Below are 52,666 nucleotides of genomic sequence, written 5' to 3' on the forward strand. Positions count from 1 at the left end.
TTTACCAAACTGGGCCTGCCGAAGTTATAGGCAGGCGACGATCAACATAACCGAACCGCCGTATACGGACCCGTATGTACGGTGGTGTGGGAGGAGGCTGGTCGTGAGATCAGCCCCTATCCCGATTGCCGCTATCAGGGGATAAGCAGGCTGGAGCCGCTGGTACTGCGGCTTTCCAGCACCTGGTGCGCCCGCTGGGCGTCGGCCAGCGCAAATTTCTGCTCGTCCCTCACCTCCACCCGAATGGCACCGCTGCCGATCAGCGAGAACAGCTCGTTGCTGGCGTACTGCAGCTCGGCGCGGTTGGTGACGTAGCCGTTGAGGGAAGGGCGGGTGACGTACAGCGAGCCCTTCTGATTCAGCAGCGCCAGATCGACGCCGGTTACCGGGCCGGAGGCGTTGCCGAAGCTGACCATCAGGCCGCGCCGTTTCAGGCTGTTGAGTGAGGCCTGCCAGGTGCTTTGCCCCACCGAATCGTACACCACGCCGACCTTCTCGCCGTGCGTCAGCTCGGCCACCCGCTGGGCGATATCCTCTTTGTGGTAGTTGATGGTGGCCCAGGCGCCGGCCTGTTTCGCCAGCGCGGCCTTCTCGTCGGAGCCGACGCTGCCGATCAGGCGCGCGCCCAGCGCTTTGGCCCATTGGCAGGCGATAAGCCCGACGCCGCCTGCGGCGGCATGGAACAGGAATACTTCACCCGGCTGCACGTCGTGGGTCTGGCGCAACAGGTAGTGCACCGTCAGCCCTTTGAGGAAAGAAGCGGCGCCCTGCTCAAAACTGAGGTTGTGCGGCAGCAGCGCCACTTTTTCTTCCGCCACGTTGTGGATCTCGCTGTAGGCGCCGAGCGACGACTGCGCATACACCACCCGGTCGCCCGGTTTGATCGCGCTGACTCCGGCGCCGACCTTGAGCACCACGCCGGCCGCCTCGGTGCCGAGGCCGCTCGGCAGGCTGGGCGGCGCGTACAGCCCGCTGCGCACATAGGTGTCGATGTAGTTGATGCCGATCGCCTTGTTCTCGATCTGCACTTCGCCGGCGGCGGGATCGAGCGGTGTAAAATCAACGTATTGCAAGACTTCCGGCCCGCCGGTAGCGGAGAATTGAATGCGCTTGGCCATGTCGTTACCTCGTTTGAGTGTCTGATTTCACCCTATTCTTTTTAGTATCGTAGATCCAGTTCACCCGTGCGGGGTTCAATACCTTTTTTGCATCGGTTATGACGCAAAAATCACGTATACTCTCGCGTCAAGATCCTTCATTCGCAACCGGATAAAGACTACGTTTCATGGCAGGAAAAAAACCAACCAACAAAACAAACGCGGACGAAACCAGAGAGCGTTCCAGAGATCGTCAGATGGAAGGGCTGAAGATGCCGCCGCACTCGCTGGAGGCCGAGCAGTCGGTGTTGGGCGGTTTGATGCTGGATAACGAGCGCTGGGACAACGTGGCGGAGCGCGTGGTCGCCAACGACTTCTTCAGCCGCCCGCACCGCCTGATCTTTACCGAGATGCAGCGTTTGCTGGAGATGAGCAAGCCTATCGACCTCATCACCCTGTCCGAATCGCTCGAGCAGAAAGGTGAGCTGGACTCTGTCGGCGGCTTCGCCTACCTGGCCGAGCTGTCGAAAAACACCCCGAGCGCCGCCAACATCGGCGCCTATGCGGATATCGTGCGCGAGCGCGCGGTGGTGCGCGAAATGATCTCGGTGGCTAACGAGATCGCCGACGCCGGCTACGATCCGCAGGGGCGTAGCAGCGAAGATCTGCTCGATCTGGCGGAATCTCGCGTATTCCAAATCGCCGAGAACCGCGCCAGCAAAGACGAAGGCCCGAAGGGCATCGAGCGCATCCTGGAAGACACCGTATCGCGTATCGAGCAGCTGTATCAGCAGCCGCACGACGGCGTGACCGGGGTCGATACCGGCTATCAGGACCTCAACAAGAAAACTGCGGGCATGCAAAAGTCCGATCTGATCATCGTCGCCGCCCGTCCATCGATGGGGAAAACCACCTTCGCCATGAACCTGTGCGAAAACGCCGCGATGACCCAGGAAAAACCGGTGCTGATCTTCAGTCTGGAGATGCCCGGCGAACAGATCATGATGCGTATGCTGGCGTCGCTGTCGCGCGTGGATCAGACGCGCATCCGTACCGGCCAGCTCGACGACGAGGACTGGGCGCGTATTTCCAGCACCATGGGCATCCTGCTGGAGAAGCGCAACATGTACATCGACGACTCCTCCGGCCTGACACCGACCGAAGTGCGCTCGCGCGCGCGGCGCATTTTCCGCGAGCACGACGGGCTTAGCCTGATCATGATCGACTACCTGCAGCTGATGCGCGTGCCGGCCCTGTCCGACAACCGTACGCTGGAGATCGCCGAGATTTCGCGCTCGCTGAAGGCGCTGGCGAAAGAGCTGCAGGTGCCGGTGGTGGCGCTGTCGCAGCTGAACCGAAGCCTGGAGCAGCGCGCCGACAAACGCCCGGTCAACTCCGACCTGCGTGAATCCGGCTCTATCGAGCAGGACGCCGACCTGATTATGTTCATCTATCGTGATGAGGTGTATCACGAGAACAGCGATCTGAAAGGGATCGCGGAAATTATTATCGGTAAGCAGCGTAACGGCCCGATCGGTACCGTGCGCCTTACCTTTAACGGCCAGTGGTCGCGTTTCGACAACTACGCGGGGCCACAATACGATGACGAATAATCAGCTAAGGAACTGAAATGAAAGCGGCAACCGCTGTAATCGACCGCCGCGCTCTGCGACATAATCTGCAACAGGTGCGCCGCCAGGCGCCGCAAAGCCGCCTGATTGCCGTTGTGAAAGCAAACGCTTATGGACATGGCCTGCTGGAAACAGCACACACTCTGCAAGACGCCGACTGCTACGGTGTGGCGCGCATCGGCGAGGCGCTGATGCTGCGCTCCGGCGGCATCGTCAAACCGATCCTGCTGCTGGAAGGCTTCTTCAGTGCCGAAGATCTGCCGGTGCTGGTGGCGAACAACATCGAAACCGCGGTGCACAGCGTCGAGCAGCTCGAAGCGCTGGAGCAGGCCGAGCTGGCGCGCCCGGTGCCGGTGTGGATGAAGCTCGATACCGGCATGCATCGGTTGGGGGTGCGCCCCGAACAGGCGGAGGCGTTTTATCAGCGTCTGTGCGCTTGCCGCAATGTGGCGCAGCCGGTCAATATCATGAGTCACTTCAGCCGCGCCGATGAGCCGGAATCCGACGCCACCCTGAAACAGATCGCCTGCTTCGAGCAGTTCGCGCGCGGCAAACCGGGTCAGCGCTCGGTCGCTGCCTCCGGCGGCACGCTGCTGTGGCCGGACGCCCACAACGAGTGGGTGCGCCCCGGCATCATCCTGTACGGCGTGTCGCCGCTGGAAAACGGCAGCGGCGCCGAGCATGGTCTGCAGCCGGCGATGACGCTGAAGTCCAGCCTGATCGCGGTGCGCGAGCACCAGGCCGGCGAAGCGGTCGGCTACGGCGGCACCTGGGTAAGCCCGCGCGATACCCGGCTCGGGGTGGTGGCGATGGGGTACGGCGACGGCTACCCGCGCAGCGCGCCGACCGGTACGCCAATCTTGATCAACGGCCGTGAAGTGCCGATCGTCGGCCGGGTGTCGATGGACATGATTTCGGTCGATCTCGGGCCGGACGCCGCCGATAAGGTGGGGGATGAAGCGGTGCTGTGGGGCCCGGCGCTGCCGGTCGAGCGCATCGCCGCCTGTACCGGCATCAGCGCTTACGAGCTGATCACCAAGCTCACGCAGCGCGTGGCGATGGAATATATCGGCGACTGATGCACCGCAGGGGCCGACGCGCGTCGGCCCCGTTTCTCAGCGGGTTACTTCTTTACCGCCAACCACTTGTCGATAATCTTCTGATACTCGCCGGTCGCCTTGGCCAGGTGTAGCCACTGATCCACATACAGTTTCCAGCTCAGATCGTCGCGCGGCAGCATGTAAGCCTTCTCGCCGTACTGCATCGGCTTGGTTGGATTCACTGCGCACAGCTTCGGATAGCGCTTCTGCTGGTACAGCGCCTCGGAGGCGTCGGTGATCATCACGTCCGCCTTGCGGTCTACCAACTGCTGGAAAATGCTCATGTTGTCGTGCGTCAGCGTCAGCTTGGCCTTCGGCAGATAGGCGTGCACGAAGGCCTCATTGGTGCCGCCCGCCGGTTCCAGCAGGCGCACCGACGGTTTGTTGATCTGCTCGAGAGTGCGGTATTTCTTCACGTCGGTGCAGCGCACCAGCGGGATTTTGCCGTCGGTATCCAGCTTGTCGGCGAAGAACACCTGTTTTTGCCGCTCCAGCGTGACGGAGATGCCGCCCATCGCGATATCGCACTTGCCGGAGGTGAAGTCGGGCGTCAGGGTTTTCCAGCTGGTCTTCACCCATTTCACTTTCGCGCCCAGACTCTTGGCCAGCGATTCCGCCATGTCGATGTCGATACCTTCATAGCCGCCGTCTTCCCTGAGGAAGGTATAGGGCTTGTAGTCGCCGGTGGTGCAGACCTCCAGGGTCTTTTGCTGCAGCACCTTGTCCAGGTGGGATTGCGCGCCGGCGCTGCCGGCGGCGAGCAGCAGCGCGAGAGGGAGTAGCTTTTTCATCTGGCGTCCTTTTATACATTCGTGGTTTTATGCGTTACTTCGCCGTTAATTGTCGTTTGCCTGCATGAGTTAGCCGTTTTTTATGCCGCTTACCGGCGAAAACGCCGGGCGTTGCTGCTGTACGCGATTTAAGCGCCAGGGTGTGACGTCGGCAACGGTAAAAAAACTGGTAGGCTGTAACGTCAACATTTATTAACACAGTTTACAGGTGGCTATGTACAACATTGACGATTTTGATATGAAAATCCTGACGCTGTTACAGGCCAACGGCCGTCTGACCAATCAGGAGCTGAGCGAGCTGGTGGGGCTCTCCGCCTCCCAGTGTTCGCGGCGGCGCATCAGCCTGGAGCAGGCGCAGCTGATCCGCGGCTACCACGCACGGCTGGCGCCGGAGGCGGTCGGCCTGGGGCTGGTGGGGCTGATCGAAGTCAGCCTGATCACGCACGCGCAGGAGCAGATCGACAGCTTTCATCAGATGCTGGAGGAGGTGGATGCCATCCTTGACGCTTACAAGACCACCGGCGACGCCGATTACCTGCTGAAAGTGGCGGTGGCGGACCTGCCGGCGCTGAGCGAATTCATCAGCCAGACGCTGTCGCCGCACAAAAGCGTGGCACATATCAAAACGGCGGTGGTGCTCAATCGCATCAAGGAAAACGGTTTATTGCCGGTGGCGCGAGAAAGCTAAAACCGAATGCGGTTTTCCGTCTATATTAGGAACGTAACGCTGTGCCCAACACCACAATAAACCAGGAGAAAAACCCCGTGTTCCAGAACGTTGACGCCTATGCCGGCGATCCCATTCTGTCGCTGATGGAAAAATTCAAACAAGACCCGCGCGCGCACAAGGTGAACCTGAGTATCGGCCTGTACTACGATGCGCAGGGCATCATCCCGCAGATGCGAGCGGTCGCCGCGGCGCAAACGCAGTTGAACAGCGTCGAGCACGGCGCCTCGGTGTACCTGCCAATGGAAGGGCTGCAACCCTACCGTTCCGCCATCCAGCAGCTGCTGTTCGGCGCGCAGCACCCGATGCTGCAGCAGGGGCGTATCGCCACCATTCAGACCGTCGGCGGTTCCGGCGCGTTGAAAGTGGGCGCTGACTTCCTGAAAAGCTACTTCCCGGATTCGCAGGTGTGGGTCAGCGATCCGACCTGGGAAAACCACGTCGCTATCTTCAGCGGCGCCGGTTTCAAGGTGAATACCTACCCGTATTTCGACAGCGAAAGCCTGGGCGTGAAGTTCGACGCCATGCTCGCCGCGCTGAAACAGCTGCCGAAGCACAGCATCGCGCTGCTGCACCCGTGCTGCCACAACCCGACCGGTTCCGACCTGACCCCTGCCCAGTGGGATGAGGTGGTCAAGGTGATCGCCGAACGTGAAATCATTCCGTTCCTCGACATCGCCTACCAGGGTTTCGGCGGCGGCATGGAGCAGGATGCCTACGCCATTCGCGCCATCGCGGCGGCCGGCCTGCCGTGCCTGGTGAGCAACTCGTTCTCGAAGATCTTCTCGCTGTACGGCGAGCGCGTCGGCGGCCTGTCGGTGGTGTGCGAAAGCGAAGAGGCGGCCGGGCGCGTGCTGGGCCAGCTGAAGGCCACCGTGCGCCGCAACTACTCGAGCCCGCCGAATTTCGGCGCGCAGCTGGTGGCCAAGGTGCTGAACGACGCCCAGCTGAAAACCCAATGGCTGGACGAAGTGGAGAGCATGCGTACCCGCATTCTCGAGATGCGTCACGCGCTGGTGGACACCCTGAAAAGCGCGCTGCCGCAGCGCAACTTCGATTACCTGCTGGCGCAGCGCGGCATGTTCAGCTACACCGGCTTCAGCGCGGCGCAGGTCGATCGCCTGCGTGAAGAGTTCGGCGTCTACCTGATCCACAGCGGCCGCATGTGCGTGGCCGGCCTGAACCACAACAACGTGCGTCAGGTGGCCGAGGCGTTTGCCGCGGTGCAGTAACGCCTGTTAGTCTTAACGGACGTGCATCGGGGAGCGATAGCGATATCGCTCCTTTTTTATTGCCGGCGCGCCGCCGCAGTTGCCGCAAACCGGAGAGAGAATATACTGATTGAGGGGCGCTCACTCATGTGGCATCAGCAAACGCTAATCCTCAGCGCAAAAGCGCGTGGCTTTCATCTGGTTACCGACGAGATCGTCAACCAGTTAACCCACTTACACCGCCTGCAAACCGGCCTGCTGCATCTGTTGCTGCAGCATACCTCGGCCTCGCTGACGCTCAACGAGAACTGCGATCCCACGGTGCGAGCCGATATGGAGCAGCATTTCCTGCGCCAGGTGCCGGAAAACGCACCCTATCAGCATGACTACGAAGGGCCGGACGACATGCCGGCGCACATCAAATCCTCGCTGCTGGGCGCGTCCTTGACGCTGCCCGTCAGGCACGGGCGGCTGATGTTGGGCACATGGCAGGGTATCTGGCTGGGGGAGCACCGCATCCACGGCGGAGCACGCCGTATTGTGGCCACATTACAGGGGGAATAACCCAATGAATAACAGCGCATTGCTGGAGTACTGCATGGCGAAGCCGGGCGCGGAGCAAAGCGACCAGAACCAGTGGCAGGCCAGCCAGATCAAGGTAGGCGACGTGATGTTCGCCATGGTGTGCGAGGTAGCGGGGCGGCCGGCGCTGGCGGTCAAGTCCAGCCCGGAGCTGGCGGAAAGCCTGCGTGAACACCATCCTGAGATCGTCGCCTGCGCCGGCCTGAACAAGGCGCACTGGAACACGGTGTTTCTCGACGGCAACCTGCCGAACTCGCAGTTTTACACGCTGATCGACAGCTCCTATCAGCTGGTGGTGGCAGGCCTGCCCGAACACGTGCGCCAGGAACTGCGCGCCTGATTGCCGGGCGGCGCCGCCGCCCACGTTCTCCCCATTTCCGTTTGAAACTGTGATCGTTACTTTAAATTGGGAACGTTCCCTTTTTATTGTCGCACCAAAGTGGCTACGCTTGGCATTCAAGAAACGCGGATATCCACCACGAAGCGGTACTTCACGTCGCTTTTCAGCATGCGTTCATAGGCTTCATTAATCTGCTGCATCGGGATCAGTTCGATATCCGAGGTGATGCCGTGTTGGCCGCAGAAGTCCAGCATCTCTTGCGTTTCCGCGATGCCGCCGATCAGCGAACCGGCGATGCGGCGGCGCTTCATGATCAGGTTGAACACCTGTGGCGACGGGTGATCGTGCTCCGGCGCGCCGACCAGCGTCAGGGTGCCGTCGCGGCGCAGCAAGTTGAGGAACGGATTCAGATCGTGCTGAGCCGCTACCGTGTTGAGGATGAAGTCGAAGCTGTTGACGTGCTGCGCCATCTCCTCCGGGTTGCGTGAAATCACCACTTCATGGACGCCGAGGCGTTTGGCGTCTTCGATTTTCGACGGCGAGGTGGTGAACAGCACCACGTGCGCGCCCATTGCCCGCGCCAGTTTGACGCCCATGTGCCCCAGCCCGCCGAGGCCGACGATGCCGACCTTTTTGCCCGGCCCCGCGCCCCACTGGCGCAGCGGTGAATAGGTGGTGATGCCGGCGCACAGCAGCGGCGCGACCCCGGCCGGATCGAGATTTTCCGGTACCCGCAGCACGAAGTCCTGATCCACCACCAGATCGGTGGAGTAGCCGCCATAGGTTACGGCGCCGGTCTGGCGATCCTGGCCGTTATAGGTGCCGGTAAAGCCGTGCTCGCAATACTGTTCCAGCCCCTCATCGCAGCTCGGGCAGCTGCGACAGGAATCCACCATGCAGCCGACGCCGACCAGATCGCCGACCCGGTAACGCGAGACATGGCCGCCGACGGCGCTGACGCGGCCGACGATTTCATGGCCCGGTACTACCGGGTAAATCGTATTGCTCCATTCATTGCGCGCCTGATGCAGATCCGAATGGCAGACGCCGCAGAATAGCACCTGAATTTGCACATCGTGGTCGCGCAGGGCGCGCGGTGGGTAATCGAAAGGCACCAGCGCAGACTTTGCGTCATGCGCGGCATAGGCATGGGTAATGTTCATGGTCGCTCCAGTGATCAACGTATGGGTGACAACGCTTGGCCGGCAGCGCAGTGCCGGTGAGACACGGCCTGAGTCAGAGAGGGGGGCCGCTGAGGGAACATTGATGATAAAAGCGCTGAGCGTGGAGGGAAATGCCTGAAAATGTCGAAATCTTGCCTGTTTCTGTTTGATTGCAGCGAAACGGGTCAGCGTGTGGGCCGCCTGAGCGACGGCCCGCACGCCAGCGGCATTACTTGTTCAACAACGGTTTCAGGAAGCGTGCAGTGTGTGACTTTTCACACTCGGCCACGGTTTCCGGCGTGCCGGCGACCAGGATTTCGCCGCCGCCGCTGCCGCCTTCCGGCCCCAAATCGACGATCCAGTCGGCGGTCTTGATCACGTCCAGGTTATGCTCGATGACCACGATGGTGTTGCCCTGATCGCGCAGCTGATGCAGCACCGCCAACAGCTGCTGGATATCGGCGAAGTGCAGACCGGTGGTCGGCTCGTCGAGGATATACAGCGTCTGGCCGGTGCCGCGTTTCGACAGCTCGCGCGCCAGCTTGACGCGCTGTGCCTCACCGCCGGAGAGCGTGGTGGCCGACTGGCCGAGACGGATGTACGACAGGCCGACATCCATCAGGGTCTGCAGCTTGCGCGCCAGCGCCGGTACCGCGTCGAAGAAGTCACGCGCTTCTTCGATGGTCATCTCCAGCACTTCGTGGATGCTCTTGCCCTTGTACTTCACTTCCAGCGTTTCGCGGTTATAGCGCTTGCCCTTGCACTGATCGCACGGCACGTAGATGTCCGGCAGGAAGTGCATCTCGACCTTGATCACCCCGTCGCCCTGGCAGGCTTCGCAGCGCCCGCCCTTGACGTTGAAGCTGAAGCGGCCCGGCGTATAACCGCGGCTGCGCGATTCCGGCACGCCGGCGAACAGCTCGCGCACCGGGGTAAAAATGCCGGTGTAGGTGGCCGGGTTGGAGCGCGGTGTGCGGCCGATCGGGCTCTGATCGATGTCGATCACCTTGTCGAAATGTTCCAGGCCGGTCACTTCGCGGAACGGCGCCGGTTCGGCGATGGTGGCCCCGTTGAGCTGGCGCTGAGCGATCGGGAACAGCGTATCGTTGATCAGCGTCGATTTGCCGGAGCCGGAAACGCCGGTGATGCAGGTAAACAGCCCGACCGGCAGCGTCAGCGTCACGTCCTTCAGGTTGTTGCCGCGCGCGCCGCTCAGCTTCAGCACCTTGGTCGGATCGGCCTGCACGCGCTGCGCCGGAATGGCGATCTCGCGCTTGCCGCTGAGGAACTGGCCGGTCAGCGAGTCCGGCTGTGCCATGATGTCGTCGACGGTGCCTTCCGCCACCACCTGGCCGCCGTGCACGCCGGCGCCGGGGCCGATGTCGATCACGTGGTCGGCGGCGCGGATGGCGTCTTCGTCATGCTCCACCACGATCACCGTGTTGCCGAGGTTGCGCAGGTGGATCAGCGTTTCCAGCAGGCGCTCGTTGTCGCGCTGGTGCAGGCCGATCGACGGCTCATCCAGCACGTACATCACGCCCACCAGGCCGGCGCCGATCTGGCTGGCCAAACGGATACGCTGCGCTTCGCCGCCGGAGAGCGTCTCCGCCGAGCGGGACAGTGACAGATAGTTCAGGCCGACGTTCACCAGGAATTTCAGGCGATCGCCGATCTCTTTCAGCACTTTTTCGGCGATCTTGGCGCGTTGGCCGCTGAGCTTCATGTTCTGGAAGAAGGTCATCGCATGGCCGATGCTCAGATCGGATATCTCCGGCAGCGTGGTGTCTTCGACGAACACGTTGCGCGCTTCTTCGCGCAGGCGCGTGCCGTGGCACGAGGCGCAAGGGCGGTTGCTGATGAACTTCGCCAGCTCTTCGCGCACCGCGCTGGATTCGGTCTCTTTGTAGCGGCGCTCCATGTTGTGCAGCACGCCTTCGAACGGATGGCGGCGCACGGTGGTGTCACCGCGATCGTTGATGTATTTGAATTCGATCGACTCTTTGCCGGAACCGCTCAGCACCGCCTTCTGCACGTTGGCGCTCAGGGTGTTGAACGGCGCCTCGACGTCGAACTCATAGTGCTCCGCCAGCGAGCGCAGCATCTGGAAGTAATAGAAGTTGCGGCGATCCCAGCCGCGGATTGCGCCGCCGGCCAGCGACAGCTCGGGGTTTTGCACCACGCGATCCGGATCGAAGAACTGCTGCACGCCCAGGCCGTCGCAGGTCGGGCAGGCGCCGGCCGGGTTGTTGAAGGAAAACAGGCGCGGTTCCAGCTCGCGCATGCTGTAGCCGCAGATCGGGCAGGCGAAGTTGGCGGAGAACAGCAGCTCGTCCGCTTTTTCGTCGTCCATGTCCGCCACCACCGCGGTGCCGCCGGAGAGCTCCAGCGCGGTTTCGAACGATTCGGCCAGGCGCTGCGCCATGTCGTCGCGCACCTTGAAACGGTCGACCACCACTTCGATGGTGTGTTTCTTTTGCAGCTCCAGCTTCGGCGGATCGGACAGATCGCACACTTCGCCGTCGATGCGCGCGCGGATATAGCCCTGGGCGGCCAGGTTTTCCAGCGTTTTGGTATGCTCGCCCTTGCGGTCTTTCACCACCGGCGCCAGCAGCATCAGGCGTTTGCCCTCCGGCTGGCTCAGCACGTTATCAACCATCTGGCTGACGGTTTGCGCCGCCAGCGGCACATGGTGATCCGGGCAGCGCGGTTCGCCGACGCGGGCGAACAGCAGGCGCAGGTAGTCGTGGATCTCGGTGATGGTGCCGACCGTGGATCGCGGGTTGTGCGAGGTGGATTTCTGCTCGATGGAGATCGCCGGCGACAGGCCTTCGATATGATCGACGTCCGGTTTTTCCATCAGCGACAGGAACTGGCGCGCATAGGCGGAGAGCGATTCGACGTAGCGGCGCTGCCCTTCGGCGTACAGCGTATCGAAAGCCAGCGATGACTTGCCGGAACCGGACAGGCCGGTGACGACGATCAGTTTGTCACGCGGGATGATCAGGTTGATGTTTTTCAGATTATGGGTTCGAGCACCACGAACTTCGATATTGTCCATTTACACTTCCCGTCTTGATGATACACCGCGCCTGTCGCGATTTTTGCGGGGGATTTTGTGATGGATCTCGCAAAAAACCGGCACAGCCTGGTCGAAACGCATAATTATGACACAAAAAAACCTGAATGAATATCCAGTATGCGAATGCAACAAGGTCGATCGAAAAGACAATTCTGGAATGCAATTCGCACTTATCAACACGGGTGTGGTTTCGTACTCAGCGTGGTAAACTGACGCGTTTATACTGTGTAGAAATCAATCATCGGGAGAAGTGCTCATGGCCAGCAGAGGCGTAAACAAAGTAATTCTGGTCGGGAATCTGGGTCAGGATCCAGAAGTCCGTTACATGCCGAACGGCGGCGCAGTGGCCAACATTACCCTGGCGACCTCCGAAAGCTGGCGTGACAAGGCGACCGGCGAACAGAAAGAGAAGACCGAGTGGCACCGCGTCGTGCTGTTCGGCAAACTGGCCGAAGTGGCGGGCGAATACCTGCGTAAAGGCTCTCAGGTCTACATCGAAGGCTCCCTGCAGACCCGTAAATGGCAGGATCAGAGCGGCCAGGATCGCTACACCACCGAGATCGTGGTTAACGTCGGCGGCACCATGCAGATGCTGGGCGGCCGTCAGGGCGGCGGCGCACCGGCCGGTCAATCTGCCGGCGGCCAGGGCGGTTGGGGCCAGCCTCAGCAGCCACAGGGCGGCAACCAGTTCAGCGGCGGCCAGCAGCAGTCTCGCCCGGCGCAGAACAGCGCACCGGCGACCAGCAACGAACCGCCAATGGATTTCGACGACGATATTCCGTTCTGATATCCGGCTGTTTGCAGCCAACAAAAAAGCCCCGAAAGGGGCTTTTTTGTTTTTGCTGCATCAAAGCTCTGGCGATGAGGCCAACAATTGTCGGGCTGCGTTCAACACGTTGACCCGCTTTTCGTTTTTTTGCATCACCAGATAGACGTCGATGTTCAATCTTTCATTCATTTGTGCATCCAGGTGGCGATAGCACAAGCCCGCCCGGGTGGAGACGCACATCGATTGCGGCATTAGCGCCATGCCTTTTCCCCGGGCGATGCTGGCCAGCATGATCAGCGAATCGTCGGGTTCCGCTTTGCGCTTCAGTACAAAAGGCAGTGATTGAAGGACATTTTCGCACTTGTCATAAAAACCCGGGTTTGCGCTGCGGGAGAACCAGTAGAGCGGCAGATCGACAACGTCGCGCAGCGATACGGTATCTTGAATACTGGCGGGATGCGACGAAGGCAGCGCCAACATGAGCGGTTCTCGATACAACCAACGAAATTCAAAGGCTTCTTCGCCGTTAGGCGCTTTCTCGCCGACCAGTGCGATATCCAGATTCCCCCGAGCCAAGATCTGCAGTAACTGTTTTGACGTCAGTTGGTGAGCGGAGATCTCATCGGCATCGATAAGCTTTTCCAAATGGGCATTGATGGTGGGAATCAGACTGAAATCCAGCGTACGCGTGACGCCGATTTTCACCGTGTCGCTCTCGACATTGAGTCGTTGAATCAAATGAGAAAGCTGGTTAATGAGTTGCTTAGCCTGTTCTTCCAGTTTGATCCCCGCCTCAGTTAAATGTACCTGATGGGTATCGCGGGTAAACAGCGGGCAGCCAATCACGTCCTCAAGGCACTGGATTTGCCGGGTCAACGGCGGTTGCGTCATCCGCATTCTTTCGGCTGCCCGGCGAAAATTCAGTTCGTGCGCGACGGCGAGAAAGCACTGCAACTGCTTAATTGTGGGTAGTTTTTCATTGAAAATCGTCAATTACGGGCTCCGACGTCATTCGGCCTGTCGCTGGCTGGCGAAAGGTGGGCGATAGCAAATAAAATCCAGAATCAACACGTCGGGTACAGCGGTATTCTATTTTTTGTATCAGGTTACCTGAATGGCTGTTATGTTTCCATAACATTATTGATACAAAAGTTATATTACAAAACTAACAATTCTCTAATGTTATGGACTTGTTATTGTGACGCCTCTCAACACACACACCTACAGAGGTTTATTTATGTCGGCAAAATACGTACTCATTACCCGTTTCCCACTGAAAGACAATACCGATAAGTCACAATTCAAATCGCTGGCGAATAGCAATGCTGGGAAATATTTTGTTTCGGATGAGCAAAATATTAACGAATTGCTCGAATTACGCGCATTCGCCTCCGTCGAGGAAATTGCTGCTCAGGAAAGTGAGTTGGAGTCTGCATTCCATTCGTTCTCTGCCGTCCTGGCCGGTGATGTTCGTCGTGAGTTGGTTAAATTCGTTGAGGCACCCATTGATTCCGCTGACGATATTCCAACCACCGAATATGTTCAACTGCGTCATGTGGAGGTGCCGGCAGAAAATTACAGCCAATATCGTCACTGGCGTGAAGAAACTATTTTCAACGTCGTTCATGACAATAAAGATAAAATCACCAGCTTCGGCGCCTATCACTCACTGATCAGCGGCCAACCCGGCGTCATGTTTATCTCGGCTTTCAATGGAAATAAAGAGGCCTACAAAGAAGCCTTCACCAATGCCCGTTATCAGACCATTATTCAGCAAGCCGGTGACAGCTATATTACTGGCGGCAACGATGGCCTTTATACCCGTATTTATCGTTCAGTTTCTTGTTGTTGATAACTTGAGGTTGTAATGAAAAGTCAAGCAATGTCGAAGAAAATCGTGGTCGTCGGTGATAAATTTAGCGAGTTCTCTAACGGTAAAGACGTTGTAACCATTAGCCAGTTAGAGCTTATCACCCAAATCCCTGCTCATATTATAGATACTAACAGCCAATTTATCGTTGGCCAGGGCGTGCGCGATGATTATGCCGGGAAAGTGCTGGAAAACCAGCATCGTAACAGAAGTCATGGAAATAAATTAGATCTGACCGAGTTGGAGAAGCTGACGGCGACAGCAAGAAACGCCTATTCGCATAAAAAAATAAATCACAACACGCTGATCGGCGCCGCAGAGAAAGTGAAGGATAATTTTTTTGCGCTGCCTTTACTGATTGATGAACGCTGTGAACTTATGGCCGACCACCAGACGGGACAACATATTCAGGGGATGATTTTGGTTGAGGCATGTCGCCAAACCTTTATTGCCGTCACCGAAGAATTCTACCTGCCTGACAGTGCAGGAAAATCCTACTATGTCATCAATGATATGAACATCAAGTTTGAAAACTTCCTGTTCCCATTGCCGGCGATTGTCCACTATGAGCTGGTGGAGCAGAACGTGAATGAACGCCGTGCGCGCTTCAAAGCGGATATTCGCATCACCCAGCACACCACGCTGTGCGCGAGCATGTCGGTATCGTTTACCGTTTACCCGGCGTCGGTCATCGGTGAAAAAGAAGCGGTGTTGGCGACAGAGATGACGCATACCCTTTTGCAGAACGCCGCTCTCGGCGTCCCGAGCGAGCGAGGGGGCGTGCATGCCTGAGACTAACGGCCAGCGCTACTCTCTGGCCGTGACCACGCAGGGGCCGCTTTATCCCCCTGCGGAGGTTGTGGATGCCGAGGGAAACTTTGTGGTCATCGGGCAGATCCCGCGCGAAAACGGCATTGAGTGGGGGGGCGCAATCGTAGATAAAAACAGCCCGTTACCCGCCTTTGGCCAGGCTTTACCCTATACCGTCATCGATGAACTGCAGACATTGACGGCCGAGCAATTGGCGGACATCACCCTGTACACGTTGCCGTTGCCATTACCGCTGAATAACTATCCGATGACGTTTGCACCGGAACAACGACCGGAGGCCGCTAACGATCGCAGGCCAAGCGTGCCGTTGCATGAAGGTTATATCGCCGACATGCGAACCGCTGACGGCCCGCGCCGACTGCCGGCGATTACTTTGGCCGATTGGATGACGGCGCAAGGCGAACTCGTCGTTAGCCTCAGTGAAGATCGGCGCACAGCCCGTTTCGATTTCCGCTTCCGTCATCTGGTGCCGAACAGCGTTTATACCGTGATGAGTCTGCGAGAGCGTGACCTGTCACCGCTTGCGCCAACCCGGCCGGGCCCATTGGGGATCCCCAACGTGTTCGTGACGGATGCGCAGGGCCACGCCGAATTTTGGGCCGAATTGCCTAACCCTTTCCCGGCCGCGAGCGAAAATAGCAATCGGGTGATTAATGTCGTGGTTTTATTTATGAGCTGTCGCCAGAGCTTTGGCGGCGCGATAGGCCTTTATGGACTGGGTGGCGATATTCATGCGCATTTGAAATTGCCTGCATTATCTTTTAGCGAATTTACCACTGTGAAATAAGGTTTTCTATGCCAGTTGTTCAAGTTACTACCTGGAAAATGAACGATGAGAATAAAGTGAGAAACCTCATCGAAGAAATTACGCACTCAGTTCATTTACATTGTGGTGCGCCGTTGGACAAGATTTCTGTCGTCATCAGTGAAATTTCGCCATCGCGTTGGGCAGATGCCGGTGTATTGGGTAACGATACCGCTTTTCCGGTGAAAAGCCGCCGCAAGACTTATGAGGAGGACGCGTGACGTCTGCTGCGGCATTTTTCGATGTGGATGAAACCCTGATTAAAATGAAGAGCATGTTCCATTTTTATCATTATTGGAGCAATGTTCGCGGCACTCAGAAAGCTTATGAGGCGTTTATTAAACGCTTTCAACAGGCGGTTGCAGAAGGCGTGCCGCGAGAAGTGCTCAATCGCATGTATTACCGAGAGTTTTCCGGTACAGATATCGATGATGTTTATCAGGTCGCAGAGGACTGGTTCCATACATACCTGCATGAGAAAGAGGCTTATATCGCTTCTGCTGTCGATCGTTTTCAGCGACATAAAATCAGTGGCCATCTCACCGTTTTTATTTCAGGCTCCATGTTGCCGTTATTAAAACCGTTGGGGCAGAGGCTTGGCGCTGATGCCATTCTTTGTACCCAGTTGCTGTTGGATGCGAAAGGAAAGTTGACCGGGGAAATCGGCGAACCGCAAACCATTGGGCAGGGTAAGCAGCGGGCATTATTGTCATTTAGCCAAAGTCATCATATCGATTTGGCCAAAAGTTTCGCCTATGGCGATGACCTGTCCGATATTCCGATGCTGGCCGCAACGGGCAATCCGGTTTGCGTAGGCGAGCATTCAAACCTGGCGGAATATGCGCGCCGGAATAATTGGAACATGCTTGCAGAAAATGCCCCTAATTAGTTGAGAATATGATGAAAAATTTATCAAGTGATAATCAGCCATTAAGCATTAAAACCTGGTTGGCATTGGTGATCTTGGCCTTGTCCACGTTCACCATTGTTACCACCGAATTAGCGCCGATTGGCCTGTTGACGCCGATGGCCGAAGGCCTGCATCAGTCAGAGTCGATGATCGGCCTGACGGTCACGCTCTATGCGTGGGTTGGCGCGATCAGCGCGCTGTTGTCCTCACTGTTTCTGGGTAACTTGCCTAAGAAGCTGCTGTTGCTGACGTTGACGCTGATCATCTTGGTTTCCAACAGTCTGTGCGCCATGGTTGAACATTACCACTGGCTACTGGCTGCCAGAGTGATCGGCGCTTTGGCGCACGGCGCATTCTGGGCGATGATCGGTGCAACGGCGGTATCGCTGGTGCCGGCAAGATTCATCGGGCTGGCCACGTCCATCGTCTTCGGTGGCGTCTCTGCGGCCAGCGTATTCGGCGTGCCGCTGTCGAATTATATCGGGCTGAACGTCGGCTGGCGGCCGGCTTTTTGGTTGATGTCTTTGCTGAGCGTGATCGCATTGGTGGGGATTGCTTTGGTGGTGCCGAAGGTGAAAGCCAGTAGCGCCCTGGGCTTCGAGGCATTGGCTCGCGTATTGCGTTCAGGCGCACTGTGGCGCATCTATGGCGCGACCTTGCTGGCCATCACGGCACATTTCGCTGCATTCACCTTTATTGAACCCTGGTTGCACAGCGTCGGGGCAGTGACTTCCAGCATGATCCCGGTGATGCTTTTCGTCTTCGGTATCGCCGGCCTGGCGGGCAACTTTGTCACCGGTATGTTTATCGACAAATGGTTGAAACCGATGGTGGTGTTGTCTGTCGTGCTGATCGCCGCAACGCTGCTGACCCTGGGTCAGATGGGCAACAGCCTGACGAGCGCTGAAATCCTGGCGTTGGTGATCGTCTGGGGTCTGGCCGTTTCCGGCATCTTCGTCGGTTTCCAAACCTGGGTGCTGCGTCTGGCCGGTGAAAATGCGTTCCCTGCTTCAGCGATTTACGTCTCCTTCTTTAATGGCGCCATCGGCTGCGGCGCGTTGGCGGGGGCATGGCTGGTGTCGCTGTACAGCATGCCGGCGCTATTGATGATCGCGGGTATCGCCATTGCGCTCTCATTGCTGCTGATTGCGATGATTCCGGTTAAAGCCGAACAGGCGGCGGCGCTGGCGGGAGAAGCGTCATGAGAAGCGGGGAAGCGTTAACGCAGCACGGGCGTGCGATTATGGAGCTGCTCGAAACGGGCTTGGCCGATAAGGTGACCTGCCGTCTGCGGGAGTTGGACGACGACCTGCCGCGTTTGATCACCGACTATGCGTTTGGCGCGGTGGTTGGGCGTGAAGGTTTGGATCTCAAGAACCGGGAGATGATCACCGTCGCATCGCTTATCACCTTGGGCAATGCGTCCGGCCAGCTGGAACTCCATATGCGTGCGGCGCTGAATGTGGGGGTGACGCAACGGGAACTGCTGGAAATTGTGATTCAAATGGCGATCTATGCCGGGGTTCCCGCCTGCATGAACGCGCTTACCGTTTATCGCGCCGCCGTCGCTCAGCACGCTGCGCAGCCAGAAGAATAAGGACGATTGTGATGAGAGACGTGGTGGTGGTAGCGGCAAAGCGCACGGCGACGGGCAGTTTTCAAGGCGCGCTGTCCGACAAACCGGCGACGGTGTTGGGGTGTGCCGTGGTGAAGGCGCTGTTGGCTGAAAGCGGGGTGGCGGCACACGAGGTTGAGCAGGTGATCATGGGGCAGGTGTTGACCGCCGGGTGCGGCCAGAACCCTGCCCGACAAACGGCGCTGTTGGCTGGATTACCGGTGACGGTCCAGGCGCTGACGATCAATAAGGTCTGTGGCTCGGGGCTCAAGGCGGTGCATCTGGCGATGCAGGCTATCCAAAGCGGAGAAGCGGAGATGGTGATCGCCGGGGGGCAGGAAAACATGTCGTTGGCGCCGCACCTTATCGGCAATTCGCGTAAAGGCCAGCGTTTGGGGCACGGCGAACTGAAGGATTCGTTGGTGCATGACGGTTTATGGGATGCTTTCCATGATTTCCATATGGGCGTGACGGCGGAGAACGTGGCCAGGCAATTTAACATTTCGCGGGCGCAGCAGGACGAATACGCCGCACTGTCGCATCAGCGCGCACTGGCGGCGCAGCAGAATGGCCTCTTCCGCGATGAGATTGTCGCGATCGAGTCGGTCAGCCGCAAAGGGGAGATAACGCATTTCGAGCAGGATGAAGGGCCGCGCGAAACGCACTGCGAGAAGCTGTCGTTGCTGAAGCCGGTATTTCAAAAAGCGGGGACGGTGACGGCGGGTAATGCGTCATCGCTCAATGATGGTGCGGCGGCGGTGTTGCTTTGTAGCCGGGAGAAAGCGGAGAGTTTGGGGCTGGAGCCTCTGGCGGTGCTGGGGCATTTCAGCAACTCCGGTATTGAACCGGAAATCATGGGGGCGGCGCCGATAGAGGCAATTCGTCAGTGCATGAATAAACAGAATTGGCATGCGGAAGAGGTGGAAGCGCTCGAATCTAATGAAGCGTTCGCGGCGCAGGCATTGGCCGTTATGTCGGCTTCGGGTATCGATCCGCAGCGGGTGAACCCACAGGGTGGTGCGATCGCCTTGGGGCACGCGATCGGCGCCTCCGGTTGTCGTATTCTGGTTACGCTAATTCATCATATGAAGCGTAACGGATTGAGTAAAGGCATTGCCGCTTTATGCGTGGGGGGCGGCGAGGGGGTTGCCCTCAGCGTAATGAGAAAATAAATTGAGCATAAAAGAGGGCTGATATTTCAGCCCTCTCTATATGGATATTATCAGGCGTTTACGCCTTTCATTCCCTCAGGGCTATAGCGCTCTCCCATAATCGTTATTTTTTCCTTTAATGCATTAAGCAACGTTAAATCCTCTTCAGCCAATCTGATGTTTTCTGCCTGGGCATTTTCGATAGCGTAATGACTGTTTTTGGTACCAGGGATGGGGACGATTCTCTCATATTGCGCTAATAACCAGGCTAACGAAATTTGTCCTGGAGTACATTGATGCTTTTCCGCCAGCGGTGCGATAGCCTGCAGGATTTTAGCATTATGTTCGATATTGCTCTGGAGGAAGCGTTCATTGTTTTTGCGGAAATCATTATCGGCGAAGGCCTGATTGCTGAGGTATTTTCCGGTCAGGAATCCCCGGCCTAACGGAGAGTAAGGCACCACGCCGACGCCCAAGCGAATGGCTGCCGGCAGCACGCTTTCTTCGATATCGCGTGTCCAGAGTGAATATTCGGTTTGCAAGGCGCTGATCGGATGAACACGGTGCGCTTTTTCCAATGTGGCAGCAGAGACTTCACATAAGCCCACCTGCGCGATTTTGCCTTCTGTCACCAGCTGTGACAGACAGCCCATGCTCTCCTCAATATCCGCCTGGGGATCGACGCGATGCAGGTAATAGAGATCGATACGCTCGACTCCCAAACGCTGCAGTGACTCATGGCAGCAACGGCGAATGTAATCAGGCTGATTATTGATGCGGCGCGCATAGGCATTGTCATCGGCGCGATCGATACCGCATTTTGTGGCAATTTTTATCTTGTTTCGTTGGGCATGGCCCAGCGTGGCAAGGAAATGCCCTAATAGCCTTTCATTATGTCCTCTACCATATAAGTTGGCGGTGTCAATAAAATTGACACCGGTGTCAATCACCGTTTTTAATACCGCCAGCGATGTATTATCATCGGTATCGCCATAGAACTCACTCAATCCCATTGCGCCAAAACCCATAGCCGATACGGTTAAGCCATTGCCTAGCGTTCTTTCTTTCATATTAACTTCTCCATAGGGTGACTGGGCAGTATGGCATTGGCTGTAATAACAAGAGAATTTCAAAGTTGTCGATTCAAAAAAGGTATCGAGTGCGGCGTTGACATGATTAAGCCAAATAATACGTCCTCATTTAATCATGTTATTTCTATAAAAAAGCCCCTTCACGGGGCTTTTTGCCGTTCAGGGAAATATTACGCCGAGAAGCCGCCGTCGATACTCAGGCTGGCGCCGGTGATATAACCCGCCTGCGGGCCGGCGAGGTAGGCGACGAAGCCGGCGATCTCTTCATCTTTGCCGTAGCGGCCGATCGCCATCAGCTGCTTAAGCTGATCGGCGAACTCGCCGGCGTCCGGGTTCATCTCGGTGTCTACCGGGCCGGGCTGTACGTTATTGACGGTGATGCCACGCGGGCCGAGATCGCGCGCCATGCCTTTGGTCAGGCCGACCAGCGCCGATTTGCTCATGGCGTACACCGCCGCGCCGCCGAACGGCACGCGCTCGGCGTTGGTGCTGCCGATGTGGATGATGCGGCCGCCGTCGTTCATGTGGCGCGCCGCTTCCTGGCTGGCGACGAACACGCTGCGCACGTTGACCGCCAGCATACGATCCAGGTCTTCCAACGCCAGTTCCTCGGTGCTGCCGAGCGTAAACACCCCGGCGTTGTTCACCAGAATATCCAGGTTGCCGAAGTGGCTAACCGCCTGGCGGACCGCCTGCTGCAACGCCGCTGCATCGGCGCTGTCGGCCTTGATGGCGAGGGCTTTGCCGCCGGCGGCGGTGATGGCGCTCGCCACCGCTTCGGCGCGATCGGCCGAGGCGGCGTAGGTAAAGGCGACGGCAGCGCCTTCGCTCGCCAACCGTTTAACGATGGCGGCGCCGATGCCGCGTGAACCGCCCTGAACGAACGCGACTTTGCCTTGCAGAGGGTGTGCTGTGGTCATGTTATTTCTCCAAAGGGGGAAGGGTAAAGGCGTTATCCCCAGTATCGGTGAAATGTGTGGCGGCCACTGTTCACAAAGAGCTTTGCCCGCTAAAACGAGAAAAGCCCCTTGCGGGGCTTCTTTCTTCCGTCGGTTGGCTGTTCGACGATCAGTTGAAGATTTCTGCGGTGCCGTACAGCTTGTTCTGGCCACCGGCGGCGACGATGCGGTATGAGCTGGCGCCCGACGCGGCGGCTTTGCTGGCCAGTTCGCTTTCCAGCGCGCTCAGGTTGGTGGCGCCGCTAACGGAGACCACGCCGATTTTCTGGGCGTCTGCAGCGGGTTGGCTGGAAGGCAGGTCAGCGGCGAAAGTAGCGAAAGAAGCGGTAGCCAGCAGCGCAGCTGTAGCAAAAATTTTGACGTTTTTCATGATGTATTCCTCAGCGTATTGATTGGGTGAGAGCCTGTTGTCTCTCGATGTGTTAAATAGTAGTGCGGCAGGCTGGAATAAAAAATCGGAGAGTTTTGAGTATCTCATTCAAATAAACTGATTATTTTTTCACCCGCTGGCGCGCGGTAAAAATCGCCACTACCCTTTACAGACGATCTTTAACCGGAGAAGCGTAATGAGGCCAAACGCGTTTACCGATAACAGGGCGCTGGTGTCGTCGGTGTTTCAACACCGGGGCGGCGGGCCGGTGCGGCAACGGACAGGAGTGTCGTCATGATCATTGTTCATCATCTCAATCACTCGCGGTCGCAGCGCATTCTGTGGTTTCTGGAAGAGCTGGGGGTGCCTTATCAGGTACAACGCTACGAACGCGATCCGCACACCATGCTGGCGCCGCCGGCGCTGAAAAAGATCCACCCGCTGGGCAAATCGCCGGTGATCGTCGATGGCGACCTGACGCTGGCGGAATCCGGCGCCATCATCGAATATTTGCAGGAAGCCTATGACGCGCAAGGCATGTTCATGCCGACCGATTTCCACGCGCGCCAGCAGTACCGCTACTGGCTGCACTACGCCGAAGGATCGCTGATGCCGCTGCTGGTGATGAAGCTGGTGTTCAGCCGTCTCGGGCAGCCGCCGATCCCCTGGCTGCTGCGCCCGGTGGCCGGCGCGATCGGCAAGGGCGTGCAGCGCGAATACCTCGACAAGCAGATTGCGCCGCACTGCGAGTACCTCGAGCAGCACCTGAACAAGGGCAGCTGGTTCGTCGGCAACGATTTCAGCGCGGCGGACATTCAGATGAGCTTCCCGCTGGAGGCGATGGCGGCGCGCGGCGCATTGGATGATTGCCCGAAACTGCGGGGTTTCCTGCAGCGCATTCACGCCCGGCCCGCCTACCAGCGGGCATTGGAGCAGGGCGGCCCTTACGACCTGCTGAGTTAACCGGGTGGGCTATACTCGATGGGGTCATTCTTCATCGGAGGTAGCCCATGGCTACGCAAATCTTCGTTAACCTGCCCGTACGCGATCTGCCCGCCTCAATGGCGTTTTTCACCCACCTGGGTTTCACTTTCAACCCGCAATTTACCGACGATACCGCCGCGTGCATGGTAGTCAGCGACACCATTTACGTGATGTTGCTGACCCACGACAAATTCAGGATGTTTACCCCGAACCCCATCGGCGACGCCAAACAGGCTACCGAGGTGCTGGTGTGTCTGTCGCAGCCCAGCCGGGCGGCGGTGGATGAACTGGTGCGCAAGGCGATAGCCGGCGGCGGCAATACCTACCACCCGCCGCGCGATTACGGCGTGATGTACGGCCACGGTTTTCAGGACCTGGACGGCCATATCTGGGAGCTGATGTACCTGGATCCGGCGGTTCCGCAGGCGCAATAATCTCGCCGTAGCGGGTGTCGCCTGGGGCATCGGATCGCCCCGTCTTTTCGCGCAGCAGCCATTTCCGCCGTTTTCTGCATAAATTGCCGCGATCTTTAGTTGATTAGACGCTATGGAAGGCAGGATAATCGTTTGCCTTGAATAAACCACCATAAATCACCCGTACCGCGCGCTGCGAGTTAAACGTTTGCCTTGGTACGCATCGCCGTTGGCGGTGCGACGGAAGGGCAAGGATGCGGAACGTGACGTAAACGATTACGTGGCGATCAGGCGCGGGCGAGATTACAGGCCTGCTGCGACGGGCCGATTCATGAAACACAGGGGAAGTAACCTATGTCGAACTCTCAAGCGAACCACGCCGCAAAACCAACCGGCGGGCTTGATGGCTATTTTAAAATTTCCGCGCGCGGCAGCAGCGTGCGCCAGGAGGTGGTGGCGGGGTTGACCACCTTCCTGGCGATGGTGTACTCGGTGATCGTGGTGCCGAGCATGCTGGGCAAAGCGGGCTTCCCGCCGGCGGCGGTGTTTGTCTCCACCTGCCTGGTGGCCGGGCTGGGCTCGCTGCTGATGGGGTTGTGGGCTAACCTGCCGATGGCGATCGGCTGTGCGATCTCGTTGACCGCCTTCACCGCCTTCAGCCTGGTGCTGGGCCAGCACATCAGCATTCCGGTGGCGCTGGGGGCGGTGTTCCTGATGGGCGTACTGTTTACCATTATCTCGGTCACCGGCATCCGCGCCTGGATCCTGCGCAATCTGCCGATGGGCGTGGCGCACGGCACCGGCATCGGTATCGGTCTGTTCCTGCTGCTGATCGCCGCCAACGGCGTCGGCCTGGTGGTGAAGAACCCGCTGGATGGCCTGCCGGTGGCGCTCGGCGCGTTCACCTCCTTCCCGGTGGTGATGACGCTGGTCGGCCTGGCGGTGATCTTCGGCCTGGAAAAACTGCGCGTGCCCGGCGGCATTTTGCTGGTGATCATCGCCATTTCCATCATCGGCCTGATCTTCGACCCGGCGGTGAAATACCAGGGGCTGTTCGCCATGCCGAGCCTGGCGGACGCTGACGGTAAATCGTTGATCTTCAGCCTGGACATCATGGGCGCGCTGCAACCGGTGGTGTTGCCGAGCGTGCTGGCGCTGGTGATGACCGCGGTGTTCGACGCCACCGGCACCATCCGCGCGGTGGCCGGGCAGGCCAACCTGCTGGATAAAGACGGGCAGATCATCAACGGCGGCAAGGCGCTGACCTCGGATTCCCTGAGCAGCATCTTCTCCGGCCTGGTGGGCGCCGCGCCCGCCGCGGTCTACATTGAATCCGCCGCCGGCACCGCCGCGGGCGGCAAGACCGGCCTGACCGCCACCGTGGTCGGCATCCTGTTCCTGCTGATCCTGTTCCTGTCGCCGTTGGCCTATCTGGTGCCGGTCTACGCCACCGCACCGGCGCTGATGTACGTCGGCCTGCTGATGCTGAGCAACGTCACCAAGCTGGACTTCAACGACTTCGTCGACGCGATGGCCGGCCTGCTGTGCGCGGTGTTCATCGTACTGACCTGCAACATCGTTACCGGCATCATGCTGGGCTTCAGCTCGCTGGTCATCGGCCGCCTCTTCTCCGGCGAATGGCGCAAGCTGAACATCGGCACCGTGCTGATCGCCGTGGCGCTGGTGGCGTTCTACGCCGGCGGCTGGGCGATTTAAGACCCTCAGGTTTCCCTCGCCCGGCGGGCGAGGGAATCTGCCACGGCATTTCCCTTCTTAAGATAAGTCTTCTTCTGCTCTGCACCGCGCTTTGAAAGGCACAACAAGCTTTAACGGCTGTAAAAAAAGTGATCTACTATCGGGACAACGCAGGCCCTGAGCCGATGTCGTCTGAATCGTAGAGTCTAAGGAAAGCATGGAAATCTTTTTTACAATCCTCATTTTGATCCTGGTGGTCTCCCTGTCCGGGGTGGTGACGCGCATGTTGCCGTTCCAGGTGCCGCTGCCGCTGATGCAAATCGCCATCGGGGCCTTATTGGCCTGGCCGCATTTCGGGCTGCACGTCGACTTTGATCCCGAACTGTTCCTGGTGCTGTTCATCCCGCCGCTGCTGTTTGCCGACGGCTGGAAAACGCCGACGCGCGAATTCCTGCACCACGGGCGTGAAATTCTCGGCCTGGCGCTGGTGCTGGTGCTGATCACCGTGGTCGGCGTCGGCTATCTGATCTACGCCATGGTGCCGGGCATTCCGCTGGTGGCGGCCTTTGCGCTGGCGGCGGTGCTGTCGCCGACCGATGCCGTGGCGCTGTCCGGCATCGTCGGCAAAGGGCGCATTCCCAAGCCGATCATGGGCGTGCTCGAGGGCGAGGCGCTGATGAACGACGCATCCGGCCTGGTGTCGCTCAAGTTCGCCATCGCGGTGGCGATGGGCACCATGGTGTTCACCGTGGGCGGTGCGACCCTCGAATTCCTCAAAGTGGCGATCGGTGGCCTGCTGGCCGGCGTGGCGGTCACCTGGACCTACAGTAAATCGCTGCGGGTGATGAGCCGCTGGAGCGGCGACGATCCGGCGACCCAGATCGTGTTCCTGCTGCTGCTGCCGTTCGCTTCTTACCTGATCGCCGAACATATCGGCGTCTCCGGCATCCTGGCGGCGGTGGCGGCGGGGATGACCATCAGCCAGTCCGGCGTGATCCGCAACGCGCCGCTGGCGATGCGCCTGCGCGCCAACAGCGTATGGGCGATGCTGGAGTTCGTGTTCAACGGCATGGTGTTTATCATGTTGGGCCTGCAGCTGCCGGGCATTCTTGAAACCTCTATTCTGCAGGCGGAGCTGGATCCGACCATCCAGACCTGGTACCTGTTCGCCGACGTGGCCACCATCTACGCCGCGCTGCTGGTGCTGCGTTTCACCTGGCTGTGGGTGATGAAGAAGACCAGCAACCGCTTTATGAAAAAACGTCCGCTGCAGTTCGGCGATTACAGCACGCGTGAGCTGTGGGTGGCGTCGTTCGCCGGGGTGCGCGGGGCGATTACCCTGGCCGGTGTGCTGTCGATACCGCTGTTGCTGAGCGACGGCACCGCCTTCCCGGCGCGCTATCAGCTGGTGTTTATCGCCGCCGGGGTGATCCTGCTGTCGTTGATCGTCGGCGTGCTGGTGTTGCCGCTGCTGCTGCGCGGCGTGCAAGTCACCGACAAGAGCGCCAGCAAGCAGGAGGAGCGCATGGCGATCGCCATGGCGGCGGAAGTGGCGATCGAGAGCGTGAATAAAATGGAAGAGCGCCTGGTCGCCGATACCGAAGAGAACCACGATCCGCAGGTGTTGAAAGAGGTCAGTTCGCGGGTGACGGGCATGCTGCGGCGGCGCATCGCCTCGAAAGACGATATCGAGAATGCGCTGGCGATGGAAAACCTCGAGCGGCGTTTCCGCCTGACGGCGCTGCGCGCTGAGCGCGGCGAGCTGTACCACCTGCGCGCCACGCAGAAAATCAGCAACGAGACGCTGCAAAAATTGCTGCACGATCTCGACTTGCTCGAAGCGCTGTTAATCGAGCGCGAAGGGTAAAACTCTCAAGGGCCGCCGGTGCGGCCCTTGTTTTTTGGCTACTTGAGCGGCGGCCAGTAGTCGCGGCAACAGGCGATCCAGGCCTGCGCGCTGTGCGACAGGTAGCTGCCCTGGCGCCAGATCAGCCCGATTTTCCACTCCATGCGCGGCTCCAGCGGCAGCCAGACCAGGTTTTCCTTGTCCAGCCAGCGGCAGACCGGCTCCGGCAGCATGGCGATGCCCACGCCGGCCTGCACCATCGAGGCGAGAAAGTCCCATTGGCCGCTGCGCACCGCGATTTGCGGCTCGAAACCGGCCTGGCGAAACGCCTTCATCAGCATCTTGTACAGCGCAAAGTCTTCGTTATAAATCAGGATCGGGCTGTCGGCCAATTCGGCGATATTGATGCGGGTGCGGTTGAGCCACTGCGGCGTGCGCGGCGCCACCACGCACATCGGGTGACCCAGCAGCGGCAGAAAGGTCAGCGGCTGTTCCGAATCGAAGGGCAGCACCGTCATCGCCAGATCCAGTTCGCCGGACATCACCGCCTGTTCGACCGACAGCCCGCCCAGCTCGGAAATTTTCAATTCGATGCCGGGGTAGGTCTGGCGAAAACGGCGGATCAGATCGGCGATCTGCCTGCCGACCATCGGTGGAATGCCCAGCCGCAGCACGCCCTTTTTCACCGAGCTGATGTCTTCCAGCTCCGCCTCCAGCTGGCGGAACTCGTCGAGGATCGTCAGGCCGCGCTGATACACCGCCTGGCCGCTGTCGGTCAGGCGCAGCTTGCGGCCTTCGCGGATCAGTAGCGTGCATTCCAGCTCCTCTTCCAGATGCCGCAGCATCTTGCTGATGGTGGGCTGGGTGACGAACAGTTTTTCCGCCGCGCGGGTGAAGCTTTGCTGGCGCACCACTTCAACGAAGTAGCGCAGGGTGCGGACATCCACGTTAGGGCTCTCCTGGGGACGTTACCGGTAGGAAACTATTCCCGTACGGCATGATGCCGATAATTTTAATTCATTTCAGGCGTGGTTTCCCGGCTGCGTATACTGTAGGCCGTCAATTTATTGTTTGAGGTCATCTTTCATGTCTCTGGCGTTACGTCGCGTTGCTCCTTCCCTGTTGACCCGTTTGCAGGTGCCGATTCAGGTGGCGTTGTATGCGGCGCTGTTCCTGATCGCCGATCGTTTGGTGCAACAGTTCCACCTGCCGCTCCCTGCCAATATCGTCGGCATGCTGATGCTGCTGGCGCTGATCCTGCTGCGCATTCTGCCGCTGAGCTGGGTCAAGGCCGGCTCCCGCTGGCTGCTGGCGGAAATGCTGCTGTTTTTCGTGCCGGCGGTGGTGGCAGTGGTCAATTATGCCCAACTGCTGATGGTTGAAGGCTGGAAGATCTTTCTGGTGATCGCGGTCAGCACCATGCTGACGCTGGGTGCTACCGGGCTGGTGGTGGACAGGGTGTATCGGCTGGAGATCTGGCTGCAGCGACGGAAACAGCGCCATGAATGATTTTATCCTCAGCCTGGCCTGTTTTCTGGCGACGCTGGCGCTGTACTTCGCCAACAAGAAACTCTATCGCCGCCGCCGCTCGTTGCTGCTGATGCCGCTGGTGTTGACGCCGATGATCCTGGTGCTGCTGCTGGTGGTCACCCACATCTCCTATCAGGACTATATCGGCGAAACCCACTGGCTGCTGTGGCTGCTGGGGCCGGCGACCATCGCCTTCGCGGTGCCGGTGTACGAGAATCTGCACATCATCCGCCGCCACTGGCTGTCGCTGACCGCCGGGGTGACGACGGCGGTGCTGGTGGCGGTGTACAGCTCGGTGTGGCTGGCGCGCCTGCTGACGCTGCCGGAAGAGGTGCAGCGCAGCCTGGCGGTGCGTTCGATTACCACGCCGTTCGCGCTGGAGGCCGCCAAACAGATGGGCGGGCAGCCGGATCTGGTGGCGCTGTTCGTGGTGATCACCGGGGTGTTCGGCATGGCGGTGGGCGACATTCTGTTTCTGCGGCTGGCGGTGCGCAGCCGCCTGGCGAAGGGAGCCGGGTTTGGCGCCTCGTCGCACGGCGCCGGCACCGCCCGCGCTTATGAACTGGGGCCGCAGGAGGGCGTGGTGTCGAGCCTGGTGATGATGCTGGCCGGCATTATCACGGTGGTGGCCGCGCCGCTGATCGGCCGGCTGATGTGGTAAGACCTCTCGGGGCGGGCTCTGCCGCCCCTTTTACGTTGTCTGTCGTTGTGAACCATGCCGTTGATTGCCACACGAAAAAACGAAAAAATTTTTCAGCATAATTTTTCCCATCGTTATAACAAAAAACGATAGATGCGCTGCGGGCAAAATCGCCGATGATTTTAAATGACAATGAATTAATTAAATAATAAATTATTATCTTAAAAACAATAAAATATAACTTATTGATATGGAGGGGCTCTTATTGTAAGCATCACTGCACATTAACGAAATGAAATAATAAAAAATAAAATTGATTTCATTCTAATTATTTCCATTTAATGTGTGGTGAATACCTCGGTAATGCTTGGGTAATATCAGGGAAATAAAAGGGTCATTTATTCTCTTTCGCACGTTTCGCCAAAAAAATATCCTCTCCTATACTTCACAGCTCAGTAAATTGAGGCGCAGGGGGAAACTCTGGATTAGCCATTTCATCCTTTCCTAGTTGGGGGGAAACCCAACTTTTATACGGCTTTTTTATTCTGACTTTACCTGTCGGACGACCGGTTTTTGCCTAAATCCGGACGATCACTTTCATTAACTTAATGAAGACGTGCTAGAGAATATTATGAGCAAACAAACTGATGTGAAGAGTGGGGAATTCCGTGTAAGCGCTCAGGCTGCGGCGGAAAAGGTCGAACTGCATGAAATTACCACCGCTCAGCGCGAGCTGTGGCTCAGCGCCAGCATGTCTGATGGTTTGCCGTTTAATATGTGGGGATATGGCACGATAGAAGGGCCGCTGCAGGTGGCCCTGTTACGCCAGGCGATCGACGCGATCATTGAAGAAACGCCGGCCATGCAGGCCCGCTTCATCGAACAAGACGGTGAGCTTTATCAATACCGCGCGGGGCGTGCTCATGATCCGCTGACCTTGCATGATTTTAGCCACCATGCACAGCCAGAGCAGGCGGCGCAATGCTGGATGCGGCAAGATGCCGATCGCGTTATCTCTGCGCTGGAACATGATCTGTTCGCTTTTGCCGTGCTGACGTTGGCGCCGGGCCACTATATTCTCTATCGCCGTTTTCATCACATGTTGGCGGATGGACGCAGCGCGGAAGAGTTCATGCGTCGTATCGCATTGTATTATAATGCATTGGCCGAAAAAAAGACCATCCCTGAGTTCAGCAATTGCAGCTTCACCCGGATGTATGAGAACGACTTGCAGTACCGCGATTCTTCCCGCTTCGCCACCGACAAGCAATTCTGGCAAACCTACACGCTTGCCGCCCCTCACAGCCTCACTCGTCAGGAAAAACGGGTCCCTTATTCGGCCATGCAAATCAGCCGTCACACATTAAAAATAAATGAAATCGCAGTGATTGATCAGGGGGCGGAAAAGGCCGGTGTGCACCGTGCTCATATATTGGCTGCGGCCGTCGCATTATGTTTCTACAGTATTACTGGTCAGACCTTGTTGAATTTCAGCCTGCCGGTTACCGGGACACGAGAGCGAAATAGTTTTGGCATGACCGCGAATGTGGTGCCCCTGATTTTATCCATAAACCCTGAAAGTACCCTGGCTGATTTTTCACAGCAGATCGCGGCGGAAATAGCGAAAGTCGTTCGTCGGCAATTATATCGCGGTGAAGATATTCGCCGCGATCTCAGTACTATGAGTTCGTCCTGGTTCGGTCCCGCGATCAATATCGTTTCCTTCGATCACGGCGATCCGTTTTGGGGATGCAAGACTCGCTGGCACTACGGCGGCAATATTGCCGTCAGTGATATGCAAATTCTTTTTTATGAAGACCAACAGGCGCAAGAGCTGGATGTCATGTTTGCCGATGCGCCGCATGCCCATTCATTAAACCAGCTTGAGAGTTTGCAGCGGCGTTTCCAGTTTATTCTGCGGACGGTATGTGCGCGGCCTGAGGACAGCATTGCGCAATTAGTGCAGCAGGTTCATGCGCAGCCGGAGGCGGATGTCACCGGCAGTTTCTATGATCTCCGTCGTTTGCCGCCGGCTGCCGGCTTTATCCGCTGGGATCGTCCGGCCACTGAACTGGCGCGGCTCGCGACGTCACTCGGCCACCCAGCCAGCGACTGCCCGTTGAAAATCCTCTTGGCCGAACGCGCGCTGGGCGTCGGTCGCCTGGAAATGTTGCAAGAGGCCTGCGACGCCGCGCCCGGCACGTTGCTGAACATCGACGACGCGGGATGGGATATCGCCACGGCGGAAGGGGCGGTGCGAATCGGGGGGTGGTTTAACGCCGAAGGCGGGCTGCCGTCGGGGAGTGCACTGGCGCGTCTTTATGGGCTAAGGGAAGGCGATCGGCTGTTATTGATTGGATCCGCGCAGGCGAAACAGCTGGAAGAGATGCAGATGACAGGGGGGCGTTATGCGGCCTTCTGGCAACCGCGGCTGGCGCAGTTTTCCCCTGCGGTGTTCCCGGTAGCCTGGCAGCGCGAGGTGCATCCGTCATGGCGGACTACGGCTTGGCAGCACGCCGGCAAGGTCGATGTGGCGACGGTGTTGACCGGGCTGGCACTGTATCTTGGCTTGATGGGGGGCGAAAGCGATTTCCAACTTGGCTGGCTGAACGCGACAGACGCCACCGACGGTGCGCCAGGCCCGGTTTGGACGCTGCCGCTGCAGATTTCGCTGGATCCGTCGTTGGGTTTCGCCGAGGCGCAGGCGCAGATGCGGCGCGAATGGGAACAGGTGCGCACGCGGCAGGCATACCATCCCGCCTTGTTGGGGTTGGATGCGCGCCCACGGGCTTGGTCAACCACGGTGGCGCTGTTGCGCCATTGTACCGAGCCAGGATTTGACGAGTCGCAGGAAGGGAGTGCGGCGGTGAAACTCTCCGGTGCCAGAGCGGTATTGCAAATCTGTGAAAGCAACGGCGCTTTCCGGTGGGTGTACGACCACGCCAGGGTGGGGGATGAGCAGATGTTGCGCGCCTCGCAACATCTTCTGCAGCTGATTCAGCAGGCAGCGGCTGCGCCGAATGCGCCGGTACGGGCCGATCGTCTGCTGAGTTCGGCTGAGCGTGAACTGCTGCTTAACCTGCGCAACCGGACTCAGCGCGCTTTCCCGCCGGTGGCAAACGTGGCGGCCCTGTTTGAAGCGCAGGTACGGCGTGCGCCGACAGCGCTGGCGCTGTCTCAAGGCGATACGCAACTGAGCTACGCGGAATTAAACGTGCGCGCCAACCGGCTGGCGCATCACCTGGTGGCGCATGGCGTAGGGCCGGAAAGCCGCGTAGCGGTCTGCGCCGCGCGCAGCCCGGAAATGATCGTTGCGCTGCTGGCGATCCTCAAAGCCGGCGGGGCCTATGTACCGCTGGATCCGGCTTACCCGGCCGAACGCCTGCACTATATCGTGCAGGACTGTGCCCCGGCGCTGCTGTTGGCGGATAGCGTCGGCCGTACCGCGCTGGGGGAGATAACGGCGCCGTTGCTGGCCCTGGAAGACGCGTTGCCGTCGCAGGATCACGATCTCTCGCCGCGCGCGCGGCCTGAACATCTGGCTTATGTGGTTTACACCTCCGGCTCGACCGGTAAACCGAAAGGGGTCATGGTGGAGCAGGCGCATCTGATCAACCTGATTATGTGGCACTGCGAAGCGACCGGTCTGCAGGCCGGCGAACGTACCTCCAGCATGGCCGGTTTGGGCTTCGATGCCAGCGTTTGGGAGATTTGGCCGACGCTGACGCAGGGGGCGACGCTGCTGTTGCCGCCGCCTGAGGCAACGGGCAATGGTGAAGCGCTGTTGCAATGGTGGCGCGGCAGCGATGTGCAGGTGGCGTTTATGGTGACGCCGTTGGCGGAGATTGCGCTGACGGGCGAGATGCCCGCCGACCTGCGGATGCTGTTGATCGGCGGCGACAGCATTCGCCGCTGGCCGCTGCACACGCCACCAGGGCTGACGATTTTGAACAACTATGGGCCGACGGAGACGACCGTGGTCGCGACCTCGGGCGAACCGGATGTCGGCACGGCGATGCCGACCATCGGGCGGCCGATCGCCAACGGCCGGGCGTACTTGCTGGATGAATATGGTCAGCCGGTGCTTTTGGGTGCCGTCGGTGAGTTGTATATCGGCGGCGCACAGGTGGCGCGCGGTTATCTGAACCTGCCTGAACTGACGGCAGAACGTTTCCTTGCCGATCCTTTCGCGCCGGGCGGGCGCATGTACCGCACCGGTGATTTGGCGCGTTATATGCCGGACGGCAGTCTGGAATACCTGGGCCGCAACGATCTGCAGGTGAAAATTCGCGGCTTCCGCATCGAATGCGGCGAAATCGAGTCGCAGCTGGTCATGCATGCGGCCGTGCGCGACGCGGTGGTGGATGCGCTCACCGACGCCGAAGGCGACAAACGCCTGGTGGCCTGGGTGGTGCCTCAGCCGGAAGCGCAGCGCGAGACGCTGGCGCAGACGTTGCGTCGTGAGCTGGCGGCAGCGCTGCCGGACTATATGGTGCCGGCTGCCTTTGTCTGGCTGGAGGCTCTTCCGCTGTCGCCGAACGGCAAGCTGGACCGTCGCGCACTGCCGGTGCCGGATACCGCCATGCGTGAAGATTACGTCGAGCCGCAGGGGGAAACCGAAACGTTGCTGGCGGGCATCTGGTGCGAGCTGTTGGGCGTGGCGCGCGTAGGGCGCCACGACAACTTCTTCGAACTGGGCGGCCATTCGCTGCTGGCGGTGAAGCTGATGGCGCAGCTGCGTCGCGTCGGACTGAGCGCCGGGGTGCAAACGCTGTTCACCGCGCCGACCCTCTCGTTGCTGGCGCAAGCGCTGGGCGCGCGACAGGATGTGCAGGTTCCGGCCAACGGCATTCAGGCGGACAGCGAGCGCATCACGCCGGACATGCTGCCGCTGGCGACGCTGAGCCAGCCGGAGATCGACGCGGTGGTGGCGCAGGTGCCGGGCGGTGTCGCCAACGTGCAGGATATCTACGCGTTGTCGCCGTTGCAGGAAGGGATCCTGTTCCACCATCTGCTGGCGGAGCGGGGCGATCCGTACCAGCTTTCCGCCGTGCTGCGCTTCGACAGCCGGGCGCGTTTCGACGGCTGGCTGGCGGCGATGCAGCAGGTGATCGACCGTCATGACATTCTGCGCACCGCCTTCATCACGCAGGGCGTGGCTGCCCCGGTCCAGGTGGTGTGGCGTAAGGCCGAACCGGCGTTGTGCGAACGGCGCATCGATCCTGCCGAGGGGCCGGTCTGGGAACAGCTGGCGGCCGGTTTTGACCCGCTGCAGCAGCGGCCGGATCTGACCCGGGCGCCGCTGCTGAGCTTTACGGTGGCGCAGGAGGAGGACGGCAGCTGCAGCGTGCTGCAGCAGTGGCACCATCTGATCGGCGACCACTCGACGCTGGCGGTGATGCAGGAGGAAATCAACCTGATCCTGGCGGGACGTCAGGATGAATTGGCCAAGGCGCCGCCGTTCCGCAACGCGGTGGCGCAGGCGCGGCTGGGGGTGAGTGAAGCGGAGCATGAGCGCTTCTTCCGCGAGATGCTGGCGGATATTGATGAGCCGGTGTTGCCGTTTGGCCTGAGCGACGTGCATGGCGAGGGGCGTGATATCTCGACGGCGCATCTGGCGCTGCCGCAGACGCTCAATCTGCAACTGCGGCGGCAGGCGCGGCGGCTGGGCGTGAGTCTGGCCAGCCTGTGCCACCTGGCGTGGGCGCAGGTGCTGGCGCGCGCCAGCGGGCGCGAAGCCGTGGTGTTCGGCACGGTGTTGCTGGGGCGGATGGAGTCGGGCGAAGGCGCCGAACGGGCGCTGGGGCTGTTTATCAACACCCTGCCGCTGCGGCTGAACATCGATGATGCCGGCGTGGAGACGGCGGTGCTGCAGGCGCATGCGCGCCTGAGCGGGCTGCTGGCCCACGAGCACGCCTCGCTGGCGCTGGCGCAGCGATGCAGCGGCGTGAGCAACGGCGTACCGCTGTTCAGCGCGCTGCTGAACTACCGTCACAACGACGGGGAAGGGGTGGCGCTGCCGGACGGGATTAGCCTGATCGATGCGGATGAACGCACCAACTACCCGTTCGTGCTGTCGGTGGACGACGGCATGGACTCGCTGGCGCTGACGGCGCAGGTTATCGGGCCGATCGACGCCGCGCGGGTGTGCGGCTACATGCAGCAGGCGCTGATGGCGCTGGTGAAGGCGCTGGAGTACACGCCGGAGATGCCGGTGCGCGAGCTGTCTGTCCTGCCGGACGACGAATACGCGATGCTGATCAACGGCTGGAACGCCGCCGCGCAGGATGCGGCGCCGCCTGCCAGCCTGGTGGCGCTGTTTGAAGCGCAGGTGCGGCGGACGCCGGATGCGGTGGCGCTGGTTTGCGGCGACGCCGCGCTGAGCTACGCCGAGCTGAATGCGCGCGCCAACCGGCTGGCGCATGCGCTGATTGAACGCGGCGTCGGGCCGGACTCGCACGTGGCGCTGTGCGCCGAGCGCAGCCTGAACATGGTGACGGGGCTGCTCGGTATCCTCAAGGCCGGCGGCGCTTATGTGCCGTTGGATCCGGCCTACACGGGCGAGCGTCTGCACTACATTCTGCAGGATGCCGAGCCGGTGCTGCTGCTGGCGGACGCCGCCGGCCGCGCCGCGCTGGGCGAACCGGCGGTGCCGCTGCTGGCGCTGGACGAAGCGTTGCCGGCGGCGCTGAATGCCGACAACCCGGCGCCGCGCGCGCAGCCGGGCCATCTGGCGTATGTGATTTACACCTCCGGCTCGACCGGTAAACCGAAGGGGGTGATGGTGGAGCACCGCCAGGTGGCGCGGCTGTTCAGCGCGACGCAGGCGTGGTTCGACTTCACCGCCGCCGACCGCTGGTGCCTGTTCCACTCCTTTGCCTTCGACTTCTCGGTCTGGGAGATCTGGGGCGCCTGGCTGTACGGCGGGCAGCTGTTCATCGTGCCGCAGGAGACGGCGCGCTCGGCGCCGGACTTCTATGATTTCGTCTGCCGTCACGGCATCACGGTGCTGAACCAGACGCCGAGCGCCTTCAAGGCCTTTATCCAGGCGCAGGCGGGCAGCGAGGCGCGCCAGCGGCTGCGCTATATCGTGTTTGGCGGGGAAATGCTCAATCCTGCCGATCTCGCGCCGTGGTTTGGCCGTCCCGAGAACCGGCAGACGCAGTTGATCAACATGTACGGCATCACCGAGACCACGGTGCACGTGACCTACCGGCCGTTGTCGGCGCAGGATGCGGCGCTCGGCGCCAGCCCGATCGGGCGCCGTATCCCGGATCTGCGGCTGTATCTGCTGGGGGCGGACGGCGAGCCGGTGCCGCTGGGGGCGGTGGGCGAACTGTACGTGGGGGGCGAAGGGGTGGCGCGGGGTTACCTGAACCGGCCGACCCTGACGGCGGAACGTTTCCTGGACGATCCCTTCAGCCGGACGCCGGGGGCGCGGATGTACCGCACCGGCGATCTGGCGCGCTACCGGCCGGACGGCGAGCTGGAGTACCTGGGGCGCAACGACCAGCAGGTGAAAATCCGCGGTTTCCGCATCGAATGCGGCGAGGTGGAAGCGCAGCTGAGCGCCGATCCGCGCGTGCGGAGCGTGGCGGTGGACGCCCTGGATGACGGCCACGGCGGCAAGCGCCTGGTGGCGTGGGTGGTACCGGCGCCGGAGGCCGACCGTGAGACGCTGGCGAGCGGGTTGCGGCAGCATCTGCAGGCCCGCCTGCCGGATTATATGGTGCCGGCGGCCTACGTGTGGCTGGAGGCGCTGCCGCTGACCGGCAACGGCAAGCTGGACAAGCGCGCGCTGCCGGCGCCGCAGGTCGACGCCTATGTCCGCGAAGCGTACGCGGCACCGCAGGGTGAGGTGGAAAGCCTGCTGGCGAGCCTCTGGAGCGACCTGCTGGATGTGGCGAGGGTCGGTCGCCACGACAACTTCTTCGAGCTGGGGGGCCATTCGCTGATGGCGGTGCGCCTGGCCAACCGGCTGCAACAGGCCGGGTGGCATCTGCCGCTGCAGGCGCTGTTCAGCGGGCCGGTGCTGCATGTTCTGGCGCAGGCGTTGGAAACTGCGCCGACGCAGGCGCACTTGCCGATGCAACCGGTCGCGCGTGATGGCGAATTGCCGCTGTCGTTCGCCCAGCAGCGCCTGTGGTTCCTGACGCAGCTGGAAGGGATGAGCGAAACCTACCATATCCCGCTGGCGCTGCGCCTGCGTGGGCGGTTGGATCGCCAGGCGTTGCAGCAGAGCCTGGATGTGCTCTATGCCCGTCATGAAGCGTTGCGCAGCCGGTTCGTCACCAGGGACGATCGGCCGCAAGTGCAGATTTTACCGGCAACCGGGTTGCCGCTTGCTTTCCACGATCTGCATCTTCATCCCGCACAGGCCGGGGCATTGTGCCGAGAAGCGGCTGCCCAACCCTTCGATCTGACGCAGGGGCCTCTGGTGCGCGCCGCGCTGATCCGCCTGGCGGATGACGAGCACCTGTTCCTGCTCACCTGTCACCACATCGTCTCCGACGGTTGGTCGACCGGCATTCTGCTGCGCGAGCTGGGGACGTTGTACGGCGCCTTCCGCCGTGGCGAAGCCGATCCGCTGCCGCCGCTGACCTTGCAATACCCGGATTATGCCGCCTGGCAACGGCGCTACCTGACGCCGGAACGGCTGTCGGCGCAGGCGCAATACTGGCGCGAAAGGCTGAGCGGGGCGCCGGCGCTGTTGACGCTGCCGACCGATCGTCCGCGTCCGGCGGTGCAGTCCTTCAGCGGCGCAGAGGTGCCGATCGTCATCGACGCCGAGCTGACGCAGGCGCTGCGGCAGTTCAGCCGCCGGCACGGCGGTACGCTGTTCATGACGGTACTGGCGGCCTGGAGCCTGGTGCTGGCGCGCATGGCCGGGCAGCAGGAGCTGGTGATCGGCACGCCGGAGGCCAACCGCGGCCGGCTGGAGACCGAGTCGCTGATCGGCTTCTTCGTCAACACGTTGGCGCTGCGGATTGACCTCAGCGACGATCCGGATCTGGCGACGCTGATCGCGCGGATCCGTCACACGGTGTTGGCGGCGCAGGAGAACCGCGATCTGCCGTTCGAGCAGGTGGTGGAGTTGGTGAATCCGCCGCGCCATCTGGGCTATACCCCACTGTTCCAGGTGATGCTGGCCTGGCAGGACGGCTCGGTGCACGATATTCCGTTGCCGGGGCTGCAGGTTGAGCTGGCCGGCTTGGAATACAGCGCGGCGAAGTTCGATCTGACGCTCGATTTGGCCGATATCGGTGAACAGATCAGCGGTACGCTGAACTTCGCCACGGCGCTGTTTGACCGCGCCACCGCCGAACGTTACGGCGTTTACCTGGTGCAGGCGCTGCGGGCGATGGCGCGCGATGAGCAGCGGCCGGTCTCTCACCTCGATCTGTTGCCGGCAGCCGAGCGCGAGCATCTGCTACAGGATTGGAATCGTACCGAACGGGATTATCCGTTGGATCAGACGTTGGCGGCGCTGTTCGAACAGCAGGTGCATCGCACGCCGGATGCCACCGCGCTGGTCAGCGGTGGGGCGAGCCTGAGCTACGCAGAGTTGAACATTCGCGCCAACCGGTTGGCGCATGCCTTGATCGCCCGTGGCGTTGGCCCGGACAGCAGGGTGGCGGTTTGTGCCGAACGCAGCCTGAATATGGTGACGGCACTACTTGGCATTCTCAAGGCTGGCGGCGCCTATGTCCCGTTGGATCCGGCTTACCCTGGTGAACGCCTGCAATACATTCTGCAGGATGCCGATCCGGTGCTGCTGTTGGTGGACGCTGCCGGCCGCGCAGCGTTGGGCGAACATTCGACGCCGCAGCTGGCGTTGTACGAGGCGCTGCCGGACGATCTCGGCACCGACAATCCGCCGCCGCGCGCGCAGGCGTCGCACCTGGCGTATGTCATTTATACCTCGGGTTCGACCGGCAAACCGAAGGGGGCGATGAACGAACACCGCGGGGTGGTTAACCGGCTGGTGTGGATGCAGGAGGCCTACGATCTGACGGCGGCGGACACGGTGTTGCAGAAAACGCCGTTCGGTTTCGACGTCTCGGTGTGGGAGTTCTTCTGGCCGCTGATGATCGGTGCGCGTTTGGTGATGGCGAAGCCGGAAGGGCATAAGGATCCGGACTACCTGAGTAGGGCGATTGCGCAGTACGGCGTCACCACGCTGCACTTTGTGCCGTCGATGCTGCAAAGCTTCCTGGCGGATGGGCAGGCGGCGACGCGTTGTCACTCCGTGGTGCGGGTGATGTGCAGCGGGGAAGCGCTGCCGGCGACGCTGGTATCGGAGTTTTACCGTCAGTTGCCGCAGGCGGAATTACACAATCTGTATGGGCCGACGGAGGCGGCGGTGGACGTCACCGCCTGGCACTGTTCGCGGGAGGCGGGACGAGTGTCGGTACCGATCGGGCGGCCGATCGCCAACACGCGTATCTACCTGCTGGATGCGAATGGGCAGCCGGTGCCGCTCGGGGCGGTGGGCGAGCTGTATATCGGCGGGGTGCAGGTGGCGCGCGGATATCTGAATCGGCCGGATCTGACGGCGGAGCGTTTCCTGAGCGATCCGTTTGCGCCGGGCGGACGGATGTACCGCACCGGCGACGTGGCGCGTTATCTGTCAAACGGCGACATCGAGTACCTGGGGCGCAACGACCAGCAGGTGAAAATCCGCGGTTTCCGCATCGAGTGCGGCGAAATCGAGGCGGCGCTTGCGACGCACCCGGCGGTACGCGAGGCGGTGGTGGATGCGCGCGCGGTGGGGGACGACAAGCGTCTGGTGGCGTGGATCGTTCCGGCGGCGGAGGGAGAGGAAGAAACGCTGGCGGGCGTGTTGCGGCAGCACCTGAGCGCAGCGCTGCCGGACTATATGGTACCGGCGGCCTGGGTCGTGGTGGCGGCGTTGCCGCTGTCGCCGAACGGCAAGCTGGATCGCCGTGCGCTGCCGGAGCCGCAAGGGGCGCAGAGCAAGGCGGTGTACGAAGCGCCGCAGGGCGAGCGAGAAACGCTGCTGGCCCAGATTTGGCGGGAGTTGCTGGGGGTTGAGCGCGTTGGGCGCCACGACAACTTCTTCGAACTGGGCGGCCATTCGCTGCTGGCGGTGAAGCTGATGGCGCAGCTGCGTCAGGCCGGGCTGTCGGCGAGCGTGCAGGCGCTGTTCTCCACGCCAACGCTGGCGACCCTGGCGCAAACGTTGGTGTCGCAGCATCGGATTCAGGTGCCGGAAAATCGGATTGCGTCGGACTGCCGCGCCATCACGCCGCAGATGCTGCCGCTGGCCGAGCTGACTCAGGCGGAGATCGATCGGGTTATCGCCGGTGTGGAAGGGGGCGTGGACAACGTACAGGATATCTATGTCCTGTCCCCGCTACAGGAGGGGATCCTGTTCCACCATCTGTTGGCGGAAGAAGGCGATCCCTACCTGCTGTCCGCCCTGCTGCGTTTCGACAGCCGGGCGCGTTTCGATGGCTGGCTGGCGGCGATGCAGCACGTGGTGGATCGTCACGATATTTTGCGCACGGCCTTTGTCGGCGCGGGCTTGTCAGAGCCGGTACAGGTCGTCTGGCGCCGGGCGCGTTTGGCCGTGACCGAGCTGACGTTGGATCCGGCCGAGGGCCCGCTCGACCGGCAGTTGGAAGCGCGTTTCGATCCGCGACGGACCCGTCAGGATCTGACCCGGGCGCCGCTGCTGTATTACGTCATCGCTGAAGAGCGTGACGGCAGCTGCTACGTGCTGCAGCAGTGGCACCATCTGATCGGCGATCACTCGACCCTGGCGATAATGGGGCAAGAGGTCAGCGCCATTCTGGCCGGGCGCGGCGACACGCTGGGCCGCGCGCAGCCATTCCGCAACGCGGTGGCGCAGGCGCGGCTGGGCGTGAGCGAAGCGGAGCATGAGCGCTTCTTCCGCGAGATGCTGGCGGATATCGATGAGCCGGTGTTGCCATTCGGGCTTGGTAACGTACACGGGGACGGTCAGCGCGCCAATACCGAACGGTTGCCGCTGTCTCCGGCGTTGAACGACGGCCTGCGGCGGCAGGCGCGGCGGCTGGGCGTCAGCCTGGCCAGCCTGTGCCACCTGGCGTGGGCACAGGTGCTGGCGCGCGCCAGCGGGCGCGAGGCCGTGGTGTTCGGCACGGTGTTGCTGGGGCGGATGGAGTCGGGCGAAGGCGCCGAACAGGCGCTGGGGCTGTTTATCAACACCCTGCCGCTGCGGCTGGATATGGACGGGCGCAGCGTTGAAGCGTCGGTGAAGCAGGCGCATGCGCACCTGAGCGGGCTGCTGGCCCACGAGCACGCCTCGCTGGCGCTGGCGCAGCGATGCAGCGGCGTGGGAGCCGGGGCGCCGCTGTTCAGCGCGCTGCTTAACTACCGGCATAACAGCGACGAGGACAGCGGTTTGCCGGCAGGGGTGATACTGCTGGATACGCAGGAACGCACCAACTATCCGTTCGTGCTGTCGGTAGAGGACGGTGGCGATTCGCTGGGCCTGACGGCGCAGGTCAGACACCCGATCGAGGCGCAGCGGGTGTGCGGCTACATGCAGCAGGCGCTGACTTCGTTGGCGCAGGCGCTGGAACAGGCGCCAAAAACAGCGGTAGGCGAACTGGAGGTGTTACCGGATGAAGAGTATAGGTTGCAGCTGTGTCGCTGGAACCAAACGGCTGAAGCCTACCCGGCGCAAGCGTGCGTGCATGAACTGTTCGAACAACAGGCGCAGTGCACACCGCAGGCTGTCGCGCTGATCCAGGATGAGCGGCAGCTCAGCTATGCGCAGCTGAATACGCGGGCCAACCGGCTGGCGCACCGGCTGATTGAGCACGGCGTTCAGCCAGGCGAGCGGGTGGCGGTGCGGCTGGCGCGCAGCGTCGAACTGGTTTGCGCTCAATTGGCAATCCTGAAAGCCGGTGCGGTGTATGTGCCGATCGATCCGCAACTGCCGGCCACACGTCAAACGTGGATCGTCAATGACAGCGGCGCGTGTCTGATGCTGGCAGAGGCCGCCGGCAATGAGGACATTCCGCTGATGTCGATCGAAGACAGGGAAGGCGAATCGGATAATCCGTCGCTGTCGCTGTCGAGCTGCGCGATGGCTTACATCATGTATACCTCCGGCTCAACCGGCACGCCAAAGGGGGTAATGACTCCGCACCAGGGGGTCACCCGTCTGGTACGCAACAACCGCTATGCCGCCTTTGGCAAGGACGATCGCGTGGCCTTTGCCGCCAACCCGGCGTTTGACGCCAGCACGATGGAGGTTTGGGCTGCTCTGCTGAACGGCGGTGCGGTGGTGGTGGTGGCACCGGAGGTGATGATGGAGGCGGAACGACTGGCCGCCGAGTTGCAGCACCGTCGTATCACGACGCTGTTCCTGACCACGGCGCTGTTCAATCAGTATGTGCATAGCATTAGCGGCGCGCTGGCACAGTTGAAATATCTGATCAGCGGCGGTGAGAAAGAAGATCCGGGCGCCTATGCGCGGCTGTTGCAAGAGCGGGGGCCGGTACAATTGATCCATGCCTATGGACCGACGGAGACGACCTCCTTCGCCACCACGGCGCGGATCGAGCGGGCGGACGGATGCGCGCGTTTGCCGATTGGCAAGCCGATCGGCAATACCCGCGCCTATCTGTTGGATGCCCGTGGACGTCCGGTGCCGGTGGGGGCGATAGGTGAGCTGTACATCGGCGGTGTGGGGGTGGCGTTGGGGTACCTGAACCGGCCTGAATTAACGGCACAGCGTTTCCTGCATGATCCCTTCAATCCTGCCGATGACAGCCGCATGTACCGCACCGGCGATCTGGCGCGTTATCTGCCGGACGGTAGCCTTGAGTACCAGGGGCGTTGCGATCAGCAGATCAAACTGCGTGGATTCCGCATCGAGCCGGGCGAGATAGAAGTGCAGCTGGCTGCGAGCCCGTGGGTGAGGGAAGCGGTGGTGGACGTGGTCGGTGAAGCGGACAAGAGACGCCTGGTCGCTTGGGCGGTGCCGGCGGTCGATGTCGATCGCGGCGCGCTGCAGGGGCGGCTGCGGGCTTATCTGGGAGAACGCTTGCCTGAGTATATGGTGCCGGCCACCTATATCTGGCTGGATACGATGCCGCTGACCGCCAACGGTAAGCTGGATAGACGGGCCTTGCCGGAACCGGAAAGATCGGTTGCCGCTGCCTGGGAATATGCGGCTCCGCAGAGCGAGAGCGAAACGGCGCTGGCACGGGTCTGGGGTGAGCTGCTTGAGGTTGAGCAGGTAGGACGCTATGACAACTTCTTCGAGTTGGGCGGCCATTCGTTGCTGGCGGTACGCCTCTCCAGTCAGTTGCGTCAGGTGGGTATCAACGTGCCGGTGCAGGCGGTCTTTAACCATCCTGTCTTGGCCGATTTGGCCGAACGGATAGATCGCCGCTCTGGAGATACCCCGCTGCGCAAAGCTGTTCCTGCCCGCAGCTATGGCGACCGACTGCCGTTGTTCTTCGTGCCGACCGGCTTTGGCGACCACTCCTACGTGTTTGAATTGGCGAAGGAGATCGACGAGGCGTTCCCGATCTATGCGGTACCATGGCCGGCGATGAGCGAGAAACCGGCGACCATGCATGAGATGGCTGCCGACGCCGTCGCGCTGATTCGGGATGTGCAGCCGCAGGGGCCATACCATCTGTCGGGATACTCTTCTGGCGGGGTGTTGGCTTATGCTATCGCCGAGCAGTTGCAATCGGCCGGCGAATCGGTCGCGTTTCTGGGGCTGATAGACACTCTGAGACCGATCGAAGCGATGCAGAACCCGGCACAGCTACTGCTGAATTGGGTGGAGTCAATGCATCCTCAGCTCTGCCGGCAGCTGGTTGAGCTGCCTCTGCCTGAGGCGGTCGCGGCCGTACAACGCGCCGGGATCAAGACGCATCACGCGGAAGTGGCCGACGAGGTGGCACTCTGGGAGCAGCGCCATCATTACGCCAAACTGGTTGAGGCAACGCAGGTACGGCCGGCGTCTGTGAAGATCCATCTGTTCAAGGCGAAACAGGAACAGACCTCTGTCAATACACCGAACGAACAATTCCAGGTGTACTGGCAGAAGATCAAGCAGACGGGGTATTGTCGTGAGGACGCGTCAGCGCTGGGATGGGAAATGTTGCTGCCGCCTTCGGACATCAGCGTCAGCCAGGTCAACGGCGACCATGTGTCGATGATGGAGCATCCGACCCACCGGCGCGAGCTGGGGCAGCATTTCAATCTGGTGTTGCGCGGTCTCGGACAGGCGTAAGCCGATGGGATGTCCGATGAAAAAGCCCTCGAAAGAGGGCTTTTTTTTTATCCGTTGGCGGCGGTTTTGACCAGTTCCACCACCAGCGGCGAAAGCTCGCCGCGCAGCGCGGCGCGCTCCGACTGGAACAGCGTGGCGACGTAAAAACGTCGGCCCGGCAGTTCGATGGCGCGCACGTCGCCTTCGGTGTCGTGGCCGCTGACGATCAGCGGGAAGCGTTGCAGATCGACGACGAATTCCGGATTGACGCCGAAGTTGCAGTGGTAGCCTTCATGGGTGTTCAGGCTGCCGTAGGCCCGTGCGACGCGGGTCTCGGGCTGAAAAACGATGTCGCCGGTTTTTTCCACCAGCGAGCAGCTCAGCGGAGCGATCACCAGCCGGCCGCCGCTGTCGGTTTCCGCGTGACCGGCGTCGTGCCAGCCCATTACGTTGCGGGCGTACTCGACGATCGCGTATTGAAAACCGCCGCAGGAGCCTAGGAACGGCACGTCGTTTTCCCGCGCATGGCGGATCGCCATAAAGGCGCCGTCGTCGTGACGATACGGGCTGCCCGGCACCACCCAGATGGCGTCGAAATCTTGCAGTACGTCGGGGGAGATCAGGGTTTCGGTCGGGAGCCACTGGGGCTGTACGTCGATGTCGAGGTGGAGGGCGGTGAGCTGGAGCGCCACGGGGATGGCCTGATGGGCCACGGCGTGCGAATTGTAATCACCGACCAGAGCAATGCGAACTTGGGCTTTCATCATTTCCTTTCCTGTGCGGGTAAAAAAGGAGATTACAGGAAAGCGGGCCGTTGAGCCGCCGCTTTTTGTCGGCGGCGCACAAAAAAGCCCGGCGTTGGCCGGGCTGGAAAAAAAGAGGCTCAGTACAGCGACGGCGCGCCGAGCGGGCGGGTTTTGAAGCGGCGATGCAGCCACAGATATTGTTCTGGCGCCCGCATGATCTCTTTCTCAATCACTTTGTTCATATAGGCCGCCGCCGCCTGTTCGTCGCTGAGCGGGTAGTCTTCCAGAGCCGGCTGAATCAGCAGGTCGTAACCGCGGCCGCCTTCGCGGCGGATCAGCACCACCGGCACCAGCGCCGGGTTGGCCATGCGGGCCAGCATAAAGGTGCCGCTGGTGGTCGCGGCCTGATCGACGGCGAACAGCGGAGCGAATACGCTGCCGCGCGGGCCGTAGTCCTGGTCCGGCGCGAACCACACCGCCTCGCCGCGCTTGAGCGCGTGCACCATGCCGCGCAGATCCTTACGATCGATCATCGCCTTGTTGGAACGCATGCGGCCCTTGGTCTGTGCCCACTCCATCGCCTTGTTGTTGTGCGGGCGGTACATCGCCATCATCGGCTGACACAGGCCCATGGCCCGGCCGCCCAGCTCCAGCGACATGAAGTGCACGCCGATCACCAGCACGCCGCGATCGTCACGCTGAGCCGTTTTGAGGTGATGGATGCCGGAGACGTTAAACCAGCGCTTGACGCGTTTATCCGACCAGAACCAGGCCATGCCGGTTTCCAGCAGGCCCATGCCGAGGGATTCGAAGTTGCCCACCACTTGGCGCTCGCGCTGCGCTTCGTCCATCTCGGGGAAGCACAGTTCGAGGTTGCGGCGGGTGATGGCGACGCGGCGTTTCAGAAAACGCATCGAGGTGCGCCCCATCCACACCCCCAACCGGTTGAGTTGCGGGTAGGGGAGCTGTACCAGCAGGAACAGCAGGGCCAGGCCGAACCAGGTTAGCCAGTAGCGCGGGTGCAGCAAGGCCAGGTGAAATGCTTTGGCTGATTTCATAGAAACTCGTTTTATACGTTAAAAAGGGGCAGCAAGCTGTAACGCATAAAGGTTCCACTCGATAGCGATACGACCACTCAGACACCCGGGCACGACCAGGGTTTAGTCGGGATTCCATAATTGACTAAACATTTACATTCGAAGGGCGGTTTGCGCTGCTATCAGGCTTCGGAGGGATAGCTGTTGGCCAGCGGAGGCGGCTCTAGGAATGCTTATGCTAGCACAGGGTATGGGGTGTGGCGGAAGAGGGGCATGCGAATATTCTTATTCGCGTTGCCCCTAAGTTGAAGATTGGCGCGTTTTATAGGCTGGGAATGATAATCGCGGCGAAGATTGCAGCGATCACCAGCCATTTCAGCAGGTAGTAACCGCGGCGGTTGCGCGCCTTCAGACGCTGGCCGGCGTCGCGCACCGCATTGACGTATTTGAAGATGCGGTTGATGCCGCCGGTGCGGTCCTGGTCGTCGTTCGGCGAGCTGGCCGCCGACATCAGCGTAGAGCCGACCCAGTGGTTGACCGCCTGCGCCCAGCGCCATTTCATCGGCCGCTCGACGTCGCAAAACAGAATGATGCGCGTCTGGTCGGTGGCGTTCTGCGCCCAGTGCACGTAGGTTTCGTCGAAGATCACCGCCTGGCCGTCGCGCCAGCTGTGTTGCTCGCCGTCCACCTCGATAAAGCAGCGATCGTCGTTGGGCGTCATCAGCCCCAGGTGGTAGCGCACCGAACCGGCGTAAGGATCGCGGTGTTTACCCAGATGGCTGCCGGGGGGCAGCTCGGCGAACATCGCCGCCTTGACCGACGGAATGCGGTTGAGCAGCTCAACGGTGTTTGGGCACAGCGTCTGTGCCGAAGGGTGACTGTCGCTGTACCATTTCAGATAGAAACGTTTCCAGCCGCGTTTGAAGAAGGTGTTGAAGCCGGCATCGTTGTGCGACTGCGCCTTTTTGATGTGATCCTGCAGGCGTACCGCTTCTTCGCGGATCACCTGCCAGTTGTCGGTCAGCGTCTGCAGCTCCGGGAAGCCTTTTTCGTCGAAATAGGGCTGTTTGGCGGGCAAACGGGAGAAACCGGTCATAAACATGTTGATCGGCCCCATAAAGGTGGAATGATCGAACAGTTGACGGGTCACCTTTTGTTTCTCTTTGCCGCGGGAGTGCGCGTAGAGGAAGCTGATGATAAAAATACCGATAATGATCGCGGCAACCATAGAATCCATCCCTGTTAGTGCTTGTTAAAAATTCGTACAAATTATAGTTTTGTGACAGGAAAAATTTAACGTTTTCGTGCTTTTTGACAGGAATTTTCACTAGCGGTATAAAAGAACGAGAAATCTATTTTTAATAAAATTTTATATCGATTTTTTTGTTTTTAGTCCTATTCTTAAATCGTTTGAGGGGCGTTTTATGCCATCTTATTCCATAACGAATGGCACGTATCTGAGAAAAGAGGAACTTATGAACAAATCAATCATTGCCTTGTCTGCACTGCTGCTCGCTTCCCCGGTGTTCGCCGCGGATACCGCGACCGACACCGCCGCCCACGCCAGCAACGAGGTCGTTGCCGAAGCGCACAAAGGGGCGGATACCGCCAAAGAAAAGCTGCACCAGTCTCAGGACAAGGGTGAAGAGCTGAAGCTGAAAGCCAAGCACGCCGCCGAAGGCAAGAGCGACAGCGTCGGCAGCAAAGTGAGTGAAGGCTCGCAAAAGGCCTGGCACTCCACCAAGCAGGGTACGGAGAAGGCTTGGGACAAAACCAAGCAAGGGGCGGAAAGCCTCAAGAATAAAGTGACCGAATAAGGTCTCCGCTTTACCCCAAGGGCCGCACTGCGGCCTTTTTTATTGCCTGCAAAACGAGCATGCCCCAAAAGAAAAAGGCGCCGCCTCTTGCAAGGTTGCGCCTTTTCAACACGTTAACTGACTAGTATCAGTTCATGCCGTATTTTTTCAGCTTCTTACGCAGCGTGCCGCGGTTGATGCCCATCATCAGGGCTGCGCGGGTCTGGTTGCCACGGGTGTATTGCATCACCATGTCCAACAGTGGCTGTTCAACTTCAGCCAGTACCAGCTCATACAGGTCATTTACGTCTTGACCGTTCAGTTGAGCAAAATAGTTCTTCAGTGCTTGTTTAACCGAGTCACGCAGAGGCTTTTGAGTCACCTGATCTTGTGAGTTAACGGTAGAAACGGTCAGTACGTCAGAATTTACGCGTTGTTCGAACATAGTTCTGTCAGCTCTTTTTTTACGCTAAGATTTTCGAAATATGCCTCCAACGCCTCCAGCTGTTCGCTGGCATCCTCTATGGCGTTGAATGTGCGCCGAAACTGGTCATTCGGAGCGTGTTCCTGGAGATACCAGGACACGTGCTTACGAGCAATCCGGAATCCCTTGCCTTGGCCATAGAAGCCGTGCAATTCCCGAATGTGCCCAATCAACAAGCGCTTCACCTCGCCAAGCGGCAGTGGCGGCAGCAGCTCCCCAGTGTCCAGATAATGCTGGATTTCCCGGAAGATCCAGGGTCTCCCCTGAGCAGCGCGGCCTATCATCAGGGCGTCGGCCCCGGTGTAGTCGAGCACTGCTCTGGCTTTATGCGGGTCAGTAATATCCCCATTCGCGATAATCGGAATGGAAACACTCTGCTTAACTGCCCGAATGCTGTCGTATTCCGCGTCGCCGTTAAACAGACAGGCGCGGGTTCGGCCGTGAATTGTCAGGGCCTGAATACCACAGTCTTCGGCCAGTTGGGCAATCTCTACACAGTTACGGTGCTCCGGCGCCCAGCCGGTGCGAATCTTCAGCGTTACCGGCACATCCACCGCGTCAACCACCGCGTGGAGGATCCGTTTTACCAGATCCGGGTACTGCAACAAGGCGGACCCGGCAAGCTTCCGGTTCACTTTTTTGGCAGGGCATCCCATATTGATGTCGATGATCTGCGCGCCGCTGGCCACGTTGATACGCGCGGCGGCGGCCATATCATCAGGATCGCATCCGGCAATCTGCACGGAACGGATCCCTGGTTCATCGCTATGCACCATACGCAGACGCGACTTATCCGTCCGCCACACCTCCGGGTTGGAGGAGAGCATTTCGGATACAGCCATCCCAGCACCCATTGCATGACAGAGGGTTCTGAACGGGCGATCTGTAATACCGGCCATCGGGGCCGCAATCAGGCAATTAGTAAGCTGGTGGTGTCCAATGCGCATAGACAAAGAGTGACCATACTGTGTCCGCAAGGGCGCGTATATTACGCATTTTTGCGTCGAGATGAAAGGCCAAACTTTAACCAATTGGCCAGATATTAGCACGAAAAATGCGCTAAGCGGCGATTCATAAAAATATTATATATATTTTACAACATGTTGAAGAAAAGCGCTTATTTTGTATGCGGCAAAATATTCGCCTTTACGCAGGATATTATCTGCATTTGCCCGCGTTTTTTGCCGAGATAGCCTGTCTGGAAGGCGCATTGTCAGGGCGATCCGTCGTTGAGCGGCGAAAAATTGCATAAAATTTTGTTTCGCCCACAGGCCGATCGCCAGGCAAAAAAAATCCACCGGCGCAGGGCCGGTGGATGAGCGGGGCAATAGGCCGTGACGCTTACTTGCGGCGGCCGGTGATGCGACACCACTCTTCACGCTCGGCGACCGGGTCGAGCGTGAACTTCTCTTCGTAGGCTTGCGCAACGCTGCTGGCCTGGCTGGCCAGCACGCCGGACAGCCCCAGATGACCACCGGCCTTCGGCAGGCAGCCGATCAGCGGCGCCAGCTCGCGCAGCGGGCCGGCGAGGATGTTGGCGACCACTACGTCAGCCAGCAGGTCTGCCGGCTGGTCTTTCGGCAGATACAGCTCCAGACGCTCTGAAACGCCGTTACGCTGCGCGTTGTCGCGGCTGGCCTGAATGGCCTGGGGATCGATGTCGATGCCGATAGCGCGCGCTGCACCCAGCTTCAGGGCGGCGATTGCCAGGATGCCGGAACCGCAACCGAAGTCGATAACGGTTTTGCCGGCCAGATCGAGTCCGTCCAGCCACTGCAGGCACAGCGCCGTGGTCGGGTGGGTGCCGGTGCCGAACGCCAGGCCCGGATCGAGCATCACGTTGACCGCGTCGGGATCCGGCACGTCACGCCAGCTCGGGCAGATCCACAAGCGCTCGCCGAAGCGCATCGGGTGGAAGTTGTCCATCCACTCGCGCTCCCAGTCCTTGTCTTCCAGCTGTTCTATCTTGTGACGGAAACCGGCGCCCAGCAGCGGGTGCTGTTCCAGCATCGCCACCACCTCGGCCATATCGGTTTCTGCGTCGTACAGGCCGATCACGTCGGTATCGCCCCACAGCAGGGTTTCACCCGGCAAGGGTTCGAACACCGGGTTGTCGTGGGTGTCCTGGAAGGTCACCGACACGGCGCCGCTTTCCACCAGCGCATCGCTCAGGTCTTCCGCCTGGCTGCCGGTGGTGTTCAGTTTGAGTTGGATCCAAGGCATAGCAAGTCTCTTCAAGAGGGTAATGATGACGCCGCCCGGCGCTTTTCGCCGACGACGTTACCGAGATAAAACGCCAACAGGCTGAGCAACAGCGAAGGCACGATAGGGTGCAGCCCCGCCGGCTGCAGGTTGAAGCTGGCCAATAGCGTATAGCATACCGCACCCGACACCATTGAGCTAAGCGCTCCCTGAGCATTGGCGCGTTCCCAATACAGGCCGAGCACCAGCGGCCACAGGAACACCGCCTCCAGCCCGCCGAAGGCCAGCAGGTTGAGCCAGATGATCATCTCCGGCGGCCGCCAGGCCGCCAGCAGCACCAACAGGCCGAGGACCAGCGTGGTCAGGCTGGAGAAGCGCTTGATCAACCGCTCGTTGTGGATCTGCTGCGGCCGCACGCCCAGGTAGAGATCCTTGATGATGGTGGCGGAGGATTGCAGCAGTTGGGCGTTGATGGTCGACATGATCGCCGCCATCGGCGCCGCCAAAAAGATCCCGGCGGCGTACGGCGGCAGCACGGTGATCATCAGCGTCGGGATCACCTGATCGGGGATCTTGAGATCCGGCAACACCGCGCGGCCGAGCGCGCCGGCCAGGTGCATGCCGAACATCAGCACCGCCACCACCACGGTGCCGAGCAGAATGCCGCGATGCACCGCCTTGCTGTCCTTGTAGGAGATACAGCGCACAGCGGTGTGCGGCAGGCCGATCACCCCAAAGCACACCAGGATCCAGAACGACGCCATAAACGGCAGGCTGAGGATCTGATCGCCGCCCTGCGGCGACACCAGCGCCGGATCGATCTGCTGCAGCTTGTGCACCGCGCTGTCCAGTCCGCCGGCGGCGTGGATCACCGCCACCAGCAGCAGCACGGTGCCGAGCAGCATCACCAGCCCCTGCATGGCGTCGTTCAGCACGCTGGCGCGGAAGCCGCCGAAGGCGGTGTACAGCGCGATGCTGATGCCGAAGATCAGCAGGCCGGTGTCGTAAGGAATGCCGGCGGCGGTCTCCAGCAGGCGGGCGCCGCCGATAAACTGCACCGTCATGGCACCGAGGAACGCCACCAGCAGGCTGAGGCTGGCCAGCCACACCAGCAGGCGGCTCTGGTAGCGGCCATACAGCATGTCATTGAGGGTGATGGCGTTATAGCGCCGCGCCAGAATGGCGAATTTTTTGCCCAGCACGCCGAGCGACAGCCACACCGCCGGCAGCTGGATCATCGCCAGCAGCACCCAGCCGAGGCCGTATTTGTAGGCGGCGCCGGGCCCGCCGATAAACGAGCTGGCGCTGATGTAGGTGGCGGTCAGGGTCATCGCCAGCACAAAGCCACCCATCGAGCGGTTGCCGAGGAAGTATTCGCTGAGGAAATTGCCGCTCTGGCGGCGGCGATAGGCGTATACCGACAGGCCGAATACCAGCAGCAGGTAGGCGACCAGCGGCAGGATCACTTCAGTTTGCATCGCGATCCTCCAGCGAAATGTCGCGGAACACCGTGCGCACCATCAGCCAGCACAGGCCGATGAACAGCAGCGGCACCAGCAGGCAGGCCATTTCGAACCAGTGCGGCAGGCCGGTGACGCCGATAGCGCTGTCCGGCAGGTAGGCCGCCAGCCCCCAGGCCAGCAGATAGAGCAGCGTCAGCCCCAGCGCCCAGCGCGCTTCGCGGTGCGCCTGAATAAAGCGTTTGTCCATCCGTGTCTCCCATAGGTTTACGGTGATGGATTCATCAAAGGTAGGGAATTTTACGGCATGATGGCGTTTTGCCAAGCCGTTACTGGCGGCAGCGCCAAAGAAAAAGGCCGGTGATTAACCTAATGCCGATCGTTTAAGAACACTTGAACGATCCACTCAGTAAGAGACAATCCGGATTCAGCCCTCTGATTCCGGATTTTTTTATGTCTGAACACGATATGGATTTCGTTGTTGATGTTTGCCC

40 protein-coding genes are annotated in these 52,666 nt (G+C 60.2%); 23 read left to right on the forward strand and 17 right to left on the reverse strand.

The genetic code is table 11. The annotated features are described in order from the left end of the window. Positions 1-134: 134 nt before the first annotated feature. Positions 135-1,118, reverse strand: a complete 984-nt coding sequence (locus M6G53_RS19635) for a quinone oxidoreductase (RefSeq protein ID WP_253333936.1) — start codon at positions 1,116-1,118, stop codon at positions 135-137. Positions 1,119-1,285: 167 nt separating this feature from the next. Between M6G53_RS19635 and dnaB the strand changes: the two genes are divergently transcribed. Then, the gene (gene dnaB / locus M6G53_RS19640; RefSeq protein WP_025160134.1) at positions 1,286-2,710 is read left to right on the forward strand and encodes a replicative DNA helicase; all 1,425 of its coding nucleotides are present in this window, start codon (positions 1,286-1,288) and stop codon (positions 2,708-2,710) included. Between the two features lie 17 nt (positions 2,711-2,727). Continuing rightward, positions 2,728-3,807, forward strand: a complete 1,080-nt coding sequence (alr, locus tag M6G53_RS19645; RefSeq protein WP_253333938.1) for an alanine racemase — start codon at positions 2,728-2,730, stop codon at positions 3,805-3,807. 44 nt (positions 3,808-3,851) lie between these two features. On the opposite strand, the gene M6G53_RS19650 is transcribed toward alr, so the two are convergent. After that, on the reverse strand, positions 3,852-4,619 hold the full coding sequence (locus M6G53_RS19650) for a transporter substrate-binding domain-containing protein (RefSeq protein ID WP_253333940.1): 768 nt from the start codon (positions 4,617-4,619) through the stop codon (positions 3,852-3,854). A gap of 214 nt (positions 4,620-4,833) precedes the next feature. On the opposite strand from M6G53_RS19650, the gene M6G53_RS19655 reads away from it, so the two are divergent. From M6G53_RS19655 to M6G53_RS19670, 4 genes are all read left to right on the forward strand, one after another. After that, complete coding sequence (locus tag M6G53_RS19655) at positions 4,834-5,307, forward strand: Lrp/AsnC family transcriptional regulator (RefSeq protein ID WP_049201491.1); 474 nt, start codon at positions 4,834-4,836, stop codon at positions 5,305-5,307. Between the two features lie 77 nt (positions 5,308-5,384). Next, positions 5,385-6,578, forward strand: a complete 1,194-nt coding sequence (locus M6G53_RS19660) for an amino acid aminotransferase (protein ID WP_253333942.1) — start codon at positions 5,385-5,387, stop codon at positions 6,576-6,578. A 126-nt stretch (positions 6,579-6,704) separates the two neighbouring features. Further along, positions 6,705-7,121 carry a secondary thiamine-phosphate synthase enzyme YjbQ gene (locus M6G53_RS19665; protein ID WP_004936779.1) on the forward strand — a complete coding sequence of 139 codons (417 nt, stop codon included), beginning with the start codon at positions 6,705-6,707 and terminating at the stop codon, positions 7,119-7,121. Positions 7,122-7,125: 4 nt separating this feature from the next. Beyond that, positions 7,126-7,479: an MmcQ/YjbR family DNA-binding protein gene (locus M6G53_RS19670; protein WP_253333944.1), complete on the forward strand. Its 354-nt coding sequence runs from the start codon at positions 7,126-7,128 to the stop codon at positions 7,477-7,479. 116 nt (positions 7,480-7,595) lie between these two features. Here M6G53_RS19670 and M6G53_RS19675 read toward each other — a convergent pair whose 3' ends face one another. Beyond that, complete coding sequence (locus tag M6G53_RS19675) at positions 7,596-8,642, reverse strand: NAD(P)-dependent alcohol dehydrogenase (protein WP_253333946.1); 1,047 nt, start codon at positions 8,640-8,642, stop codon at positions 7,596-7,598. A gap of 229 nt (positions 8,643-8,871) precedes the next feature. Then, a complete protein-coding gene (gene uvrA / locus M6G53_RS19680) occupies positions 8,872-11,700 on the reverse strand; it encodes an excinuclease ABC subunit UvrA (RefSeq protein WP_253333948.1) in 2,829 nt (942 codons plus the stop codon). A 277-nt stretch (positions 11,701-11,977) separates the two neighbouring features. Between uvrA and ssb1 the strand changes: the two genes are divergently transcribed. Then, entirely contained in the window at positions 11,978-12,508 is a 531-nt protein-coding gene (gene ssb1, locus M6G53_RS19685; protein ID WP_004936793.1) for a single-stranded DNA-binding protein SSB1, read from the forward strand. A 60-nt stretch (positions 12,509-12,568) separates the two neighbouring features. On the opposite strand, the gene M6G53_RS19690 is transcribed toward ssb1, so the two are convergent. Then, positions 12,569-13,483 carry a LysR family transcriptional regulator gene (locus M6G53_RS19690; RefSeq protein WP_253333950.1) on the reverse strand — a complete coding sequence of 305 codons (915 nt, stop codon included), beginning with the start codon at positions 13,481-13,483 and terminating at the stop codon, positions 12,569-12,571. A 244-nt stretch (positions 13,484-13,727) separates the two neighbouring features. On the opposite strand from M6G53_RS19690, the gene M6G53_RS19695 reads away from it, so the two are divergent. The 8 genes from M6G53_RS19695 to M6G53_RS19730 are packed head-to-tail and all read left to right on the forward strand — an operon-like array spanning position 13,728 to position 19,693. Continuing rightward, the gene (locus M6G53_RS19695; protein ID WP_253333952.1) at positions 13,728-14,342 is read left to right on the forward strand and encodes a hypothetical protein; all 615 of its coding nucleotides are present in this window, start codon (positions 13,728-13,730) and stop codon (positions 14,340-14,342) included. 15 nt (positions 14,343-14,357) lie between these two features. Continuing rightward, positions 14,358-15,152: an AfsA-related hotdog domain-containing protein gene (locus M6G53_RS19700; RefSeq protein WP_253333954.1), complete on the forward strand. Its 795-nt coding sequence runs from the start codon at positions 14,358-14,360 to the stop codon at positions 15,150-15,152. Beyond that, positions 15,145-15,978, forward strand: a complete 834-nt coding sequence (locus M6G53_RS19705; RefSeq protein ID WP_253333956.1) for a hypothetical protein — start codon at positions 15,145-15,147, stop codon at positions 15,976-15,978. The genes M6G53_RS19700 and M6G53_RS19705 overlap by 8 nt, the downstream gene beginning before the upstream one ends. A gap of 8 nt (positions 15,979-15,986) precedes the next feature. After that, positions 15,987-16,217 carry a tautomerase family protein gene (locus tag M6G53_RS19710; protein ID WP_253333958.1) on the forward strand — a complete coding sequence of 77 codons (231 nt, stop codon included), beginning with the start codon at positions 15,987-15,989 and terminating at the stop codon, positions 16,215-16,217. Then, complete coding sequence (locus tag M6G53_RS19715) at positions 16,214-16,885, forward strand: HAD family hydrolase (protein WP_253333960.1); 672 nt, start codon at positions 16,214-16,216, stop codon at positions 16,883-16,885. The genes M6G53_RS19710 and M6G53_RS19715 overlap by 4 nt, the downstream gene beginning before the upstream one ends. 11 nt (positions 16,886-16,896) lie before the next feature. After that, a complete protein-coding gene (locus tag M6G53_RS19720) occupies positions 16,897-18,111 on the forward strand; it encodes an MFS transporter (protein ID WP_253333962.1) in 1,215 nt (404 codons plus the stop codon). Continuing rightward, positions 18,108-18,503, forward strand: coding sequence for a carboxymuconolactone decarboxylase family protein (locus tag M6G53_RS19725; protein ID WP_087762589.1), 396 nt, complete (start codon positions 18,108-18,110; stop codon positions 18,501-18,503). Before M6G53_RS19720 ends, M6G53_RS19725 begins: the two co-directional genes overlap by 4 nt. 11 nt (positions 18,504-18,514) lie before the next feature. Further along, positions 18,515-19,693 carry an acetyl-CoA C-acetyltransferase gene (locus M6G53_RS19730; protein WP_253333986.1) on the forward strand — a complete coding sequence of 393 codons (1,179 nt, stop codon included), beginning with the start codon at positions 18,515-18,517 and terminating at the stop codon, positions 19,691-19,693. Between the two features lie 50 nt (positions 19,694-19,743). On the opposite strand, the gene M6G53_RS19735 is transcribed toward M6G53_RS19730, so the two are convergent. The 3 genes from M6G53_RS19735 to bhsA all read right to left on the reverse strand — a co-directional run bounded on the left by M6G53_RS19735 (position 19,744) and on the right by bhsA (position 22,092). Continuing rightward, on the reverse strand, positions 19,744-20,742 hold the full coding sequence (locus M6G53_RS19735) for an aldo/keto reductase (RefSeq protein WP_253333963.1): 999 nt from the start codon (positions 20,740-20,742) through the stop codon (positions 19,744-19,746). A 191-nt stretch (positions 20,743-20,933) separates the two neighbouring features. Next, positions 20,934-21,683 carry a 3-oxoacyl-ACP reductase family protein gene (locus M6G53_RS19740; protein ID WP_055317023.1) on the reverse strand — a complete coding sequence of 250 codons (750 nt, stop codon included), beginning with the start codon at positions 21,681-21,683 and terminating at the stop codon, positions 20,934-20,936. A gap of 148 nt (positions 21,684-21,831) precedes the next feature. Further along, entirely contained in the window at positions 21,832-22,092 is a 261-nt protein-coding gene (gene bhsA / locus M6G53_RS19745) for a multiple stress resistance protein BhsA (protein ID WP_025304435.1), read from the reverse strand. Positions 22,093-22,386: 294 nt separating this feature from the next. Here bhsA and M6G53_RS19750 point away from each other — a divergent pair, with 294 nt between their 5' ends. The 4 genes from M6G53_RS19750 to M6G53_RS19765 all read left to right on the forward strand — a co-directional run bounded on the left by M6G53_RS19750 (position 22,387) and on the right by M6G53_RS19765 (position 27,051). Then, positions 22,387-23,055, forward strand: coding sequence for a glutathione S-transferase family protein (locus M6G53_RS19750; protein ID WP_253333965.1), 669 nt, complete (start codon positions 22,387-22,389; stop codon positions 23,053-23,055). 47 nt (positions 23,056-23,102) lie between these two features. Beyond that, positions 23,103-23,510, forward strand: a complete 408-nt coding sequence (locus tag M6G53_RS19755) for a VOC family protein (RefSeq protein WP_253333967.1) — start codon at positions 23,103-23,105, stop codon at positions 23,508-23,510. A 333-nt stretch (positions 23,511-23,843) separates the two neighbouring features. Beyond that, positions 23,844-25,205 carry an NCS2 family permease gene (locus tag M6G53_RS19760; protein ID WP_253333969.1) on the forward strand — a complete coding sequence of 454 codons (1,362 nt, stop codon included), beginning with the start codon at positions 23,844-23,846 and terminating at the stop codon, positions 25,203-25,205. Positions 25,206-25,401: 196 nt separating this feature from the next. After that, a complete protein-coding gene (locus M6G53_RS19765; RefSeq protein ID WP_253333972.1) occupies positions 25,402-27,051 on the forward strand; it encodes a Na+/H+ antiporter in 1,650 nt (549 codons plus the stop codon). A gap of 38 nt (positions 27,052-27,089) precedes the next feature. Here the strand turns inward: M6G53_RS19765 and M6G53_RS19770 are convergent, their stop codons facing one another. Beyond that, positions 27,090-27,977 (reverse strand): LysR family transcriptional regulator, encoded by an 888-nt coding sequence (locus tag M6G53_RS19770; protein ID WP_025304429.1) that lies wholly within the window; start codon positions 27,975-27,977, stop codon positions 27,090-27,092. Between the two features lie 139 nt (positions 27,978-28,116). Here M6G53_RS19770 and M6G53_RS19775 point away from each other — a divergent pair, with 139 nt between their 5' ends. From M6G53_RS19775 to M6G53_RS19785, 3 genes are all read left to right on the forward strand, one after another. Then, on the forward strand, positions 28,117-28,539 hold the full coding sequence (locus M6G53_RS19775; protein WP_004936830.1) for a CidA/LrgA family protein: 423 nt from the start codon (positions 28,117-28,119) through the stop codon (positions 28,537-28,539). After that, on the forward strand, positions 28,532-29,221 hold the full coding sequence (locus M6G53_RS19780) for an LrgB family protein (protein ID WP_253333974.1): 690 nt from the start codon (positions 28,532-28,534) through the stop codon (positions 29,219-29,221). The genes M6G53_RS19775 and M6G53_RS19780 overlap by 8 nt, the downstream gene beginning before the upstream one ends. Positions 29,222-29,831: 610 nt before the next feature. Beyond that, a complete protein-coding gene (locus tag M6G53_RS19785) occupies positions 29,832-44,468 on the forward strand; it encodes a non-ribosomal peptide synthetase (RefSeq protein ID WP_253333976.1) in 14,637 nt (4,878 codons plus the stop codon). 47 nt (positions 44,469-44,515) lie between these two features. Here M6G53_RS19785 and M6G53_RS19790 read toward each other — a convergent pair whose 3' ends face one another. The 3 genes from M6G53_RS19790 to lpxO all read right to left on the reverse strand — a co-directional run bounded on the left by M6G53_RS19790 (position 44,516) and on the right by lpxO (position 47,458). Continuing rightward, on the reverse strand, positions 44,516-45,214 hold the full coding sequence (locus tag M6G53_RS19790) for a CTP synthase C-terminal region-related (seleno)protein (protein WP_253333978.1): 699 nt from the start codon (positions 45,212-45,214) through the stop codon (positions 44,516-44,518). A gap of 116 nt (positions 45,215-45,330) precedes the next feature. After that, positions 45,331-46,251: a kdo(2)-lipid IV(A) palmitoleoyltransferase gene (lpxP, locus tag M6G53_RS19795; RefSeq protein ID WP_253333980.1), complete on the reverse strand. Its 921-nt coding sequence runs from the start codon at positions 46,249-46,251 to the stop codon at positions 45,331-45,333. 301 nt (positions 46,252-46,552) lie between these two features. After that, on the reverse strand, positions 46,553-47,458 hold the full coding sequence (gene lpxO, locus M6G53_RS19800; protein WP_253333988.1) for a lipid A hydroxylase LpxO: 906 nt from the start codon (positions 47,456-47,458) through the stop codon (positions 46,553-46,555). Between the two features lie 247 nt (positions 47,459-47,705). On the opposite strand from lpxO, the gene M6G53_RS19805 reads away from it, so the two are divergent. Then, positions 47,706-48,047: a KPN_00521 family repetitive protein gene (locus tag M6G53_RS19805; protein WP_253333982.1), complete on the forward strand. Its 342-nt coding sequence runs from the start codon at positions 47,706-47,708 to the stop codon at positions 48,045-48,047. 127 nt (positions 48,048-48,174) lie between these two features. On the opposite strand, the gene fis is transcribed toward M6G53_RS19805, so the two are convergent. The 5 genes from fis to M6G53_RS19830 form a co-directional block, all read right to left on the reverse strand. Then, a complete protein-coding gene (gene fis / locus M6G53_RS19810) occupies positions 48,175-48,471 on the reverse strand; it encodes a DNA-binding transcriptional regulator Fis (RefSeq protein WP_000462905.1) in 297 nt (98 codons plus the stop codon). Continuing rightward, on the reverse strand, positions 48,453-49,457 hold the full coding sequence (gene dusB, locus M6G53_RS19815; protein ID WP_004936856.1) for a tRNA dihydrouridine synthase DusB: 1,005 nt from the start codon (positions 49,455-49,457) through the stop codon (positions 48,453-48,455). The genes fis and dusB overlap by 19 nt, the downstream gene beginning before the upstream one ends. A 394-nt stretch (positions 49,458-49,851) precedes the next feature. After that, positions 49,852-50,733 carry a 50S ribosomal protein L11 methyltransferase gene (gene prmA, locus M6G53_RS19820; protein ID WP_033636181.1) on the reverse strand — a complete coding sequence of 294 codons (882 nt, stop codon included), beginning with the start codon at positions 50,731-50,733 and terminating at the stop codon, positions 49,852-49,854. 11 nt (positions 50,734-50,744) lie between these two features. Further along, positions 50,745-52,190 (reverse strand): sodium/pantothenate symporter, encoded by a 1,446-nt coding sequence (gene panF / locus M6G53_RS19825; protein WP_253333984.1) that lies wholly within the window; start codon positions 52,188-52,190, stop codon positions 50,745-50,747. After that, entirely contained in the window at positions 52,180-52,422 is a 243-nt protein-coding gene (locus M6G53_RS19830) for a YhdT family protein (RefSeq protein ID WP_004936865.1), read from the reverse strand. The genes panF and M6G53_RS19830 overlap by 11 nt, the downstream gene beginning before the upstream one ends. Positions 52,423-52,666: the final 244 nt, after the last annotated feature.

This window comes from Serratia nevei (genome assembly GCF_024160145.1).
GTDB classification, from domain to species: domain Bacteria; phylum Pseudomonadota; class Gammaproteobacteria; order Enterobacterales; family Enterobacteriaceae; genus Serratia; species Serratia nevei_A.

Bases quoted from the DNA above. Each gene is read 5' to 3' on its own strand.
- M6G53_RS19635 (WP_253333936.1), bottom strand. From the start codon at position 1,118: ATGGCCAAGCGCATTCAATTCTCCGCTACCGGCGGGCCGGAAGTCTTG.
- dnaB (WP_025160134.1), top strand. From the start codon at position 1,286: ATGGCAGGAAAAAAACCAACCAACAAAACAAACGCGGACGAAACCAGA.
- alr (WP_253333938.1), top strand. From the start codon at position 2,728: ATGAAAGCGGCAACCGCTGTAATCGACCGCCGCGCTCTGCGACATAAT.
- M6G53_RS19650 (WP_253333940.1), bottom strand. From the start codon at position 4,619: ATGAAAAAGCTACTCCCTCTCGCGCTGCTGCTCGCCGCCGGCAGCGCC.
- M6G53_RS19655 (WP_049201491.1), top strand. From the start codon at position 4,834: ATGTACAACATTGACGATTTTGATATGAAAATCCTGACGCTGTTACAG.
- M6G53_RS19665 (WP_004936779.1), top strand. From the start codon at position 6,705: ATGTGGCATCAGCAAACGCTAATCCTCAGCGCAAAAGCGCGTGGCTTT.
- M6G53_RS19670 (WP_253333944.1), top strand. From the start codon at position 7,126: ATGAATAACAGCGCATTGCTGGAGTACTGCATGGCGAAGCCGGGCGCG.
- M6G53_RS19675 (WP_253333946.1), bottom strand. From the start codon at position 8,642: ATGAACATTACCCATGCCTATGCCGCGCATGACGCAAAGTCTGCGCTG.
- uvrA (WP_253333948.1), bottom strand. From the start codon at position 11,700: ATGGACAATATCGAAGTTCGTGGTGCTCGAACCCATAATCTGAAAAAC.
- ssb1 (WP_004936793.1), top strand. From the start codon at position 11,978: ATGGCCAGCAGAGGCGTAAACAAAGTAATTCTGGTCGGGAATCTGGGT.
- M6G53_RS19695 (WP_253333952.1), top strand. From the start codon at position 13,728: ATGTCGGCAAAATACGTACTCATTACCCGTTTCCCACTGAAAGACAAT.
- M6G53_RS19700 (WP_253333954.1), top strand. From the start codon at position 14,358: ATGAAAAGTCAAGCAATGTCGAAGAAAATCGTGGTCGTCGGTGATAAA.
- M6G53_RS19705 (WP_253333956.1), top strand. From the start codon at position 15,145: ATGCCTGAGACTAACGGCCAGCGCTACTCTCTGGCCGTGACCACGCAG.
- M6G53_RS19710 (WP_253333958.1), top strand. From the start codon at position 15,987: ATGCCAGTTGTTCAAGTTACTACCTGGAAAATGAACGATGAGAATAAA.
- M6G53_RS19720 (WP_253333962.1), top strand. From the start codon at position 16,897: ATGAAAAATTTATCAAGTGATAATCAGCCATTAAGCATTAAAACCTGG.
- M6G53_RS19725 (WP_087762589.1), top strand. From the start codon at position 18,108: ATGAGAAGCGGGGAAGCGTTAACGCAGCACGGGCGTGCGATTATGGAG.
- M6G53_RS19730 (WP_253333986.1), top strand. From the start codon at position 18,515: ATGAGAGACGTGGTGGTGGTAGCGGCAAAGCGCACGGCGACGGGCAGT.
- M6G53_RS19735 (WP_253333963.1), bottom strand. From the start codon at position 20,742: ATGAAAGAAAGAACGCTAGGCAATGGCTTAACCGTATCGGCTATGGGT.
- M6G53_RS19740 (WP_055317023.1), bottom strand. From the start codon at position 21,683: ATGACCACAGCACACCCTCTGCAAGGCAAAGTCGCGTTCGTTCAGGGC.
- bhsA (WP_025304435.1), bottom strand. From the start codon at position 22,092: ATGAAAAACGTCAAAATTTTTGCTACAGCTGCGCTGCTGGCTACCGCT.
- M6G53_RS19750 (WP_253333965.1), top strand. From the start codon at position 22,387: ATGATCATTGTTCATCATCTCAATCACTCGCGGTCGCAGCGCATTCTG.
- M6G53_RS19755 (WP_253333967.1), top strand. From the start codon at position 23,103: ATGGCTACGCAAATCTTCGTTAACCTGCCCGTACGCGATCTGCCCGCC.
- M6G53_RS19760 (WP_253333969.1), top strand. From the start codon at position 23,844: ATGTCGAACTCTCAAGCGAACCACGCCGCAAAACCAACCGGCGGGCTT.
- M6G53_RS19765 (WP_253333972.1), top strand. From the start codon at position 25,402: ATGGAAATCTTTTTTACAATCCTCATTTTGATCCTGGTGGTCTCCCTG.
- M6G53_RS19775 (WP_004936830.1), top strand. From the start codon at position 28,117: ATGTCTCTGGCGTTACGTCGCGTTGCTCCTTCCCTGTTGACCCGTTTG.
- M6G53_RS19780 (WP_253333974.1), top strand. From the start codon at position 28,532: ATGAATGATTTTATCCTCAGCCTGGCCTGTTTTCTGGCGACGCTGGCG.
- M6G53_RS19785 (WP_253333976.1), top strand. From the start codon at position 29,832: ATGAGCAAACAAACTGATGTGAAGAGTGGGGAATTCCGTGTAAGCGCT.
- M6G53_RS19790 (WP_253333978.1), bottom strand. From the start codon at position 45,214: ATGATGAAAGCCCAAGTTCGCATTGCTCTGGTCGGTGATTACAATTCG.
- lpxP (WP_253333980.1), bottom strand. From the start codon at position 46,251: ATGAAATCAGCCAAAGCATTTCACCTGGCCTTGCTGCACCCGCGCTAC.
- lpxO (WP_253333988.1), bottom strand. From the start codon at position 47,458: ATGGTTGCCGCGATCATTATCGGTATTTTTATCATCAGCTTCCTCTAC.
- M6G53_RS19805 (WP_253333982.1), top strand. From the start codon at position 47,706: ATGAACAAATCAATCATTGCCTTGTCTGCACTGCTGCTCGCTTCCCCG.
- fis (WP_000462905.1), bottom strand. From the start codon at position 48,471: ATGTTCGAACAACGCGTAAATTCTGACGTACTGACCGTTTCTACCGTT.
- dusB (WP_004936856.1), bottom strand. From the start codon at position 49,457: ATGCGCATTGGACACCACCAGCTTACTAATTGCCTGATTGCGGCCCCG.
- prmA (WP_033636181.1), bottom strand. From the start codon at position 50,733: ATGCCTTGGATCCAACTCAAACTGAACACCACCGGCAGCCAGGCGGAA.
- panF (WP_253333984.1), bottom strand. From the start codon at position 52,190: ATGCAAACTGAAGTGATCCTGCCGCTGGTCGCCTACCTGCTGCTGGTA.
- M6G53_RS19830 (WP_004936865.1), bottom strand. From the start codon at position 52,422: ATGGACAAACGCTTTATTCAGGCGCACCGCGAAGCGCGCTGGGCGCTG.